51 protein-coding genes (1 of these 51 running past the window's edge) are annotated in these 57,671 nt (G+C 44.0%); 25 read left to right on the top strand and 26 right to left on the bottom strand.

All coding sequences use genetic code 11. The features are described from left to right. Nucleotides 1-88, top strand: partial view of a hypothetical protein gene (locus ABIC84_RS20850; protein WP_429264817.1) — the end only. It extends 1,307 nt beyond the left edge of the window; only the last 88 of its 1,395 coding nucleotides appear in the window; its start codon lies beyond the left edge, outside the window; its stop codon occupies nt 86-88. Between the two features lie 8 nt (nt 89-96). On the opposite strand, the gene ABIC84_RS20845 is transcribed toward ABIC84_RS20850, so the two are convergent. Further along, entirely contained in the window at nt 97-1,263 is a 1,167-nt protein-coding gene (locus ABIC84_RS20845; RefSeq protein WP_429264816.1) for a hypothetical protein, read from the bottom strand. Between the two features lie 166 nt (nt 1,264-1,429). Between ABIC84_RS20845 and ABIC84_RS20840 the strand changes: the two genes are divergently transcribed. The 4 genes from ABIC84_RS20840 (at nt 1,430) to ABIC84_RS20825 (ending at nt 4,464) form a co-directional block, all read left to right on the top strand. Next, nucleotides 1,430-1,585 carry a lmo0937 family membrane protein gene (locus ABIC84_RS20840; RefSeq protein ID WP_429264815.1) on the top strand — a complete coding sequence of 52 codons (156 nt, stop codon included), beginning with the start codon at nt 1,430-1,432 and terminating at the stop codon, nt 1,583-1,585. Between the two features lie 180 nt (nt 1,586-1,765). Further along, on the top strand, nt 1,766-2,593 hold the full coding sequence (locus ABIC84_RS20835; protein ID WP_429264814.1) for an N-acetylmuramoyl-L-alanine amidase: 828 nt from the start codon (nt 1,766-1,768) through the stop codon (nt 2,591-2,593). 48 nt (nt 2,594-2,641) lie between these two features. Beyond that, a complete protein-coding gene (locus tag ABIC84_RS20830) occupies nt 2,642-3,451 on the top strand; it encodes an AraC family transcriptional regulator (RefSeq protein WP_429264813.1) in 810 nt (269 codons plus the stop codon). Nucleotides 3,452-3,459: 8 nt separating this feature from the next. Next, the gene (locus ABIC84_RS20825) at nt 3,460-4,464 is read left to right on the top strand and encodes a nitrilase family protein (RefSeq protein WP_429264812.1); all 1,005 of its coding nucleotides are present in this window, start codon (nt 3,460-3,462) and stop codon (nt 4,462-4,464) included. Between the two features lie 141 nt (nt 4,465-4,605). Here ABIC84_RS20825 and serS read toward each other — a convergent pair whose 3' ends face one another. Then, nucleotides 4,606-5,877: a serine--tRNA ligase gene (serS, locus tag ABIC84_RS20820; RefSeq protein WP_429264811.1), complete on the bottom strand. Its 1,272-nt coding sequence runs from the start codon at nt 5,875-5,877 to the stop codon at nt 4,606-4,608. A gap of 118 nt (nt 5,878-5,995) precedes the next feature. Between serS and rsmI the strand changes: the two genes are divergently transcribed. Next, on the top strand, nt 5,996-6,724 hold the full coding sequence (gene rsmI, locus ABIC84_RS20815) for a 16S rRNA (cytidine(1402)-2'-O)-methyltransferase (protein ID WP_429264810.1): 729 nt from the start codon (nt 5,996-5,998) through the stop codon (nt 6,722-6,724). Between the two features lie 152 nt (nt 6,725-6,876). Further along, nucleotides 6,877-8,511: an apolipoprotein N-acyltransferase gene (gene lnt / locus ABIC84_RS20810; protein WP_429264809.1), complete on the top strand. Its 1,635-nt coding sequence runs from the start codon at nt 6,877-6,879 to the stop codon at nt 8,509-8,511. 19 nt (nt 8,512-8,530) lie between these two features. On the opposite strand, the gene ABIC84_RS20805 is transcribed toward lnt, so the two are convergent. The 8 genes from ABIC84_RS20805 to ABIC84_RS20770 form a co-directional block, all read right to left on the bottom strand. Continuing rightward, the gene (locus ABIC84_RS20805; protein ID WP_090533491.1) at nt 8,531-9,112 is read right to left on the bottom strand and encodes a TetR/AcrR family transcriptional regulator; all 582 of its coding nucleotides are present in this window, start codon (nt 9,110-9,112) and stop codon (nt 8,531-8,533) included. A 99-nt stretch (nt 9,113-9,211) separates the two neighbouring features. Beyond that, complete coding sequence (locus ABIC84_RS20800; protein WP_112656429.1) at nt 9,212-9,961, bottom strand: SDR family NAD(P)-dependent oxidoreductase; 750 nt, start codon at nt 9,959-9,961, stop codon at nt 9,212-9,214. A gap of 364 nt (nt 9,962-10,325) precedes the next feature. Further along, entirely contained in the window at nt 10,326-11,192 is an 867-nt protein-coding gene (locus ABIC84_RS20795; RefSeq protein WP_429264808.1) for an N-acetylglucosamine kinase, read from the bottom strand. After that, the gene (locus ABIC84_RS20790) at nt 11,189-11,569 is read right to left on the bottom strand and encodes a response regulator (RefSeq protein ID WP_429264807.1); all 381 of its coding nucleotides are present in this window, start codon (nt 11,567-11,569) and stop codon (nt 11,189-11,191) included. Before ABIC84_RS20790 ends, ABIC84_RS20795 begins: the two co-directional genes overlap by 4 nt. 41 nt (nt 11,570-11,610) lie before the next feature. Further along, entirely contained in the window at nt 11,611-12,933 is a 1,323-nt protein-coding gene (locus ABIC84_RS20785; protein WP_429264806.1) for a TolC family protein, read from the bottom strand. Nucleotides 12,934-12,939: 6 nt separating this feature from the next. Continuing rightward, complete coding sequence (locus tag ABIC84_RS20780) at nt 12,940-16,098, bottom strand: efflux RND transporter permease subunit (protein WP_429264805.1); 3,159 nt, start codon at nt 16,096-16,098, stop codon at nt 12,940-12,942. 6 nt (nt 16,099-16,104) lie between these two features. Beyond that, the gene (locus ABIC84_RS20775; RefSeq protein WP_429264804.1) at nt 16,105-17,187 is read right to left on the bottom strand and encodes an efflux RND transporter periplasmic adaptor subunit; all 1,083 of its coding nucleotides are present in this window, start codon (nt 17,185-17,187) and stop codon (nt 16,105-16,107) included. Between the two features lie 7 nt (nt 17,188-17,194). Next, nucleotides 17,195-17,662 carry a MarR family winged helix-turn-helix transcriptional regulator gene (locus tag ABIC84_RS20770; RefSeq protein WP_429264803.1) on the bottom strand — a complete coding sequence of 156 codons (468 nt, stop codon included), beginning with the start codon at nt 17,660-17,662 and terminating at the stop codon, nt 17,195-17,197. 183 nt (nt 17,663-17,845) lie between these two features. On the opposite strand from ABIC84_RS20770, the gene ABIC84_RS20765 reads away from it, so the two are divergent. The 3 genes from ABIC84_RS20765 to ABIC84_RS20755 all read left to right on the top strand — a co-directional run bounded on the left by ABIC84_RS20765 (nt 17,846) and on the right by ABIC84_RS20755 (nt 23,356). Then, nucleotides 17,846-19,600 carry a M61 family metallopeptidase gene (locus ABIC84_RS20765; RefSeq protein WP_429264802.1) on the top strand — a complete coding sequence of 585 codons (1,755 nt, stop codon included), beginning with the start codon at nt 17,846-17,848 and terminating at the stop codon, nt 19,598-19,600. Nucleotides 19,601-20,265: 665 nt separating this feature from the next. Then, nucleotides 20,266-21,588, top strand: a complete 1,323-nt coding sequence (locus tag ABIC84_RS20760; protein WP_429264801.1) for an APC family permease — start codon at nt 20,266-20,268, stop codon at nt 21,586-21,588. 121 nt (nt 21,589-21,709) lie between these two features. Next, nucleotides 21,710-23,356, top strand: a complete 1,647-nt coding sequence (locus ABIC84_RS20755; protein ID WP_429264800.1) for a M28 family metallopeptidase — start codon at nt 21,710-21,712, stop codon at nt 23,354-23,356. Nucleotides 23,357-23,550: 194 nt separating this feature from the next. Here ABIC84_RS20755 and ABIC84_RS20750 read toward each other — a convergent pair whose 3' ends face one another. The 3 genes from ABIC84_RS20750 to ABIC84_RS20740 form a co-directional block, all read right to left on the bottom strand. Continuing rightward, nucleotides 23,551-23,913 carry a TM2 domain-containing protein gene (locus tag ABIC84_RS20750; RefSeq protein WP_091210286.1) on the bottom strand — a complete coding sequence of 121 codons (363 nt, stop codon included), beginning with the start codon at nt 23,911-23,913 and terminating at the stop codon, nt 23,551-23,553. 502 nt (nt 23,914-24,415) lie between these two features. After that, entirely contained in the window at nt 24,416-24,724 is a 309-nt protein-coding gene (locus tag ABIC84_RS20745) for a DUF2752 domain-containing protein (protein WP_426583123.1), read from the bottom strand. Continuing rightward, on the bottom strand, nt 24,717-25,127 hold the full coding sequence (locus ABIC84_RS20740) for a DUF4199 domain-containing protein (RefSeq protein ID WP_426583125.1): 411 nt from the start codon (nt 25,125-25,127) through the stop codon (nt 24,717-24,719). Before ABIC84_RS20740 ends, ABIC84_RS20745 begins: the two co-directional genes overlap by 8 nt. Before the next feature lie 155 nt (nt 25,128-25,282). Between ABIC84_RS20740 and mfd the strand changes: the two genes are divergently transcribed. Then, nucleotides 25,283-28,630 (top strand): transcription-repair coupling factor, encoded by a 3,348-nt coding sequence (mfd, locus tag ABIC84_RS20735; protein WP_429264799.1) that lies wholly within the window; start codon nt 25,283-25,285, stop codon nt 28,628-28,630. A 188-nt stretch (nt 28,631-28,818) separates the two neighbouring features. On the opposite strand, the gene ABIC84_RS20730 is transcribed toward mfd, so the two are convergent. The 3 genes from ABIC84_RS20730 to hpt form a co-directional block, all read right to left on the bottom strand. After that, the gene (locus ABIC84_RS20730) at nt 28,819-29,880 is read right to left on the bottom strand and encodes a hypothetical protein (RefSeq protein WP_426583129.1); all 1,062 of its coding nucleotides are present in this window, start codon (nt 29,878-29,880) and stop codon (nt 28,819-28,821) included. A gap of 165 nt (nt 29,881-30,045) precedes the next feature. After that, entirely contained in the window at nt 30,046-30,513 is a 468-nt protein-coding gene (locus ABIC84_RS20725; RefSeq protein WP_426583131.1) for a hypothetical protein, read from the bottom strand. 148 nt (nt 30,514-30,661) lie between these two features. After that, nucleotides 30,662-31,201 (bottom strand): hypoxanthine phosphoribosyltransferase, encoded by a 540-nt coding sequence (hpt, locus tag ABIC84_RS20720; RefSeq protein WP_429264798.1) that lies wholly within the window; start codon nt 31,199-31,201, stop codon nt 30,662-30,664. A 150-nt stretch (nt 31,202-31,351) separates the two neighbouring features. Between hpt and ABIC84_RS20715 the strand changes: the two genes are divergently transcribed. From ABIC84_RS20715 to ABIC84_RS20705, 3 genes are all read left to right on the top strand, one after another. Next, entirely contained in the window at nt 31,352-32,581 is a 1,230-nt protein-coding gene (locus tag ABIC84_RS20715) for a M16 family metallopeptidase (RefSeq protein WP_426589753.1), read from the top strand. A gap of 17 nt (nt 32,582-32,598) precedes the next feature. Further along, complete coding sequence (gene def, locus ABIC84_RS20710; protein ID WP_373615639.1) at nt 32,599-33,171, top strand: peptide deformylase; 573 nt, start codon at nt 32,599-32,601, stop codon at nt 33,169-33,171. A 195-nt stretch (nt 33,172-33,366) separates the two neighbouring features. Next, nucleotides 33,367-34,251: a sugar phosphate isomerase/epimerase family protein gene (locus ABIC84_RS20705; RefSeq protein WP_090533817.1), complete on the top strand. Its 885-nt coding sequence runs from the start codon at nt 33,367-33,369 to the stop codon at nt 34,249-34,251. 257 nt (nt 34,252-34,508) lie between these two features. On the opposite strand, the gene ABIC84_RS20700 is transcribed toward ABIC84_RS20705, so the two are convergent. From ABIC84_RS20700 to ABIC84_RS20685, 4 genes are read right to left on the bottom strand one after another with little or no spacing between them, the layout of a single operon-like run. Continuing rightward, nucleotides 34,509-35,876: an MFS transporter gene (locus ABIC84_RS20700; protein WP_373615634.1), complete on the bottom strand. Its 1,368-nt coding sequence runs from the start codon at nt 35,874-35,876 to the stop codon at nt 34,509-34,511. A 55-nt stretch (nt 35,877-35,931) separates the two neighbouring features. After that, entirely contained in the window at nt 35,932-36,741 is an 810-nt protein-coding gene (locus ABIC84_RS20695) for a molybdopterin-dependent oxidoreductase (RefSeq protein WP_429264797.1), read from the bottom strand. Then, nucleotides 36,716-37,423 carry a cytochrome b/b6 domain-containing protein gene (locus ABIC84_RS20690; RefSeq protein ID WP_429264796.1) on the bottom strand — a complete coding sequence of 236 codons (708 nt, stop codon included), beginning with the start codon at nt 37,421-37,423 and terminating at the stop codon, nt 36,716-36,718. The genes ABIC84_RS20695 and ABIC84_RS20690 overlap by 26 nt, the downstream gene beginning before the upstream one ends. Before the next feature lie 29 nt (nt 37,424-37,452). Then, nucleotides 37,453-38,286: a DUF1223 domain-containing protein gene (locus ABIC84_RS20685; protein ID WP_429264795.1), complete on the bottom strand. Its 834-nt coding sequence runs from the start codon at nt 38,284-38,286 to the stop codon at nt 37,453-37,455. A 247-nt stretch (nt 38,287-38,533) separates the two neighbouring features. Between ABIC84_RS20685 and ABIC84_RS20680 the strand changes: the two genes are divergently transcribed. Together ABIC84_RS20680 and ABIC84_RS20675 are read left to right on the top strand one after the other, a co-directional pair. Beyond that, nucleotides 38,534-39,109: a sigma-70 family RNA polymerase sigma factor gene (locus ABIC84_RS20680; protein WP_429264794.1), complete on the top strand. Its 576-nt coding sequence runs from the start codon at nt 38,534-38,536 to the stop codon at nt 39,107-39,109. A 6-nt stretch (nt 39,110-39,115) separates the two neighbouring features. After that, nucleotides 39,116-39,385 carry a hypothetical protein gene (locus ABIC84_RS20675; protein WP_429264793.1) on the top strand — a complete coding sequence of 90 codons (270 nt, stop codon included), beginning with the start codon at nt 39,116-39,118 and terminating at the stop codon, nt 39,383-39,385. Between the two features lie 122 nt (nt 39,386-39,507). Here the strand turns inward: ABIC84_RS20675 and dtd are convergent, their stop codons facing one another. Next, nucleotides 39,508-39,966 (bottom strand): D-aminoacyl-tRNA deacylase, encoded by a 459-nt coding sequence (gene dtd, locus ABIC84_RS20670; RefSeq protein ID WP_426583144.1) that lies wholly within the window; start codon nt 39,964-39,966, stop codon nt 39,508-39,510. Nucleotides 39,967-40,217: 251 nt separating this feature from the next. Here dtd and ABIC84_RS20665 point away from each other — a divergent pair, with 251 nt between their 5' ends. Together ABIC84_RS20665 and ABIC84_RS20660 are read left to right on the top strand one after the other, a co-directional pair. Continuing rightward, complete coding sequence (locus tag ABIC84_RS20665; protein ID WP_429264792.1) at nt 40,218-41,456, top strand: cystathionine gamma-synthase family protein; 1,239 nt, start codon at nt 40,218-40,220, stop codon at nt 41,454-41,456. A 133-nt stretch (nt 41,457-41,589) separates the two neighbouring features. Next, nucleotides 41,590-42,783, top strand: coding sequence for a serine hydrolase domain-containing protein (locus ABIC84_RS20660; RefSeq protein ID WP_429264791.1), 1,194 nt, complete (start codon nt 41,590-41,592; stop codon nt 42,781-42,783). Nucleotides 42,784-43,011: 228 nt separating this feature from the next. Here ABIC84_RS20660 and rsgA read toward each other — a convergent pair whose 3' ends face one another. Then, nucleotides 43,012-43,932, bottom strand: a complete 921-nt coding sequence (gene rsgA / locus ABIC84_RS20655; protein WP_176626829.1) for a ribosome small subunit-dependent GTPase A — start codon at nt 43,930-43,932, stop codon at nt 43,012-43,014. A 528-nt stretch (nt 43,933-44,460) separates the two neighbouring features. Between rsgA and thrA the strand changes: the two genes are divergently transcribed. From thrA to ABIC84_RS20630, 5 genes are all read left to right on the top strand, one after another. After that, entirely contained in the window at nt 44,461-46,911 is a 2,451-nt protein-coding gene (thrA, locus tag ABIC84_RS20650) for a bifunctional aspartate kinase/homoserine dehydrogenase I (protein WP_429264790.1), read from the top strand. 167 nt (nt 46,912-47,078) lie between these two features. Next, on the top strand, nt 47,079-48,062 hold the full coding sequence (locus ABIC84_RS20645) for a homoserine kinase (protein ID WP_426583154.1): 984 nt from the start codon (nt 47,079-47,081) through the stop codon (nt 48,060-48,062). A 202-nt stretch (nt 48,063-48,264) separates the two neighbouring features. Further along, nucleotides 48,265-49,575 (top strand): threonine synthase, encoded by a 1,311-nt coding sequence (thrC, locus tag ABIC84_RS20640; protein ID WP_426583156.1) that lies wholly within the window; start codon nt 48,265-48,267, stop codon nt 49,573-49,575. Nucleotides 49,576-49,721: 146 nt separating this feature from the next. Next, nucleotides 49,722-50,078, top strand: coding sequence for a hypothetical protein (locus tag ABIC84_RS20635; protein ID WP_091176136.1), 357 nt, complete (start codon nt 49,722-49,724; stop codon nt 50,076-50,078). Next, the gene (locus tag ABIC84_RS20630) at nt 50,075-50,680 is read left to right on the top strand and encodes an HAD family hydrolase (protein WP_426583158.1); all 606 of its coding nucleotides are present in this window, start codon (nt 50,075-50,077) and stop codon (nt 50,678-50,680) included. The genes ABIC84_RS20635 and ABIC84_RS20630 overlap by 4 nt, the downstream gene beginning before the upstream one ends. A gap of 149 nt (nt 50,681-50,829) precedes the next feature. Here ABIC84_RS20630 and ABIC84_RS20625 read toward each other — a convergent pair whose 3' ends face one another. From ABIC84_RS20625 to epsC, 3 genes are read right to left on the bottom strand one after another with little or no spacing between them, the layout of a single operon-like run. Beyond that, nucleotides 50,830-51,027 (bottom strand): DUF5808 domain-containing protein, encoded by a 198-nt coding sequence (locus tag ABIC84_RS20625; protein WP_176626364.1) that lies wholly within the window; start codon nt 51,025-51,027, stop codon nt 50,830-50,832. Between the two features lie 6 nt (nt 51,028-51,033). After that, nucleotides 51,034-51,906, bottom strand: a complete 873-nt coding sequence (gene cysM / locus ABIC84_RS20620; RefSeq protein WP_426583162.1) for a cysteine synthase CysM — start codon at nt 51,904-51,906, stop codon at nt 51,034-51,036. Between the two features lie 24 nt (nt 51,907-51,930). Then, on the bottom strand, nt 51,931-52,761 hold the full coding sequence (gene epsC, locus ABIC84_RS20615) for a serine O-acetyltransferase EpsC (protein ID WP_429264789.1): 831 nt from the start codon (nt 52,759-52,761) through the stop codon (nt 51,931-51,933). 124 nt (nt 52,762-52,885) lie between these two features. Here epsC and ABIC84_RS20610 point away from each other — a divergent pair, with 124 nt between their 5' ends. Next, nucleotides 52,886-53,326 carry a nuclear transport factor 2 family protein gene (locus ABIC84_RS20610; protein WP_176626358.1) on the top strand — a complete coding sequence of 147 codons (441 nt, stop codon included), beginning with the start codon at nt 52,886-52,888 and terminating at the stop codon, nt 53,324-53,326. A 99-nt stretch (nt 53,327-53,425) separates the two neighbouring features. On the opposite strand, the gene ABIC84_RS20605 is transcribed toward ABIC84_RS20610, so the two are convergent. Then, a complete protein-coding gene (locus ABIC84_RS20605) occupies nt 53,426-54,307 on the bottom strand; it encodes a DMT family transporter (protein WP_429264788.1) in 882 nt (293 codons plus the stop codon). A 602-nt stretch (nt 54,308-54,909) separates the two neighbouring features. Here ABIC84_RS20605 and ABIC84_RS20600 point away from each other — a divergent pair. After that, the coding region (locus ABIC84_RS20600; protein WP_429264787.1) for a two-component regulator propeller domain-containing protein at nt 54,910-57,671 on the top strand (2,762 nt) is incomplete at its 3' end.

Below are 57,671 nucleotides of genomic sequence, written 5' to 3'. Positions count from 1 at the left end.
TCAGCAAAAGCTCAATATTCAATACGAGAGCATGGATGTAAACCCGGTTTTAGACGGGCAAAGCTGGGCGGTACCTGCCGGAAACTAAATTCTATTTCAGGTAGATAATTTATTAGGCTTCAGGTACAGGTAATCACTTTTAAAATCGAGGATCATATTGAACCGTTTTAGCAACCCGTTACCTAAATAATTAATTTCAAAACCCATCGGGTTTTTATTGTTCAGCATAATGGCCGGCACATTACTAACAGGGAATCCATTGAGCTTGAACAATGGTGTTTCTACAATCTTCATTTCATATTTTACCCCGCGCGGATCGCTGATGGTGGATGACTTGATGAGTTTAAGATCCCTGGGGAAATTATTTTTAACAGCCCATTCACTATCCAGTATCAATGACTGTTCGGATCCGGTATCCATAGAAAAATTGCCGGTGTATTTTTTGCCGTCTATTTCAAACGTACCGGTAACATAAAGAAACGAATGGATAAACCCAATCTTCGAGCGTTCATAACCTTTTAAGTTTTTAGGCATTTTATTGCGGATGATGATACGGTTGTTATCATAATCAATCTCTACCTGTTTACCCTCAAACAGGTTCCAGCCAAAACGGCCGTCCATTCCAGTCGAGGTTATGTTTGTAGGTAACATTTCCTGGCTATGCCAAACAGCTGTGCCCATTTGCAATTTTTGGACCTTGCTCATTTCAGTAAAATTCGGCTTAGCTTTACCAGCCAACACATCAGCCTGATTGGGCAGCAGATTAGTCCTTTTTAATATGGCATCCCGTGTTAAATGAAAATCGAATGAGCTTAGGTCAAAATGCAGGTTTAACGTGTCGGTATCATTCATCACAGCCTTTACCGCTATGGCGCTGTAGGCTGTAAGTTTAAACGGAATAGTATCGTTTTTGCTGATTCGGGCTTCCTGTTCATCCGCCGGCGGTATAGCGCTTGCTATTTGCGTATAACATGAATCCTTACCGTTAAGCAAGATAACGAAGTTATACCTTGTACCGGGCTTAACCTTTACCCTTATCGAATCGATGTCGGTATAAAAAGTTACCCACTTTGTCGCCCGGGTCCTGTCGGCAGTATAAACATCCGGCCTTGTTTTTGGCGAAAGCGACCAGGCGTTCTTGTCCAGAAACCCGCCATCGTTAATCGCTACTTTTTTTGATGTTGCTTTGATCACAGGTAGTTTCGACTGGCCAAACACAAGCCCGGCCGGAAGCAGGCAGATAAGCAGCAGAAAATATTTCATCGTTTTTATAGGTAAGGTGCCTAAAGGTACACAGTGGAATAAATCTTTACAAAATACAACGTTAAATGAGCTGTATCTCCCCTAAAAAACACAGAATTTAAAACTTTTCAGTCATCATAGTTATTATACTAATATCTATGAAAATCATTAATTAAAACAAATTATTATGAACTCACTCCTGTATATAATTGCGGTCATCCTTATAATAGGATGGGCAATCGGCGTATTTTTCACGACAGTCGGCAGCCTTATTCACGTTTTGCTGGTAATAGCTATTATCGCGCTTCTGTTAGGCGTAATCAGGCGGTCGACAGCTATATAACGCTGCTGAAATATAAAATTTGATAAGCTATCTCCAACGAGGTACGCTATCTGAACCTTGATTTAATTGATTTGCGGATTACCTGATAAAATCAGAAAGTCTTTAAATCAAATGGATCAAGGTTTTTTGTATACTTGTTTAAATCATCAGGGAGAAATCTTTAATCAGGAGAATCAAGGTTTGAAAAATATATACGTTTTTTTATTTATGGCCGTTGTAGCCACCATCAGCGCATGCTCGCCTAAAGTACAACCGTTCGCGGCCACTAATAAAATATACCACAACCAAACCGATTCATTGGTAGAGGTAATTAGCCGCGAGCAGCCGGCCATGCTGGTTGACAGCGCGGGAGGCGCCATCCCTTCGGAGTGGGTTGGTACCGTGAATTTCAACCTGCGTAAGCCCAATTATGTCATTATACATTATACTGCCCAGGATTCGGTTAAACAAACCCTCACCACATTCACGCTGGTAAAGCCGCAGGTGAGTGCGCATTATGTAGTAAGTAAAGACGGCAAGGTTTACCACATGCTAAACGATTACCTGCGGGCCTGGCATGCCGGCATCAGCAAATGGGGCAGTATTACCGATATGAACAGCTGTTCCATCGGCATTGAGATTGACAATAATGGGCACGAGCCTTTTAATGATGTACAGATAAAAAGCCTGCTTGCTTTATTGACTCAGCTCAAAAAAGCCTACAACATTCCGCAGGCAAATTTTATAGGGCACCAGGATATAGCACCATTGCGCAAACCCGATCCGGGGCCGCTTTTCCCATGGAAATTATTAGCCCAAAAAGGTTTTGGCTTTTGGCGAGAGGAACTACTGGAGTTACCCCCTGATAATTTTGATTATGCTACAGCACTTAAGCTGATTGGCTATGATATCAGCAATCTCCCGGTAGCCATTGTTGCCTTTAAGTGTCACTTTGTACAAACGGATGAAACACCGGTAATGACACAGTTGGATTTGAATATTCTTTATAACGTGTATAGGAAATATTGAACCCGCTACCCCCAAAAAGCAGAGCTTGTATTATCTTTAAACATTATAATGCAAATAGCACCCCACCTTTTGCTCTCGGGTATTGTTAAGCACTATTTAATTATAGTGCATGAACCGCGTGTTGCCATGAATTACCGCCTGTTTTCTGACGGTAACCCAGGGGTTGTATTTCATTTAAAAGCCCCCTTACTCCAATATAACCAACAACACACGGTTGCCAGCAAGCAACCCGGCAGTTTTGTTTACGGGCAAATAACCCGCTATAATGATATTATTTCGGCTGGTGAACTGGCTATGCTGATTGTGGTTTTGCAACCTAATGCTTTGTTGTCTTTACTTGGTGTGGCGGCCTATGAACTAAATAATAACACCGTGCCATTAAAAGACCTCTTAGGGCAGGATGCCCTTGATTTGGAAGACCGCATTGCAAACACCATTAACCTCCCTGCTGCGGCTGCAATTGCCGAACAATTTTTATTGAACAAAATGGCTTCGAAAAGAAAACGTGCAGACATTACAGATCGGGCCATAAACATCATTCACGCAAACAAGGGTACTATTAACGTTAAAAATTTACTTGATGTGATGCCCGTAACCGAACGGCAGCTTGAGCGTAAGTTCGAGGAAGAGGTAGGTATTTCGCCTAAAAAGTATATTGACGCCGTTAAGTTTCAAACCTATCTTAAACAACTTCAAAAGCTATCTTCAATAAAAGAGCTAAGCTCATTGAGTTATGCCTGCGGATATTACGACCAGGCGCATCTTAATCACTTTTTCCGGAAACACACAGGCGTTACTCCCCTGCAATACAAAGCCAATCACAATCTTTTAGCAATAAACTTTATGCCGTTGGTTTAAAACTGCGTTTGTCGGTTTTTTACAATGCTTTCAGGTATGGCTCTGGTAGTTTTGAAAAAGATGATCAGCGTATGGAAAACCTAACAATCGCCACTGCTCAATTTGAAAACAGAAGCGGTGATAAAGCTTATAATTTATCAGTTATTGAAAAAATGACAGCGGATGCCGCGGCACAAGGTGCCAAAGCGATAGCTTTTCATGAATGCTCCATAACAGGCTATACCTTTGCCCGGAAACTTGATAAAGCACAAATGCTTGAGCTGGCCGAAGAAATCCCCGGCGGAGCGAGCATCGCTACATTAACCGAGTACGCCCGGCGATATGACATCGCTATACTGGCCGGTCTGTTTGAAAAGGACAAAGAGGACAACCTGTTTAAAGCTTATGTATGCGTTGATAAAACCGGACTCATTGCCAAACATCGCAAACTGCATCCATTTATTAATCCACATCTTTTACCCGGCACAGCGTATACCGTATTTGATTTATATGGATGGAAATGCGGCATACTGATTTGTTATGATAATAATATAATTGAAAATGTACGGGCAACTACCCTGCTTGGCGCACAGATTATTTTTATGCCGCACGTCACTATGTGCACACCATCAACCCGACCAGGCGCCGGCTTTGTTGACCCGAAATTATGGAAAGACAAAAGAACAAACGAGCAGGTACTTAGGCAAGAGTTCGACAGTCTTAAAGGTCGGCAATGGTTAATGAAATGGTTACCCGCCCGGGCTTATGATAATGCTATCTATACTGTATTTTCCAACCCTATAGGCATGGACGATGATCAGCTAAAAAATGGCTGTTCCATGATCATTGACCCGTACGGTGATATTATGGCCGAATGCAGATCATTAGACAATGAATTAGTTTTGGCCGAACTAACTCCTGATAAGCTAACCAAAGCCGGTGGCTATCGTTACATCCAGGCCAGGAAGCCTGAACTATATAGGGATATCATCGGAGCCGAACACGAAAGCTTTCAAAAAGTGGTTTGGCTTTGATATTGGCGGGGTGGTAGCCATATTATTAAAAACGTCATTGCGAGGTACGAAGCAATCCCAAACTATGCAGGGACGACCTGCTTATCTGGGATTGCTTCGTACCTCGCAATGACGCGTGTATTATTGGCGAATTAAGAAAATTTAATCAATCCACTCAAACTTAGTATAAGGCACAAGTATTTCCGGTACTTTAATTCCTTTTTCGGTTTGGTTGTTCTCTAACAAAGTAGCGACAATCCGCGGCAGGGCCAGCGCGCTGCCATTTAGCGTATGTGCTAACTGTGTTTTACCATCGGCATTGCGGAAACGCAGCTTAAGCCTGTTACTCTGGAAAGTTTCAAAGTTTGATACTGATGAAACTTCCAGCCAGCGTTGTTGCGCCGCACTCCAGGTTTCCATATCGTAAGTTAAGGCAGAACCAAAACCCATATCGCCACCGCAAAGGCGTAATACTCGGTATGGTAAACCTAACTTTTGTAACAGGCCTTGTACATGGCTGCTCATCAGCTCCAAAATCTCGTATGATTTATCGGGATGGGCAATGGTTACTATCTCTACTTTATCAAACTGGTGCAGGCGGTTCAGTCCGCGTACGTGTGCGCCATATGAACCTGCCTCACGACGGAAACAAGGTGTATGGCCACAGTTACGTACAGGCAATTGATCTTCTTTTAAGATCACTTCACGGTACAGGTTAGTAATAGGCACCTCGGCGGTAGGGATCAGGTACAGGTTATCAACACCTACATGGTACATCTGGCCCTCTTTATCCGGCAATTGTGATGTGCCAAAGCCGGATGCTTCATTCACCATTAATGGTACACTTACCTCACTATAGCCTGCTTTTTCGGCCTCGTCGATAAAATAATTGATCAATGCGCGTTGCAATTTAGCACCCTTGTTTTTATATACTGGAAAACCGGCTCCGGTTATTTTAACGCCCAGTTCAAAATCAATCAGGTTGTATTTAGCGGCCAGTTCCCAATGCGGTAGCGCATCGGCAGGCAACTCAGGCTTGGTACCGTTCTCCAATACTACCTCATTGTCTTCAGGAGTTAAGCCTTTGGGTACAGAACTATGTGGCAGGTTGGGCAGCAATACCAGTTTCTGGTAAAGTTCCTCTTCGGTAATGGTAAGCAGGTCGCCAAGCTTTTTGATCTCTTCTTTCCATGCGCCGGTTTTGCCCTTAAGGCCTTCAGCTTCTTCTTTTTTACCGGCACGCATCAGCTCGCCAATTTGTTTTGCAGCTGCATTGGCCTCGGCCGAAACATTATCCATACTGGTTTGAGTGGAGCGGCGTTTGTCGTCCAGTTCAATTATTTCATCAACCAGTTGGGGCTGTTTAAAATTTTTTACAGCCAAACGTTCCAAAACCTGTTCCCGGTTATCACGGATATAACTAACTTGCAGCATTATTTTATTTTTTAGGCAAAGATATTTTTTAAGTAGCAGTTTTAAGTAGCAGCGGCAGTTTTTTTTAAAACATGACCAGATAACTGCAACTGCCTGCTGCAACTGCCACTAAAAACTCATGAACAATCCCATAGGCAAACTATATTTAGTTCCCACTCCGATAGGTAATCTGGAGGATATGACCTTCAGGGCTATCCGCGTGTTAAAAGAGGTGGATTTAATATTGGCTGAGGACACCCGCACCTCTGCTCCCATGTTGAAACACTTCGAAATCCACCAAAAGGTATTTGCTCATCATCAGCATAACGAACATCAATCAAGCAACGAGATCATTAAGTTTTTGCTGCAGGGGAAAAATATCGCGCTCATTTCGGATGCCGGTACACCGGCTATATCCGATCCGGGCTTTTTCCTGGTACGCGAGGCTTTAAAATTTAATATCGCTGTGGAATGTCTTCCAGGCGCTACCGCCTTTGTGCCGGCCCTGGTAAATTCGGGCTTTCCTACCGATAAGTTTTGTTTCGAGGGATTTTTGCCATTAAAAAAAGGCCGTCAAACCCGGTACAAGTTTTTGGCCGAAGAAGAGCGGACCATCATACTATATGAGTCGCCCCACCGTTTGTTAAAAACACTGGATGAAATGGCCACGTATTTTGGGGCCGACAGGCAGATCTCGATATCTCGTGAACTCACCAAAATGTTTGAAGAAACCGTACGGGGTACTGTTATCGAAGTAAAACAGTACTTTGAAACGCACCCTATGAAAGGCGAGTTTGTGATGTGCGTGGCCGGCGCAGCGGCTAAACCGGCAAAAGGGAAATATGAAAAGGATGAGGAAGAAGAGTAAAACTTCAACGCGCCCAAATGTCATTGCGAGGCACGAAGCAATCGCACGGAAGCATAGCCGCTCTGTACAGCATGCGATTGCCACGCTACGCTCGCAATGACATTTTATAATTTTAAATATAAGCGACAACAGCATAATTCTTGTCACTCTACATGAAAAAAAACCTACCATTAGCCATACTATCTGGCTTGCTTTTATGGATAGCCTGGCCGCCTACTCCTTATACTACGTTTTTACTTTTCATTGGCTTTGTGCCTATGTTGCTGGCCATAGAAGACATCATCAATGATGACAGGCCTAAAAAAGGCAGACGGGTATTTAATGTAACCTTTATTGGCTTTTTTATCTGGAACTCATTATCTGTTTACTGGGTTTATAACGCGCTAAAGATGGTAGGCGAAGTTGTAGCAATTCCTATTACCCTTATCCCCTATTCGCTTGGGCCGTTGTTGATGGCAACGGCTTTCTGGCTGTATTACCGGTTGAGATTGGTTGCCCCTCGCTGGGTTGCACTAATTGGCCTGGTTTGCTTCTGGATCGGGTACGAATACCTGCATCAAAGCTGGGACCTCTACTTTCCGTGGATGACGCTTGGAAATGGCTTTGCCGTGGCCCATCAATGGATACAGTGGTATGAATATACCGGCGTATACGGCGGCACTTTATGGATCTGGGTAGTAAATATCCTGGCTTTTTTAATTTATACAAGCCTTCGCGAAGCTCAGACCAAACGCCACAGAATGGCGTTAATCACGGCGATTTTAATTGTTGTAACAGCGTCTCTTGGCTATTCATTATCGGTTTATCATAACTATGTTGAAGAAGTAAACCCATCAAACATCGTTATTGCCCAGCCCAATATAGATCCTTACGAGAAAGATGGCACCATTCCCCCGGCTTCACAGCTTGATATCCTGATCCAGCTTTCAAGACAGGTGGCCCAACCCAATACCGAATTTTTTATCTGGCCCGAAACAGCTATCCCTGCGCCTGTTTATATTAACGAAGAACAGATAGGCCAAAATGATTTTATTAAGCAGGCCCAGCTTTTTTTACGGAAATACCCTAATGGCAACCTGGTTACCGGCGCCGAAACATACAGGCTATATAACAACAGGGCAACACCAACGGCAGTTCCATCACCATGGGGCGGCGACCAGTTTGCCGACTTTTACAGCACAGCCCTCAATATTGAAAATGGCGACAGGATTCAAACCTATCACAAATCGCGATTAGTGCCCGGGGCCGAGTCATTGCCTTTCGGCAATTCACTTTCATTCCTGAAACCCGTATTTGAACATTTAGGCGGTGCTACCGGCAACTATGCTCCCGAAAAAGATGCAAAAGTGCTTTATTCGCAAAGCGGCATCGGGGTTGATCCGGTTATTTGCTATGAATCGATATGGGGAGGTTACATTGCCCGCTCTGTTAAAAAGGGTGCTCAGTTTATCGCTATTATTACTAACGATGGCTGGTGGGAAAACACATCGGGTAAAGACCAGCATTTAGATTATGCCAAACTTCGGGCTATCGAAACACGCCGCTGGGTTTGTCAATCGGCCAATACCGGTATTTCCGGGTTTATCAACCAGCGCGGCGATGTGGTTAAACATACAGAATGGTGGGTTAAAACCTCGATCAAGCAAGATATCAACCTTAATAGTGAGCTCACATTTTATGTTAAACACGGCGATTATATTCCGCAAGCCGGCAGCGTATTGGCAGGGCTTGGCATTGTGTTTTTACTGGGGATGAGATTGAGGAAAAAACAAACGTTAACAGCTTAGGAGGCCAACTTAAAGGCTGTTAATCAAGTACAGAAAGGGTGGTTTTTATAATATCATCAAAAAAAGCCTTATCGGCTGTGGCTTTAGCTGATACCTGCATGCCTCTTACCGCATTCATGATGAACCGGGCCAATGCCAGGGAATCCTGAGGGCTACGGATCTCACCACTGTCCTGCCCTTTTTTTATAGCCTGAAGAATGGCATCTTCAAACTGCTGCTCATTTCGGCATACCACATTCTTAACTTCAGCATCCAGCGATGCCAGTTCAATTTCGGCATTTACCATGAAACAGCCTTTACGTTGTTCATCGTTTAGCAAATCGCGCATGGTAAGCTCTAAAAGCTTTTGTATAGCCTCTTTGGCCGATGCTGAATTATTGATAATATCACACATCTGGTTTCCACCCGCCTTTTGATAGCTATCCAAAGCTTTAATATATAAAGCGTGTTTATCACCAAAAGTATCATACAAGCTCGAGCGGCTTATGCCAAGGCCGTCAACCAAATCCTGCATAGACGTGCCATTGTAGCCCTTGTGCCAAAAAATGCAAACGGCCTTGCTTAATACCTCGGCTTCATCAAAATCTTTACTTCGTGCCATAACAAAAAAGCTTTACCCGTTTTGGGCAAAGCTATTCATTTTTAATTAATTGTTTAGTTATACCCTTCCCCGTTTACGTTAACCGGGTTTTAGGCATGATTATCTCACACCGCCACTGGCCAGGATAATTTCACCGGTTAACCAGCGAGAATCATCAGATGCCAGGAATACGGCAACAGGTGCAATATCATCCGGCTGACCGATACGGCCAAGCGGTGTGGTGCTTTCAATTTGTGCTTGAAAATCACTGCCGATAAAACCTGCGGTGTGTGTTCCTTCGGTTTCGACCATGCCCGGGTTGATGGCATTCACACGGATCTTCTTAGGGCCAAGCTCTTTTGACAAAACCTGGGTAATAGAATCAACCGCGCCTTTAGTACCTGTATAAATAGCACTTTGCGGAGGAGTAATACGGGTTACCGTTGAGCTTATGTTGATTATACTGCCGCCTTTATCGCCAAAGCTATTTACCGCTCCCTGGGTAGCAAGCAATAAGCCCAGTACATTGATATCAAACTGGCGGTGAAATTCTTCTTCGGTTACAGCTTCTATCGGTGTAAACTGATATACACCGGCATTGTTCACCAAAACATCAACACCACCGAAAGCCTCTTTTGTTTCTGCAAAAAGGCGATCAACGTCGGCCTTCTTTGCCACGCTGCCTTGTACGGCGATAGCTTTGCCGCCTTCGGCGGTAATTTCGGCCACTACTTTATCAGCACCATTTTTATCTGATGCATAATTTACTACTACTGCAGCACCTGCCGAAGCCAGACTTTTAGCTATACCTGCGCCAATACCTTTTGAAGCTCCTGTTACTACTGCAACCTTGTTTTCTAATTTTTTCATTTTCTGGAAGATTAATTTAATTTGGATCAATCGTTCCACAAATATAAACCCATTTTGGAACAATCATTCCTGAATTAATTTTTATTAGGCTGGGATGACAAATGAAGGGGGGGCACACTGGCGAACGTAATACAGATTTGTCAATCCAACAATACAATTGTCCATCATAGCTAAAAATTGGTGTCATCCCGAACTTGTTTCGGGAACCCACATGACAAGCCACATGAAGTATACTTAGCAAGTGAGGTGCTGAAACAAGTTCAGCATGACGGATGGTGGAGACGTCATTTTACCTTCAGAGTTCGCCGGATTTAATTACTCAGAATGACAGGTGCTTTTTAATCTTGTATGGGTATAATTCAAATTACTCTTCTGTTGCCATTTCATTCCTTTTCAGGATAAAGGCCATTAGGTCATTGATGGGGTGTTTGATGATCTTCCCGGTTTTTACGCCGTGCAGGTGGCACAGAGACACAAGCTCCTCAGAAAATGAATAAGCTATGGAGCCAACAAAGTGGCATTTATATTTATGATACTCAGGGTATGATTTGATATTGGTTTCAATAAATTCAACCAAACCGTCAACCAGCATGGAGTGGCCGTATTCGGTGGCTTTTATTTCACTTACAAACTTACTGAACGATGCCAGGTAAGTATTGGCATTAGGCTTTTGATACACATTTTTGATCACGATCTCCTTGTTCAGGTGGTAAGCCTTATCAAACTTCTGGCTGATATCATACGGCATATTACCATATAAAAAATCAGTGATCAGCTTTTTGCCAAACCAGGTGCCTGAGCCCTCATCGCCCAAAACAAAACCAAGGCCATGCTGTCCGTCGTAAATTTCCTCGCCGTCAAAAAAAGAGATATTACTGCCGGTGCCCATTACACAACAAATACCCTTTTCCTGGCCACAGGTTGCATAAGCGCAACCCAGGAGGTCGCTGTCAACGCTGATATAAGCTTTATTAAAATGTGTGCTCAGGGCATTTGATACAATCTCATGCCTGTCGGGGCTGCTGCATCCGGCACCAAAAAAATAAATTTCAGAAATTTCGCCGGCAAACGCCACCATTTCAGGGGCTTGCTCCAGCACAATGCGGGCTATCTCTTTTTCGGTTAAAAAATACGGGTTTAATCCCGCGGTAAGGAATGAGCGGGTTTCCTGGTCTGAAACGGTCAGCAGCCAATCGGTTTTTGATGATCCGCTATCTGCAACTAAGATCATTGACAAATTTCTTCAAGCGCTTTAACTGTAAGTGGCTTATGAATAAACTGTGTAATATGCTTATTATCTTCCGAGTTCCTGATATCGGTAGGATCAAGCGATGACGATAACATATATATTTTTATTCCTTTTTTAGCGATATCCAAACCGGCAAATTCTTGCAGAAACTCAAAGCCGCTCATCATTGGCATCCTGATATCTAAAAAAATAACATCGGGGTTCACCGATCCATCTTTTAATGATTCAATAGCTTCCATTGGCGAGTGACGCACGATGATATCTTCGGCAAAGTTGCTGCTTTCCAAAACCCGGCGTGTTATAAAGCTATCAATGTAGTTATCATCAATAAGCATACAGGTTTTGAAAGGCGCGGTCATGATTCAAAAATAAGTTTTTAAACTTATTATTAAAATATTTTTTATTTGATGTTAATGCTGTTGGTTATCTGTTTTAACATGATCTCGGCCTGTTTACTTTGGTATTGCGCGGCAAAGAATTTTGATTGCGCGTCAAGATAGTTACGCTGTGCTTCCCTTACCTCAAGCGGGGTAATATTACCTAACTTATACTTATCAAGCGTAATATCCAGGTTTTTTTTGTTAAGGTTTACATTGGCTTCTTCCAGCTTTACCAGGTCAAGCCCCGAAAGGTATGCCACAAACAAGCTGTTGATCTGGCTTTCAATATCCAGTTTGGTTTGTTTAGCGGCAATGCCGGCATTGTCAATCTGGATTTTCGCATTTTTTTCGCGCCTGTTTTGGTTAAAGCCATTAAAAATATTGATGCTTGCCGTGAGGCCGTAATTAAAGCCATGTACATTTTGCGACAAGGTAAACCCTGCCGGTGTTTTGCTGTTGGTAAAGGTATAGCCTGATGTTAGCCCCACCTGCGGATACCGTGTGGCCCGCACCTGTTTAAGGTTGATCTCGGCCAGGCGCTGGTTTATTTGTGACGATAATATCGCCGGATTTTGCAGTTGCGCATTGTTAAGCACATCGGCCAGCGCAAGCTTTTCATCAACTATAATAGTATCGGCAACAGAAAAATCGGTTTGCAGGTCGCGGATCAGTAACTGGTTAAGCTGTATTTTGGTTGTCTTGAATTGCTGGTACTGGATCACCAGGTTACCGGTATCTGTATTCAGGTTTACCTGGGCATTCAATACTTCTAATCGCGAAGCCCTGCCTACAGCAAACTTATCATTGGCAATGCGCAACTGCGTGCGGGAAATATCAATAGCTCCTTTCAATGCCTTGATCTGTTCGTTTTGGCTGATCAAATTATAATAAGTATCGATAACACTGGCCACCGTCCTTTGTATGGTATCCTGTAATCGCAGTACACCCAGTTTATCCATCTGCTTTAGCTGATCATAATTTGCAAACATGGCAAAGCCATCAAAAATTGTCCAGTTAAGGTTTACCCCATAATTATTATTGGAGTTTTTGGCATTGCGGATATTGTTAACCGTACCATCATTACGGGTTTGCTTGGTTGTTTGGCGACTGTTATTGTCATTAAAGTCGCCGGTAACCACCGGCAAAATCCCTGCATTACCAAGTGTAACATTATTTGATGCTATGGTTGAATTGTTTTGCGACAACTTGATATTGTAGTTGTTTTTCAGCGCTATTTCAACAGCATCTTTTAAAGTAAGTAAGGGGGCATCCTGCTGGGCTAAGGCTATGGTTGATATCATAGCGAAACAACAAACCAGGCAGGCTATTTTCTTGATCATCATATTATGTTACAAGTTTTCGATCAGTTTAGGTTCTTGATGGTGCGGGTGGCGTGCAGCTTCGGCCATTTCTGCTTCGGCGGCCATATCCTCAGGATCGTGGTCATGGTCTTTACGGCTTTTAGCGGCCAGCAGCAGGTACATCATCGGGATAATATAAAGCGTTAACACCAATGAAAACAGCATCCCGCCCATAATCACAATCCCCAATGAAACACGGCTTTTTGCACCGGCGCCCAGCGCAAACGCAATAGGCACGGCACCAAGCACTACGGCTAAGCTCGTCATTAATATTGGGCGTAAACGCGCGGTTGCAGCTTCAACAACCGCTTCATATTTGGCTACCCCCTGTTCCATCCGTTGGTTTGCAAACTCCACGATAAGAATACCGTTTTTTGTTACCAGCCCCACAAGGGTGATGATTCCGATCTCACTGAAAATGTTGAGGGTTTGATTAAACAACCACAGTGATAAAAACGCACCGGAAATAGCCAATGGCACGGTAAGCATCACGATGAATGGGTCCATAAAGCTTTCAAACTGGGCCGCCAGTACCAGGTAGATCAATAACAGTGCAAAGCCAAAAGCAAAAAGAATGTTTGACGAACCTTCGGCATAGTCACGTGAGGGGCCGCTTAACGCGGTACTAAATGTATCGTCAAGTAAGCTTTTGGAGATCCTGTCCATCTCCTTGATACCATCGCCTACAGTATAACCCGGAGCAAGACCGGCCGAAAGTGTTGCCGATTTATAACGGTTAAAATGGTAAATGGCTGGAGGCGTGGCGCCTTCGGATGTTTTAACTACGTTATCCAGCTGAACCAACGTCCCTTTTGAGCTGCGCACATAAATTGATTTCAGATCAAGCGGCTGATCGCGGTTAGCGCGGTCAACCTGTGCTATTACCTGGTATTGCTTACCGTTTATCAGGAAGTAGTCGAGCCGGCCTGCGCTATAATATAATTGCAGCGTTTGGGCAATATCATCAACCGAAACACCTAAGTCACGGGCACGCTCACGGTCGGTAACCACGCGCAACTCGGGTTTAGTAAATTTGAGGTTAACATCCGTTCCCTGGAAAACCGGGCTTTTTGACACCTCGGCAAAAAAGGTCGGCAGCACTTTACGGATCTTTTCAAAATCCTGATTTTGGATAACATACTGCACCGGCAACGATGTTTTTGATCCGGAACCACCGCCACTGATAGTTTGCTCCTGCACCACAATGGCACGCGCATCGGGCATTTTGCGTAGCTTACCATTCAGCCAGTCGGCAAGTTCCTGCTGGGTTCGTTTTCGTTCATCCGGACCAACCAGCCCTACCCTGCCAAAGCCGGTATTTGAAGCACCGCCGCCGCCAAATGATGGCGAAACAATTTCAAGGTTAACATTGGCCTCCGGAATTGAATCTGCAACCAGGTTAGATACCTTATCCATATACCGGGTCATGTACTCATAGGTTGCGCCTTCCGAACCGGTAACGCTGTAACGGAGCAAACTACGATCATCAAGCGGGGCAAGCTCGGATGGGATAACTTTTACCAGGATGCCGATAATAACCAAAGATGCCCCAAGAATGGCAAATGATACCCATTTGCGCTTCATGAACTTAATGAGCGATTCGGTATATGAAGTGGTCATATTAATGAAGAACGGCTCCGTTCTTTCATAAAACTTCGATTTCTTTTGGTTTTTGCGAATCAGCTTAACGTTAAGCATCGGTGTCAATGACAGGGACACGAATGCCGATATCAACACAGCGCCGGCTACCACTACCGCAAACTCGCGGAACAAACGGCCGGTGAAACCCTGTAAAAACACAATAGGCAAAAACACAGCTGCCAGCGTAACTGATGTAGATACTACCGCGAAAAAGATCTCGGCCGAACCTTCAAATGCCGCTTTACGGATAGCCATGCCAGCCTCTACCTTTTTATAGATATTTTCTGTTACCACAATCCCGTCATCCACCACCAGGCCCGTTGCCAGTACTATCCCCAAAAGGGTTAAGATATTGATAGAGAACCCAAAGATATACATGATAAAGAACGCACCGATCAATGATACCGGGATATCTATCAGCGGGCGGAAAGCTATCAGCCAATCGCGAAAGAAAAGGTAGATGATAATTACCACCAGTACAAAGGCCACGATCAGCGTTTCCTGCACCTCAGATATCGACTGGTTAATGAACCTCGTATTATCCAAAGCCACTTTCACCGAAATATCGGGCGGAAGATCTTTTTTAATCTGCTCTAAACGGGTATAAAAATCCTTGGCTATCTGTACATAATTAGCACCCGGCTGCGGTACCAGTGCCAGGCCAACCATCGGCACCCCCGACTCTTTAAATATGGTTTCCTCGTTTGCAGAGCCCAACACAGCATAACCAATATCGCTCAGCCTGATCACCCTGTTGCTGTCGGCACGGATAATGAGGTTGTTAAAATCTTTTTCCGTTGCCAGTTTGCCCAAAGCCCTGATGGTAACTTCGGTATTATTACCCTCAATTTTACCGGCGGGCAACTCTACGTTTTCTTTAGCTAAAGCCGCACCAATGTCGGTAGCTGTAACGCCAAGTGCCGAAAGCTTGGTAGGGTCTATCCATAGGCGCATAGCATACTGACGCTGTCCCTGTACGTTAATGGTACTTACGCCGGGGATGGTTTGCAAGCCTTCCAGCAGCACATTTTCCGCATAATCATCCAGCTGGTTTATGTTACGGGTGTCACTGCTCACGGTAAGGGTAATGATCTGGTCGGCGCTGGCATCGGCCTTGGTTACTACTGGCGGGGCGTTAATATCCTGCGGCAACTGGCGCTGGGCCTGGCCCACTTTATCGCGCACGTCGTTTGCAGCGGTTTCCAGGTCGGCATCAAGGTCAAACTCAACGGTGATGTTGCTTTGCCCAACCGAACTGGTTGACGATATGTTACGGATGCCCGGCACACCGTTGATGGATTTTTCAAGCGGCTCTGTGATCTGTGATTCAATTACATCGGCATTGGCACCGGAGTAACTGGTTGACACCGAAATAATGGGTGGGTCGACCGAGGGAAAATCCCTCACGCCCAAAAACTTATAGCCGATAATACCAAATACAACAATAACCACAGACATTACTGTTGCCAATACCGGCCGCTTAATACTTACTGAGGATAAACTCATATTGGTTTATTTAATAACTTTTAAAATTTTCAAAGGCACTTTTGGCCGCATTTGGATCAGGCCCGATACTACCACACTATCGCCAGGCTTTAAGCCTTCAATTACCTGGATCTTTGTATCGGTACGCAGATCTGTTTTTACCGGTTTTGACATGGCCTTACCATTGTGGTAGATCCAAACCAGGCTACTTTTCAAATCGGGAATAACCGCTTCGGTGGGCAGCAAAATGGTTTTAGGAATTTGATCAAGCGTTAAATTGATCTTGGCAAAGCCGCCCGCGGTAAGGATCCCTTTAGGATTGGGTGCCTTAGCGCGCACAGTAATAGTGCGCGAGCTTGCATCAATTGAAGGGTCAATGGCATATACCGTACCCACGAAATTCTCCATCGAGCTTTCAGTTTTGAACCTGATCTTACTGCCGGGGCCAAGTATAGAAAGGTACCTTTCAGGCACAGCAAAAGTTACTTTTGCCGGATCGATATTAACCAGATCGGCAATAGGCGACGATGGCGAGAGGTAACTGCCCGGGCTCACATTCCTTAAACCGATAGTCCCCGAAAAGGGCGCTCGGATCTCGGTACGGGCAATCTGCGCCTTAATTACATTTGCGGCAGCTTTTAACGAGTTTAATGAAGTTAATGAAGTATCATATTCCTCCTGGCTTATAGCTTCTTTTTGAAGCAACTGGCGGTTACGGCTTTCCTGTTGCTTTGCCAATGCCACCTGGTACTGGTTTTGCTGCAATGATGCTTCTAAATCCTGGTTGTACACTTTGACCAGCAACTGGCCCTTTGTTACTTTAGTACCCTCATTAAAATAGATCCCGGTAATATTCCCTGTTGTTTGGCTTATCAGGCTTACCTTTTCATTGGCATCAATGGTACCGGTAATATCAATAATGTTGTTTACGGCGGTATCTTTAACTATCATTACTTTAACCCCTACCGCGCCGCCGCCTTTTTTCTTATCGCCCTTGCCCGAAGCCATAGCCGCGGCCGATTTCTTTGCCCCTTCGCTAAAAAATTTATTGTAAATTAAATAGGCAACCAGCAGGGCCAGCGCCGTGTAAATAATATATTTCGTTTTCATACTTTGTTTAATCCGTGTGTGATTTAGCTTGTAGGGTTATTTCGGGTGATATCAATGGTTTTAAATTTTTATGCATGCGGGTAAGTACGCTTTCAAATACCTGCATATCGGCTTCGGATATGCCTTCGGTAATATCTGCGTTGATGGCTTCAAACGTTTCAATGATCTGCGGAACGGCCAGTTTTGCCTTATCGGTAACGCGAAGCAATTGCTGCCGCCTGTCGTTCGGGTTGTTTTCGCGGTAAACAAAGCCTTTTGCGGTAAGCAGGTTAATGATGCTTACCATGGCCGATTTATCCTTGCCCAGCAGGTTTGCCAGCGCGTTTTGGGTAAGTTGCCCGTCATGAAAGTAAATGAGCGAAAGTATATAATGGTACCGGGTAACATCCAGGTGAATGGTATGCTTTACCAGTACATTCAGATACAGTTTACCTAAGCGTATCAGCTTGCGCGAAATAGGTTCAATCAGTTCCATTTACTTAAAAATCGATGTAAAACTAATAGCATAATATCAACAATAGTTGCATGTATCAACCATTTTACAACGGTGTTTAGGGCGCTGTAACGCCACATACATAACTGATTATATAATATTTTATAAATTGCGGCCATGAAACTGACCAACCTACGCACGCTATTTTTTTTAACGCTTTTTATTATGAGTACTACCATCAGCGAGGCCGCCGCCAACGCTCAGATTACCTACAATGTTTCGTTTCCTGAAGCCCAGGCCCATTATGCTGATATTGAAATGCATATTACCGGCCTTCAGCAAAACACCCTTGAGCTTAAAATGCCGGTATGGACACCCGGCTCATACCTGGTGCGCGAGTTCGCAAAAAACATCGAATCATTAAGCGCCGAAACCAGTGGCAAACCAGTTGCGGCACCCAAAATCAATAAGAATACCTGGCAAATTGTTACAAAAGGAATTTCATCAGTAACTTTAAAATACAGGGTTTATGCTTTTGAGTTTTCAGTACGAACCAGTTTTATCGATGCCTCGCATGCCTTCCTTTCAACCACCGGCATCTTTATTTACCCGGCCAATATGCAGCATTCACCAGCTGTTATCCACATTAAACCATATAAAAACTGGGATAAAGTTTCAACCAGTTTGGAAATGGTAAATAATGATCCTTTTACACGTTTATCGCCCAATTTTGATATCCTGTTCGATTCGCCTATTGAAGTGGGCAACCAGGATGTTTTTGGCTTTGACGCATCAGGCGTTCATTATGAGATTTGCATGTATGGCGGCGGCAATTACGATAAGGAAAAATTAAAAGCCGATATCCACAAAATTGTAGACCAGGAAGCAGCCGTTTTTGGCGAAAATCCCAATAAGCGTTATGTATTTATTGTGCACAACCGTTTACGAAACGGCGGAGGTTTGGAGCACCTGAGCTCCACCGTTTTAGGAGCCTCCCGCGATAACTACACTAACGATAAAGGCTACCAAAGCTTTTTAGGCCTGGTTGCGCACGAGCATTTCCATTTATGGAACGTAAAACGTCTGCGCCCGGTAGTGTTAGGCCCTTTTGATTATGATAATGAAAACTATACTACCAACCTTTGGATAGCAGAAGGTTTTACCGAGTACTACCAGGGTATCATTGTACGTCGTACGCAACTGTTCCCGGTTCAGAATTATTTTGATGTTTTGGAGGGCGAGTTCAATGTTCTGGAAAACCTACCCGGAAAAAATGTACAAACCGTTGCCGAATCAAGCTTTGACGCCTGGATTAAGGCTTACCGCCCTAACGAAAACTCTAACAATACTACTATTTCATACTACAACAAAGGGGCAATCATTGGTATGATGCTCGATCTGGAGATCATCAACAACAGCAAAGGCAAATACTCGTTAGATGATGCCATGAAGTACATGTACACCCAGTATTATAAAATCAAAAAGCGCGGTTATACCGATGCTGAGTTTAAAGCTGCCTTTGAAAAATTTGCAGGTAAAAAACTGGATGATTTTTACGCCAAATATATCAACGGTTTGGCCCCTGTCGATTACAACAAATACTTAGGCTACGCCGGATACAAAGTAGTTGATGAACTGGCCGATAAAAACGATGCTGCTTTAGGTATCACTACTACAACAACCGCAGCTAAAAAAATTATTGTTACGAGCGTGCAACGTGGTACTGCCGCTTATATTGATGGCATTAACGTAAACGACGAGATCACTGCTATTGACGGCACGCCGGTTACTGATGCTGCAACCCTTATCAATGGTAAAAATCCCGGCGATAAAATTGAAGTTACTGTAACCCGCGACGGGCAAGCTATGACCTTACCGGCTACCCTGCTGAAAAGCAACCGCGTTAAATACAATATTGTTACTGTTGATAGCCCCACCGAACAGCAAATGGTTGTTAGGAAAAAGTGGTTAAGCATATAACATTGCTTTTTTATAAAGAAGGCCGGCTGAGAAGCTGGCCTTTCTTGTTTAACGCCCGTCTCCAATCGTCATCCCGAACTTGTTTCGGGAACCCACAGGACAAGCCGCCGATTGCCTGGCAAACGTGCTACTTAGCGTGTGGGGTGCTGAAACAAGTTACCCATGACAAGAAAAAAAATGTGGTTTTTCGCAGCAGATCAGCTTCGGGTGAAAACGAGCAGAACGATGCTGGGCGGTGCGGCTGCAGGGGCATAGCAAGTTTTTGCAGAAGCGGAGGCATTGCGTGCGAGTCGGGGCAAAATAATTGCAGCCCGTGGTTCTGTTCGTTTTGCAGGGTGAAGGCCGCGCCGAGGGCTATGGGGCCAGGTTGTGCGCAAAGAAGCCTCTCTGCTGCAAGCCTTTTTGGTTACTTTTGTGGCGACAAAAGTAACTGGCCCCGCGCGGCCAAGAGCGCGACGATGTAAGTCAAATACTAATGAAGCCCGTTACCAGCCTGTCGGGGATTGCTTCATTCCTTACAGCAATGACGTGAACACAGATGTCATTTCACCTTCAGAGGCCACGGATTTAAACACTCAGCATGACGGTGAAAGGTTAGCATTTTAGAATATCCCCGTCAACAAAAAAATTAAAATATTAACACATAAGTTATATTTTTATAGCTTATGCCCTCTGCAACCTCATTAAAAAAAATACGCCCTATACAGCTTGTCGCTGTTATTTTTTTTACTGTATCCGGTGGCCCTTACGGCCTTGAGCCGCTATTAAGTTATGCAGGCAATCATGGGGCATTGATAATCCTGCTCATAACCCCGTTAATGTGGGATGTGCCAGCCATATTTACCGTGCTTGAGCTTAACAGCATGATGCCTGTTACCGGCGGCTATTACAAATGGGTAAAATATGCCCTCGGTACCCACTGGGGTTTTATTGAGGGCTGGTGGACCTGGCTCTATACTTTTGTCGACCTTGCCATTTACCCTGTGCTGTTTGTACAATACGCCGGTTTCTTTTTCCCCGAATTATTGGATTTTCAGATCCCGGTTTGTTTGGTGATCATCTGGGCATCAGCCGGGTTAAATATTTTAGGCATTATGCCGGTGGGTAGGGTATCGCTGTTTTTAAGCGCAGCTGTACTTGCGCCCATTATATTAATGATAGCATTAGGTATTTATCACCACAGCGGGCCAATGCACATTCCCACAACATCATTAAAAGGACTTAGCTTTCCGTCGTTTGGTATGGCTTTGTACACGGTAATGTGGAACTGCCTGGGCTGGGATAATGTAACCACCTATGCCGAAGAAGTTGAAAAACCCGTACGCTCATATCTTATTTCAATTTTTACAGCTTTCGCGCTGGTAATGGTGGTATACTTTTTTGCCATTTGGGTTGCCCAACAATCGGGCATTAACCACGATACATTAACCGAAAATGGGTTTCCTGCATTAGGCGTATTGATTGGCGGGCACTGGCTGGGTATAGTAGTAGCAGCGGGCGGTATGGTCAGTACCCTCGGCATCTATACCGCTGTATTGTTATCGGTATCACGAGTACCGCAGGTGATGTCTGAAGATAATTTACTCCCAAAAGGTGTTAACAAACTGCACCCGCGTTTTAAAACACCTTTTATTTCCATCATCATTTGCTCCATAGTAGTAAGTTTTATGGTATTGTGGACTTTTGCCGATCTGCTCATCATTGATGTAACCGTTTACGGCGCGGGGCTTTCTTTAGAGTATATCGCCCTCGTAAAACTCCGCGTCAAGGAGCCGATGAAAGAGCGGCCTTTCCGCATCCCGCTTAGTGTTACCGGCCTGTGCCTGGTTTTGCTGCTGCCATTTATTGTTTACAGCGTAGCGCTGGGCGGGGCATTAAGCTCAACACCGAAGGCCCTTTCGGCGGCTATATTTGCTTTGGTAGCATTATCAAGTGCGGAAGTGGCCTGGCAGGTTATCCGGCTATGCAGACCGGAACTAAAGCAGTAATTATACACGAATTGCTATCTCTCCCATAAAATTCGTGTCTTAAATTTCTTCAACGTTTCAATGATTGGATAATTGACCGGGATTTGCGTAAATTCGATCCTTTCCCGAAAACTCACATCATATGAAAATCAAACACCGATACCTGATGCTTATTGGTGGCCTTGCCATTTTAGCAGGCTGCCAGAATAATAAAAGCGTGCCGGCCGAAAAAGCTATTACCGCTGCCGAAATAAAAAAATATATCTCGGCTTTAGCCAATGATTCCATGATGGGCCGCAAACCTTTCACCGCCGGCGAAGACAAGGCGATTAAATACATTTCGGAGCAGTTTAAACTGGCCGGGCTCGAACCGGGCAACAATGGCAGTTATTTCCAGGATGTGCCCATGGTGCAGATCACCAGTACCCCATCCCCTGTCATGGAAATAACTGGCGGTAAAACGCCGCTCAGCCTGCATGCCACCACAGATTTCGTAACATTCAGCCGCCGCGAGGTTGATTCGGTAGCGCTTAAAAATTCGCCGCTGATTTTTGCGGGATATGGCGTTGTTGCTCCCGAATATCACTGGAATGATTATGCCGGACTTGATGTTAAAGGGAAAACGGTTGTGGTACTGGTGAACGATCCGGGATTTAAAAACGGCGATCCTACATTTTTCAAAGGCGATACCATGACCTACTACGGCAGGTGGACTTACAAGTATGAGGAAGCCGCGCGCCAGGGTGCTGCAGGCGTGCTTATCATCCACCAAAAAGAACCTGCAAGTTATGGATGGGAAGTGGTATCCAACAGTAACACAGGCGCCAAACTTTACCTGCAGCAAAAAGACAAGCATATGAACCGCTGCAAGGTTGAAGGCTGGATCACCGAAGATATGGGTAAAAAACTTTTAGCTGAAGTGGGCATAACCGGCGATTTCCGCGCCCTGGCCCGTAAAAAAGATTTTAAGGCCATCCCGCTTAAGCAATCAGTTACTTTAACCATCAACAACCAGTTAAAGTATTCTACATCGCACAACGTTATCGGCACACTTAAAGGCAGCTCTCAACCGGGCGAATATGTATTATACACCGCCCATTGGGACCACCTGGGCGTAGGTAAGCCTAACGCCAAAGGCGATAGCATTTACAATGGCGCGGTTGATAATGCCGATGGTGTGGCTGCTATTATCAGTGTGGCCAAAGCATTTAACATGGCCAAAGAAAAACCCAAACGCTCCATTGTATTTTTAGCCGTTACAGCCGAAGAACAGGGTTTACTGGGTTCGGAATATTATGCCACCCATCCTATTTACCCGGTTAACAAAACAGTTGCCGATCTCAACATGGATGCCCTGGGCGATTACGGCGAAACCAAAGACATAGCTGTAACCGGTAAAGGTCAAAACGATTTGGAAGATTATGTTGATGAAATAGTAAAAGCACAAGGGCTTAGCACTGTTGGCGACAGGCACCCCGGCTCTGGCAGCTACTACCGGTCGGACCATTTTAACTTCGCTAAGGTTGGTGTACCGGCTCTTGATATTAACAATGGCAGCATCAGCGCAGTACATGAGGGCAGCTACGGCGAAGCCAAACAAAAAGATTATGGCGACAACCGCTATCACCAACAGGCCGATAATTATACCGACACCATGGATGCCACCGGCATGGCACAGATAGCTAATATCCTTTATGAAGTTGGTACTAAGCTGGGCAACGAAACAATCTTCCCCGGCTGGAAAAATGGCTCGGAGTTTAAGGCGATAAGGGAGAAATCGATGAAGTAAAGGCTTTCTAATCTTAAATCGTCATTGCGAGGTACGAAGCAATCCCGAACTATACAGGGCGGCCTTGCATGGTTTACCTTCAAGTCGGGGATTGCTTCGTTCCTCGCAATGACGATTATTTTTAAAAAAAAATCCACCCCGTAACAGAAGGTGGATTTTTTTATTATATAGTGAAACTATACCCTTAAAGGGATTTAGTTGCTCATTTTAGCTATGTTGAAGCTTTCGTAGGCCATTTGCCTGTTGTAATCGTTGGCGATGGTTTTGTAGTTGATGAGGTCGACAATGGTACCGATGAAACAAAAACCGGCTGTGAAAAAGTACAGGATCCCCATCCCAATCTGGTCAGTCATGAAACGCTGTACGCCTGATACGCCAAGAAAGCCGGCAAGCGTAGCAAACATGATGTCTTGAGGGTTACGCCTTTTGCTGGCATAAAATGACATGAAAGTGCGGGCCTGGTCTTCTGTTAATGAGGCGGTAGCCTGTTGCAGAAATGTATATTCTTCGGGAGTGATACCGTCGAAAGACATATATGGATTTTGATAAGCGTTCATTTCAGTAAGTTTTAAAGTTTGTGATTGTTTTATGATATAAAGGTACAGCAGCAGCCATGAAACGCCTACAGGAGATAGGTTAGCGGAGATAAGTAGTCGGTGAAATGATGGGTTTTGACGGTAAAAGTAGCGTGGAAATTTTACCGAGGATAGGAGTAGCAATAAAATGTCATTGCTGTAAGAAACGACCTGAGAAATCCCGGAAAAACCGTGATGACGTATAAAGTATATTTTGGCGATAGTGCGCTGGGGTTGCGTTAGTGATAGAAGCGGATACCAGCCTCGTGGCTAATGCCTGTGCAGTATGAGCACGGGCCGCAGGCAACGCCCAAATTTATAATATCGATCAAAAACGCACCTAATAATCAAAAACTTATAATCACATCATTATACAGAAAGAAGCAATTGCACGGAAACATGGCCACTCTGTGTAGCATGCGATTGCCACGTCGCGCCCTGCTCATACCCCCCCCGCTCCTCGCAATGATATGATTTATAAAATTTAGGTAAGGCTCTTAAACTGATTCCTTTCCAGCAGCCTTGCTTTGGTAAGCACATAAATCCGGTTAAAGATCACTGCTACAGCAGGGATGCCAAGCCAGTGGGCGCGGAACGAATTGCTGATATCGCCGTGGAAAAGATAAATAATGCTATGCCCAAGGCCGCAGCCCGGACACCAGCCTATGCCCATCAGCTTAAGAGGGCACAGAGTAAAGTGCGATGCTTCGGTTGGCGAGGTCATCGCCAATGAAAGCATCGCCGCTATCCAGAACAAAAGTTCAAAATATTTTGAAAAAAATCGTTTAATCAAGTTTGTTCGCTTTGTTGGTGAATAATAATGATACCGCGAAGGCAAGCAGTACCCCAACTATCAATGCACCAAAGATTCGTTCAGAAAAATCCTTTATGTTAGCATCTGCCGACGATATGTAGCTGATATAAAGTATTGAGCCGAAAACGGCGATGATGCCGCCTACAATTAATATCTTAAAGCTTTGAAAAAGGGCTTCCAAAAAGCCCATCTGGCCATTACACTCGTTTTTCCGATAACTCATGATGCCGAAAAAAAGACCGATAGCCGGTATAATAAATGAAAAGTATTCGACTGGGGCCACAACGTCTTTTTGCGGCATAACGCCAAGCCGTGGCATAGCAAAGATCCAGATGATACTTAATACGCCGATGATACCCCCTGATAACACTGCATTCTTCATAATTATATAATTAAGATTGATTTATAAATCGGTATGCGCGTTTACATACATAAATTTATCATTAAAAAGTAAATAAGCCCTCATATTGTTTGCATTAATTTTTAGCCAGCGCTTTTTTATTTTGGCTTTTCTTTTTTGTTTATCTTTGCCGCGGTTTGAACATCCGTGATATATTAGACAGATATAAGGCTGATGACCGGATAAAAGCGTTGGCTACCGCGCTTAACGCATCAAAAAATCCAAGGGTACAGCTACGTGGTTTGGTGGGATCAAGTGATTCGGCCATGGCGGTAGCATTGTATTTTTTGCAGCACAAACACATGGTATTTGTGCTGCCCGACCGCGAAGAAGCAGGCTATTTCCAGGCCGACCTGGAAAACCTCACCGGCAAAGAAGCCCTGCTGTTCCCCTCATCATACCGCAAGCCATTTGAGTTTACCCAGCCCGACAGCAGCAATGTGCTTGCCCGTGCCGAGGTTTTGAATGAGCTTAACCATAGTACAGAATACGGCCAGCTCATTGTTACCTACCCGGAGGCCCTGGCCGAAAAAGTAATTGATCGCTCTTCGCTTGAAAAAAACACACTTGAGATAGCCGTTGGCAATAAGCTCAGTATTGATTTCATTAATGAGTTTTTGATAGAGTACGATTTTGAACGGGTTGATTTTGTATATGAGCCGGGGCAATTTTCTATCCGTGGCGGTATTGTTGATATCTTCTCTTTTTCGCATATGCTCCCCTACCGGGTTGAGTTTTTTGGTGATTTCATTGAGTCGATCCGTACGTTTGAAATCGAGAGTCAACTATCGGTTGAGCATGTTAAAAGCATTACCATTGTTCCCAACGTACAATCTAAATTTCTAACGGAGAATAACATCTCCCTACTTGAATATGTGGAAGCAGGCACGCAGGTATGGATCAAGGATGTTCAGTTTACGCTGGACATTATCCAAACCGGTTATAAAAAGGCTGTAAACCTTTGGAAAGCCCTCTCTGCAGATGAAAAAGCTCAAAACCCCGATTGGATTGACCCCAAATTTGGTTTTACCGACGAAAAACTGATTGGCGATCAGCTGCATGATTTCCCTGTGGTTGAGTTTGGGAAGCAGTTTTTTTACCATGATGCTACCGCTATCAATTTTGATATGCGCCCGCAGCCATCGTTTAATAAAGATTTTACGCTGCTCATTCACAATTTCAAAAACAATGAGTCTGACAAGATAGAGAACTTCATCTTTACCGATTCGGCCAAACAGGTTGAGCGTTTATACGCCATTTTGGACGACCTGGACAAAACGGTAAAATTTACGCCGGTAAGCATCTCCATACGCGAAGGTTTCATTGATCACGAACAAAAGATAGCCTGCTATACCGATCACCAGATCTTTGACCGTTACTATAAATACAAAACCCGCAAGGGCTACCAGCGTTCCCAAGCTATTACACTAAAAGAGCTCCGCGACCTTAAACCCGGCGATTATGTTACCCATATCGATCACGGCATAGGCAAATATGCGGGCCTGGAAAAGGTTGACGTGAACGGCAAACAGCAGGAAATGATCCGCCTGATTTATGCTGATAACGACCTGCTGTATGTGAACATCAACTCGCTTAACCGTATCTCCAAATTCAGCGGTAAAGAAGGCTCCGTTCCCAAAATGAACAAGCTGGGTACCGACACCTGGGAACGTTTGAAGAAAACAACAAAAAAAAAAGTTAAGGACATAGCCCGCGACCTGATCAAGCTTTACGCCGTGCGTAAAGCCCAGCATGGCAATGCCTTTTCGCCTGATAGCTACCTGCAAACCGAACTGGAAGCATCATTCCTGTACGAGGACACTCCCGACCAGGAAAAAGCCACTGCCGATTTTAAAAAAGATATGGAGTCGCCCCACCCTATGGACCGCCTCATTTGCGGCGACGTGGGTTTTGGTAAAACGGAAGTTGCTGTTCGCGCGGCATTCAAGGCAGTTGCCGATAGCAAGCAGGTGGCGATACTGGTACCAACTACTATTTTAGCCGCACAACATTACAAAACCTTTACCGACAGGTTAAAAGGCTTCCCTGCCAATATTGATTATGTTAACCGCTTTAAATCAACCAGGCAGATCAAGGATACCCTGGAGAAACTGAAAGAAGGCAAGGTTGATATCATCATAGGCACGCATCGTTTGGTAAGCAAGGACGTGAAATTCAAAGACCTTGGCCTAATGATCATTGACGAAGAGCAGAAGTTTGGCGTATCAACCAAAGAAAAGCTGAAGCAAATGCGCGCCAATGTAGATACGCTTACCTTAACAGCAACGCCCATTCCGCGAACGCTTCATTTTTCGTTAATGGGTGCACGTGACCTTTCTATCATATCAACTCCCCCGCCAAACCGCCAGCCGGTTGTTACCGAGCTGCATGTGTTTAATGATAAACTCATTAAAGAAGCAGTTGAATTTGAGATTGACCGCGGCGGACAAGTATTCTTTATTCACAACCGCGTGGCCGATCTGCCGCAATTGGGCGGCATGATCCGTAAGCTGGTACCGAAAGCCCGTATAGGTATAGCCCACGGCCAATTGGAAGGTGACGATCTGGAAGATGTAATGCTTAAATTCGTGAACCACGAGTATGATGTGTTGGTAGCTACAACCATTATTGAGGCCGGCCTGGACATTCCCAATGCCAATACCATTATCATCAACTACGCCCATATGTTTGGATTGAGCGACCTGCACCAGATGCGCGGCCGTGTGGGCAGGAGTAATAAAAAGGCGTATTGTTATTTGCTAAGTCCGCCTTTGTCAACGTTAACCAGCGAGGCGCGCAAGCGCCTGAGCGCCATTGAAGAATTCAGCGACCTGGGCAGCGGCTTCAATGTGGCTATGAGGGATTTGGACATCCGCGGCAGCGGTAACCTGCTTGGCGCCGAACAAAGCGGCTTCATTGCCGAAATTGGCTTTGAAATGTATCATAAGATCCTCGACGAAGCCATACAGGAACTTAAGGAAGATGAGTTTAAAGGCGTATTCCCAGAGGATAAGCCCCGCCCCTACATTTCTTTTACCCAAATTGATACCGACCTGGAGATCCTCATCCCCGATGAGTATGTAACAAATCTCTCCGAGCGATATAACCTGTATACCGAGCTTTCCAAACTGGAAAACGAGGTAGAATTACAGGCCTTTCAACAAAAACTGAACGACCGTTTTGGCCCGGTGCCGGCCCAGGTTGACGGTTTACTCAATACCCTACGCCTGCAATGGCTGGGCAAGGCCATTGGTTTTGAAAAAATCTCGCTCAAGAAAAACGTTTTGCGTGGTTATTTTATCACTAACCAGCAATCAAGTTACTTTGAAACCGAGGTCTTCCGTAATGTGCTCGACTTTGTGAAGAATAACCCAAGGCGCACCAATTTGAAAGAAGTTAAAAACACGCTCCGATTGGGCATTGAGGGAATTGATAGTGTTGACGAGGCGGTGAGCATGCTGAGCGAAGTGGCGGGGATAATATAATCATCTCCTGTTGTCATATCCCCACGACAACATAATGTCTTTCTATGTATTGGAATTCCAACAATGGTGAAAAGTTTTCATGAGGACATGCACACGCAACAGCACGTCTTTATATTAAGTTCGCATAATGCGTTAACCAATCAAACTTAATGACTAAATTTCATCTGCTAACATTATCTACGGCAGCATTACTCAACAACAAACTCACTAAAAGAAACCACGGAATGCTGAGCGCTGTAAGACCCATTAGTTTCATAATTTAAAGGTATTATTATCTTGGTTTTAAGGGGAATTCCATAGTATTTGTGTGGCATCCAGCCGCTTTCCCTCAATAATATCGCGGCTATCTTTTCTTTTATGGCGCTGTCCAAATCGCCCAGTACTTCGGGATGGGAAAGCGAACCATCTTTCTCAATAATAAACGAAACGCTTACATTCTTCAATGAAATTTTTTCGCCATTTGAACCCCGGAAACCTTTAATCTTTCTGTTTATTAAATCAATAAAAACCATGAGGCTATTTTTATACATACCCAAAGTGTTTTCTTCTGTAAAAGGGTAGGCAACACCGTTTCTATCAATCCCTGTCCCTCTGATGAACTTTCCTTTTTCGTATTGATATGTATATTTAATAGAATCGGCCTCTCCTGTTTTTCCGTGCCATATTCCTTCGGGAAGTCCATTTATAACTTCGCCTTCAAGTATCATGTTTTTAAATTCATCGTCATACACAGTCCAATGGCCTCTTCCATTTTCGCAAATTAATTTACCAGAGGGATCATAACAATCAAGGTAAAGGCTCTTGACGTAAAAAACTATCTTACCGTGTACGTTTTTTGTTCGCGAAAACAACTTACCTGTGGGATAGTATAGATACTCGTCCCCATCTTTATATCCGTTTGAATAGTGTAGTATACCTTTTCGCTTGCCATTCGGGTAAAAACTAACGCAATCTCCAGTCAATAGCATTGTAGCCTTTTTGAAATAAAAGGGCCCATCAAAATAAGACTTGCCTATAAACTTTACATTTCCGTTGGTATAGTACTCTTTAACATTTGGCATAACATCCCCTGAATCAGCGGGCAAAATGGCCCTGACATAATCGGCGCTATCAATTGTGGTTACAAGTATATCCTTGCCGTCTCTATTTAAGTTATGCTTGAAATAATAAACAATTGTATCGCGCTGCTGACAACTGGCAGATGCGGCAAAACAAAATATTGAGATAAGGAATAAAAAGGCTTTAAACATAGAATAAAAATATAGAAAATAGTCTTATTCTGAAACTCTTAAACTTTCACTGTCGAGATTGCCCCAAAATCTACAAAAAAGCTCGCATTTTAAATATGCGAGCACTTTTGTTGCTTCAATATCCACTGTAAGACGAAACTGAGTTAGCGTTCCGCTTATAAAAAATTAATAAACCGCTAAGCTGTAATTAAGCGTTTGTCCTTCTTGCAAAAACAAATTCGGCGCTTTTGCTTTATCCGAATCGTTGATAACGCCATCGTTATTGGTGTCTTTAAATTTCACGGAACCAATTATTGCTGCAGGTGTTTGTTTAGGGCTGCTGTCAATATCGGCCTGGGTTTTAAAAATACCTATCGGAATCAGTCCATTGTAATAGCTTTTTTGGGTCCCCTTTTCAGCAACAATGTAATATTCTCCTATATAGGCAACTACTGCAGTCGCTTTTCCTGACGCATCCGTAGTAAGTGTGTATGAAGGCGCTTCCCCGGTGTTGGGTTTGTTTACGTCATCGTATAGTTTTACTGTTGCACCTGCCGATGCAGCGCCAGTCTGACCATCAGTTATGGTAATAGCAACGGTTGAAGTAGCCGACCCTTTTTTATCACATGAAGAAAACAAAAACGATGCTGCCATGCAGCCTGATAAAAGTAAAGATGTATATTTCATAAACCCTAAAACGAAACAAGGGAGCTATTGTTTTAATCAGTTGTTAAAAAAATTACCCATAATGTGCTATACATCAATAGCAACCGCCAAATTTCCTGTTAAGATCCGTTTAATCTTATCCTACTTTTTTATAAATATCTTTTAAATTACGCCCCATTTCCTTGTAATCAAGGCCATAACCTACTACAAACTCGTTTTCTATTTCAAAGCCCACATACTTAAGCTCCTCTATCTTTTTTTGAAGAGCGGCCGGCTTTAATAATAATGAGCATAACCTTAATGACGCGGGCTCTCTTTCCTTCAGTTTCTGAATTAGATAGTGAGCTGTATTGCCCGTATCAACAATATCTTCAATAATAAGTACATCGCGTCCCCTAATATCAACCGTTAAATCAATATCTTCCCGTATTTTTAGCGTACTGGAGACGCCGCCATAGTATGATGCTAATTTGGTGAAGTTAATTTCGCAGGGAATGCCCACTTGTTTGATCAGGTCGGCTATAAAAAGAAAACTGCCGCTGAGTACGCCTATAAAAACCGGTATTCTATTGCTATAATCCTCATTTAATTGTATGCCAATTTCTTTCACACGTTCTTCAATCTTATCGGCAGTTAGTAGTATCTCAAATTCCAGATCGGCTATTTGTTTTGTCATTGGGTTTAGTTTGTTTTTTAAAGGCAGTATAGTTCCGCGGTTTACATTAATCCCGGCGAAATTTGATTTTAAGCGCCTAAAATACTATTAATCACTTACAATAGCGTGAAAAATAATTGTGACATATAAGCTTATCTTTGCAGCCGAATGATTGACTATCACCTTTATACTTTACCTAATGGTATCCGCATACTGTATAAGCACTGGCCATCTGCAATTACACATTGCTGCTTTATTGTAAACGCGGGATCGCGCGACGAAGCTCCGGGACAGGAAGGCCTTGCCCATTTTATTGAGCACCTGCTGTTTAAAGAAACCGAACGCCGTAACACCAATCAGATCCTCAACAGGCTTGAGCTTGTTGGCGCCGATCTTAACGCTTATACCACTAAAGAATATACCTGCATCCACGCATCGTTGCTTAACCAGCACCTTGACCGCACTATGGATCTTTTTGAGGATATATTATTTCATTCCACGTTCCCCGATGATGAACAGGAGAAAGAGCGCGGTGTTATTTTAGATGAAATAGCTTCCTATCTTGACCAGCCGGAAGAAGCCATACAGGATGACTTTGAAGAGCTGCTATTTAAGGAACACCCCATGGGGCAAAACATTTTAGGGACGCCCGAAACTGTTGGCAGGCTTAACGGGGACGACATCCGGGGGTTTATAGCGGCAAACTATAATACAACCGAAATGATCTTCGCTGTACACGGCAATTATGAGTTCAGGAAACTGGTGGCTATGTCTGAAAAGTATTTCGGCCATGTTCCTTTAAATGAGCTTCAAAAAAATCGGGTAAAGCCAGTACAAAGTACGGGTAGTATCCATATCGTTAACAAACCTATCTCACAAACGCACTGCATTATAGGCACACAGGCTTATTCATCATCGCATGAGCATAAATGGGGTTTATTATTGCTTAACAACCTGCTGGGCGGGGTGGGCATGAGCAGCCGGCTCAACCTCGAGATCAGGGAAAAACATGGTATAGCCTATACTGTCGAATCAAATTACACCCCCTTAACCGATACCGGCATCTTTTCTATTTATTTTGGTACGGATACCGAAAAAGCAAACAAAGCCTCAAAACTGATTCATAAGGAGCTGAAAAAACTGCGTGAACAAAAGCTGGGCAGTTTGCAATTGCACCAGGCCCGGCAAAAGTTTATCGGACAAATAGCATTAGCAGAAGAAAACCGCATGAGCCTCATTATTGCCATGGCCAAAAGCATGATTGATTTTAACCGTGTTGACACCCTCGAAGAGATCTTTGCTAAAATTAACCAGGTAAGTGCCGAGCAATTGCTGGAGATCAGCAATGAAATTTTTGATAATGACCGCCTGATCACTTTGCTATTTGAGCCTAAGCAATAATCCTTTATTTTTGCAAGATGAAGTATCCTATCATTGCCTACGGTGATCCTGTTTTAAGAAAGAAAGCAACAGCCATTGAGCCCGACGAGTATCCGCATATAAAAGAACTGGTTGACAATATGTTTGAAACCATGTATGCGGCCCGTGGCGTTGGACTGGCAGCGCCGCAGGTAGGCATGTCAATGCGTTTATTTGTAGTGGATGCCACCCCCTTTGATGATGACGAACCGGAGCTAAAGGATTTCAAAAAAGCGTTCATCAACGCTACCATACTGGAAGAAACCGGTGAGGAATGGGGCTTTAACGAAGGCTGCCTGAGCATTCCGGATATTCGTGAGGATGTATACCGCAAGCCGGTTGTACGCATGTCATACTATGACGAGAACTGGAAACATCATGAAGAAACGTTTAAAGGCATGGCCGCGCGCGTTATCCAGCACGAATACGATCACATTGAAGGCAAATTGTTTACCGATAAGCTAAGCCCGTTACGTAAACGGCTTATCGAAAAAAAGCTTAACGATATATCAAAAGGCATGGTTGATGTGGATTATAAAATGAAGTTTCCCAACATTAAAAAAGGAAGATAATACTTTACCCAAAGCATATGAAGAGCCGCCACACAGCGGCTTTTTCTTTTTGTATATTTTTATAAATATTCAGCTAAACCTGTAAAAATTACAATACTATACCTCTGCATTAAACCAATCGGCGTAATTTCGGTCTTTGTTTTGGCATTTTTAATGCGTTATATTTACACAACCAATCATAAAAATCATAAACCAATGACTACCAGACGATCTTTTCTAAAAACTTCGGCGCTACTTTCAGCAGGCCTGTTGGCAGCTCCTAATTTGTTTGCATATGATAAAAAATATATAGGCTTACAATTATATACTGTGCGTGATGCTATGGCTGCCGACCCTGTTGCTGCATTGGCAAAGGTTGCCAAAACAGGTTTCACATCTGTTGAAGGTGCAACTTATACTGGTACCGAATTGTTTTATGGCATGCGCCCCGGCGATTTTGCAAATGTTTTAAAACAAAACGGCCTCATCATGCCGAGCGCGCATTACCGTTTAGGCGAGGAGCTGGTTAACGGCGAACAACAAAAAGGAACCATCATGAACGACTGGAAAAAAGCCGTTGATGACGCTGCCGAAGCTGGTGTGCAATACATGGTTTGCGCATATCTTTCACAATCTGAGCGCGGCAATCTTGACCATTATAAAAACGTGGCCAATATGCTTGATATAGCCGGCGAAACCTGTAAAGGCGCGGGTATCCAGCTTTGCTATCACAACCACGACTTTGAATTTATACAGGAAAACGGTAAATACCCATATGAGATCCTTTTGGAGAACACCGATAAAGACCTTGTAAAAATGGAAATGGACCTGTATTGGGTTAATAAAGCAAACCAGGATCCTATCGCCCTTATTGATAAACACCCGGGCCGTTTCCCTTTATGGCATGTTAAAGACATGGACAAAACGCCTGAAAAGAAATTTACTGAAGTTGGTAATGGTGTTATCGACTTTAAAAAGATCTTTACCCAGGCTAAAAAATCGGGCCTCAAATATTTCTTTGTTGAGCAGGATGTTTGCCCGGGCGATCCGTTTGTGAGCATTGCACAAAGTATCAGCTATATTAAAAAGAACCTGGTGTAATATTGCTTTTACACTGATATCCTGAAGGCCTGCATTTAAAACAAATGGCAGGCTTTTTTTATTCTACAAGGGCAATTGTTTTATAACACATTTAACGGCAAAGGAAAATGAGCGCAATCATAATCAAATACGTCATAGTCATTTTGATGGCTTCTCTTCTTTTTGCCTGTGTTGCTGAAGCGCAAGCCGATAAACAGCCGATTCAGGCCCCACAGCAACATGTTACCTGCCTTTAAAGGCCCGGCGGGACTTGAAGCTCAATGATGGGAGGTTCTCTTTTTGCCCCTGTTCCTGCGCTCCCTGAACCGGTTAAAGAAAACAAAAGCCAGCAAACAAAGCACACAACCGCAAATGCCGTTCAGGCGCAGTCCATAATCGTTGCCTGGGTCTTTTCCATAAATGGTTAAAAACGCGAACAATGCAATACCCAGTGTTTGGCCCAGTTTTACAAACAGGTATTTAACCGCAAAGAACATTCCTTCCCGGTTCTCACCGGTACGTTTAGCCTCGTTCTGTGCTATTTCGGCAAGTATAGCATTGGGTAAAATACCCAGCGAGGCCAGCGGAAACGACGCACTGATAACCAGCGTATAGATTTGCACCTGCGGTGTAAATGGAAGTTTGCCCAGGAAAAATATCGCTACAAAAATCAAACTCAGTAACCCGAACGAAAAAAGCACGATAGGTTTTTTGCCAATCTTTTGCGACAGGTAATTAACCAGCGGATAAAACAGCAGTGATACCAATACCATAGTAGCCATAAGTTCTCCGCCCATAGATTCGGGCAGATTTAACAACGATTTTAAAAAAAACAGTAAGCCACTTGATATGATGCTTAATGCCATATAGTACGAAAAATCGGATATCAGGTAATATTTGAAATTCCGGTTTTCAAAGGTTTTTTGAATAGCAGGCAATAGCGGCAAGTGCGATGGGTGACCGTTTGAATACCGTTTTTCGTCTATGGTGAATACAGGCACGAGCATCACCAGCCCGGCAAATATGGCCAGCCCCCAAATGGTGTACTGTACGGCGGTATCGCGATTGAGGGTACCGGCAAAGCGTTGTACCCAGTCGGCAAAGTTATTGACCATGGCCGATAGGATAATCCCTATCACAAAACCCACCTGTTGTAATGATGATAGTTTAACCCTTTCGCTGCCCGTACGGGTAAGCTCCGGCAGCAGGGCGTTGTACGGGATAATATAGGCCGTAGCACCCATAAAAAAGCAAATAAGCGTAAAGGTAAGCCAGTAAGCGTTATGGATACTTTCGCCCTTTACCATGGGGTAAAAGGTTAATCCGCAAAATAAAGCTGCAGGTAAAACAGCCCATTGCATAAAAGGAATGCGCCGCCCACGACGGTTTTCGCTTTTATCACTTAGCGAGGCAATAAAAGGATCAAAAAAAGCATCCACCAACCGCCCGGAAGCTGTAATCACAGACATGATATTGAACAGGCCAAAAAGCAACAATTGAGGTACCAGCGTAGTAAGCCCGGCATTGTTTGGCGGCAGGTAAAAGTAAGGCAGCATCACAATGATAATATTGGTCATGATGCTCCACCCTATCATTCCGCAGGCATAAGCAAGCTGTTTGGAAAGTGGTAGTTTATTGGCTGGCATTTAATGCAATATGCAAATATTACATCAATATATAATGGAGGTTTAACCGGTTGTTTTACAACCCGGCGTAATAATCATACCCCTGTTCGGCCCAGTAATCTCGGGGTCGGGTGTTACTGAAAGAAATACTGCCTATCCGCTTCAGATTTTTGATTCCATATTTTACAGGGATAATGAGCCTTAGCGGCGCGCCATGCTTTGGAGGCAAGGGTTTTTCGTTAACCTCATAGGCCAGCAGGGTTTGCGGGTGCATAGCGCTTGGCATGTCAACGCCCACGTAATATTCCTTGTCGGGTGTTTCCATGCCAACATACTCAAACCGGGTTTCGGCATCAAGCTTAAAGTGAGCTATAAAATCGCTGAATTTTACACCGCCCCAGTGCGAAATCTGGTCCCAGCCCTCTACGCACTTAAAATCATAAATGATCTCGGTTTTAGGAAGTTTCTTTATTTCATCGATACCGATATTCAATAGCTCACCGTTCTGCTTTTTGACCGACAGTTTCCAGTTGTCTACATCAATCAAACCATCCGAGCCTATATCACTGTTGTGGCGCACCACCTTCGCCGCCATTTCCTTTGGATAGGTTTTTACCAGGTTTTTATTGCTGTATAGCTGGCGAACCACCTTTTCGTTGGCATTAAGCACCGCACGTAATGGCTTGTGGGCATCTCCTGTAATGCCCGGCACCTCATTGGGCGAAGTATAAAGCCAGCGCCAGCCGCCATATGCGGCACCGCCCAATACCAGGAAGCTGCCGAAGGAGATAAAATTGCGCCGGCTGATCTTCTGCTCAACGGTAAGCTCCTTTTTGGGGCCTTTGTTTTTACTGAAACCCTTATTCAGCTTTTTCATTAGTTTCATCGTTTTGAATTTGAATAGCGGGCTGCGGTTTTTCATCTATCACCTCAAACCCCGAAATAACCGACCTGAAATTATTCCAGCCGGCAAGTATTACCTGTACAACATGCACCAGGAAAAACAGCACATAGCCAATAGTAAGCACAAAATGCCAGATACGGGCCAGGTGGTACCCGCCGCAGAGCCAGGCCAAATAATTAAACTGTACCGGTTTGTAAATAGCCAGCCCTGTTATCAGCGAGCCAAAGCCCATAACAATAATAGCCGTATAGGCAATACGCTGGGCCGCATTGTATTTGTTTTGAGGTGGGGCCGTTTTGCGGATATGCAGGTCGTGCAAAACCACCAGCCAGGCTTCTTTAAACGAGTGCCGGTTTGGCACCAGCTCCCGCCACCGGCCCGATATAATGGTATATGACACATACAGAAAGCCGTTGAGCGCAAAAAACCACATAAACAAAAAGTGGAAAGCCATACCCTCGGCCAGCCGCCGGGGAATGTGCAGCGCATCATAAAAACCCTGCGGAAAAAAGCGAATAAAAGTAACACCGAAGAGCGTGAACGTGTAAGTATCGTTGGCCCAGTAAATGAGTAAGCCACTCCAGATCATGATGGTGAGGATGGGGAAGTTTACCCAATGCGTCCAACGCATTAACAGGGTGTGTTTCTCTTTAATTACTTTCATCTAAATGCTCTTAATGCTATTCAACACAACTATTGCATGTTTTTATCTTGTTGCCCAACATCCGCCGATACTTTTAACAGGCTTTTCGATGCTGCCAAAACAGCACCGTTGCTTGTATTTTGCACAAAACCTATTACTTCCCATCCCCGGGCCTCAACCCCGGCAGGCAAAGCAATTGTTGCGCTGCCATTGTTTTTGTTTAAAGGCATGGTTTGCAGGTTTCGTACAATTTGAGCGTGGGCCAAAGTGCGGCCGCCGTTTTCACCATGCTCAACTTCTACAACAGCTTGTTTTTGTACCAATGCCACTGATATCACACTGCGTGCGTTTTCGGCATTTCCCTCAACTTTGTATTGTACCGAAGCTGTATTATTTGCACTAAGAGTAACACTTAAGTTTAATTGAACATTGCCGCTACCCTGCAAGCCGCTTTTAATAGCACTGCGTAAACGCTCCTCCTGCGAGCCTACAAACTCCGTTTTACCATTAACCACAATTTGCGGCGTGTAAACCTGCGACAGGTTTAACCAACGCGCATATTCATTTTGCCGTTTTGAATAATCGGCACTGCTAAAAACATCTTTCCAGCCAAGACGGTTCCAGTAATCAACATGGTAGGCTAAAATGTAAACGGGTTTATCGCCAACTTCTTTTTGAACTTTGGCAACCAGTTCGTCGGCTGGCGGGCAGCTTGAACAGCCTTCGGAAGTAAACAGTTCAACAAGGGCAAAACCTTTACCATTAAACTTTAAATTATCGTTTTGGTTGGTTTTAGCTCCGCTTTTGCAATTTATGAATGCAACAGAAATGATTACTGCACCTATAACAAACGGCACAAACGCAAATATTCTGATCTTTTTCATTTCACTTAATTTAAATGATATACATTTTTTCTGCTTTGTCGGGTTTATGGGGATAACCTTACAATAATTTTTTTCTTTTTTGACTGATATAAATATCGGCATAATATGCTCAAATCAAGGCATGTAGCGTAACTTAGCAATCATCAGGAATGTCTTGGATTAAAACAAAATAAATTTGAACTTATTTTGTAAGGATTAAGCCCAGCGCCCGACTAAGCCTGTAATTGTATTAGCATTACCGCATTTCATGTTAACCGAAACTAATGTATTAAACCCACATAAATGGGTTGCCACCTATGCCGATTACCTGTATATGTACGCCATTGTGCGCATCAACGATGAGGACACGGCCAAAGACCTTGTACAGGAAACTTTTTTGGCAGCCCTTGAAAAAGTGGACCGGTTTGAGGGCAAAAGCACCGAACGAACGTGGCTTACCGCTATCCTCAAAAATAAAATCATTGATGTGTACCGTAAAAAATCGTCGGGCTTGGCTGTAGCTTCGGCTAATAAAGGTGTGCAGGAACAGGATGAGTTTTTTGAGGAAGATAACGGCCATTGGAAAACCGAATACGCACCGCAACCTATTGCAGGAATGGACGATCAGGACCCTTTGTTAAAAAAAGAATTGAACGGCATCCTGCAAAAATGCCTTCAAAAATTACCTGCCCTGTGGAACGCGGTATTTACCATGAAACACATAGACGATGCGGCTACCGAAAATATTTGTACCGAACTGCATGTTAGCCAGGCCAACTTCTGGGTTATCATTCACCGGGCAAAAGTTAACCTGAGGGCATGCCTCCAAAAAAACTGGAATTAAACTGAAATGAGCTATTTAAAAAAAATTATATATAACTGTAAACAAGCTACTTTTCTCATCGAAAAAAAGCAGCTTAAACGGCTTACCTTCCGCGAGGAAATGGAACTGCGCATTCATCTGGCCGGTTGCGGCGTGTGTGTATTATACAATAAACAAAGCCGCGTTATTAATGATATGGTGCAGCAGCTATTTCATGATTCGCTAAAAAATGAGCTGAAACTTGATGATGCTTTTAAAGCAGATTTGCAAGCAAGGATTGAAAAAGGATTGGCGTAGTCTTTACCTGTTTGCGTTTCTATTTAACATCGTCATTGCGAGGTACGAAGCAATCCCAAACTATACAGGGTGGATCTGCAAATCGGGGATTGCTTCGTACCTCGCAATGACGGGGGATTATTTTAATGGTTATCCCTATCCTTCGTATCCATTATAATAGTAACCGGACCATCATTAAGCAGGTTGATCTTCATATCCGCGCCAAAGATCCCTGTAGCTACTTTTTTGCCTGTTAATGTTTCAAGCGTTTGAACCATTTGTTCGTACATTGGGATCGCTTTATCCGGCTTGGCAGCCCGCAGAAACGACGGGCGGTTTCCTTTTTTAGTTTGGGCAAAAAGCGTAAACTGGGATATCAACAGTATATTCCCGTTAACATCGGCAAGGGCTTTGTTCATAAGCCCGTTCTCATCGCCAAAAACACGCATGCCTGTAATTTTATTAGCAAGCCACTGCATATCCTCTGGGGTATCGGCATCTTCAATCCCTAATAATACCAAAAATCCGGCACCTATTTCGCCGGTTATCTTTCCATCCACCATGCAGCTTGCCTGGGTAACTCGTTGCAGTACAGCTCTCATATTTTTTACACTAATTTCTTTTTTATTGCGGCCCACAATTTAGGCTAATTTCACTAATCCTATTTGCTATAGATAAGATAATCGTGTAATTAGATCAGATTATAAACGTTATAAACTTACTCGCGCGCTATTAATATTAGTGTCAATTAGATATCATTCGTGCAATTAGTGCTAATTCCATTCGTGTAATTAGTGCGTAATTAATTAAGTTCGCAACCGCTATTATGTATATCTAATTAATAGGATTTAAAATGAGTACAAAAAAAGGCTTCACTACCACCATATTACATGCCGACCGGCTTGGTAAACCCGAGCATGGTTCGTTACATAAACCCATCCACACCTCTGTAACCTACGGGCACGAGGATGTGCAGGACCTGGTTGATATTTTCCAGAATAAAAAAAGTGGCTACGCTTATTCGCGCCAGGGTAACCCTACTATTACCGCCCTGGAGCAAAAGGTAACCCAAATGGAACACGGGGTATCAAGTATCGCTTTCTCAACCGGTATGGCGGCAATTTCGGCAACGATAATGGCCCTTATTAAAGGTACTGACCATATTGTAGCCAGCTCGTTCCTGTTCGGTAACAGCCGCAGTATTTTCCAAACTTTTATTGATATGGGCATCAGCATTGATTTTGTTGACGCCACAGCTGTTGATAACGTACGCGCGGCAATAAAAGAAAACACCCGCATGGTGTTTGTTGAAACCATTGCCAACCCGGCTACTCAAATTGCCGACCTAAAAAACATTGGCGACCTGTGCGAGGAAAAAGGCATTATGTACGTGGTTGATAATACCATGACATCGCCATATTTGTTTAATCCAATTAATGTTAAAGCCAGCCTGGTGATCAACTCGCTTACCAAATATATTGGCGGCCATGGTAACGCCCTGGGCGGCGCGGTTACCAATACAGGCTTGTTTGATTGGTCAAACTATCCAAACATTTTCCCCGGCTTTAAGGCAGTTGTAAAACCCGAGAACCTGGGCATGACCCAGATCCGTAAGAAAGGGTTACGTGACGCCGGCGGCACTTTATCACCCGAGGCCGCGCACACAATATCTGTTGGTGCCGAAACCCTGGCCCTGCGCCTTGACCGTGCCTGCAGCAACGCTTTGGCACTGGCTAAATATTTCGATAATCACCCAAAAGTTAAAAAAGTATTTTATCCGGGCGTTGAATCGCACCCACAGCACGCATTGGCCGGCGAGTTATTTGCACGCTATGGCGGCTTGATGAGCATCGAGCTTGATGAAAGTATCGACTGCCTGGCATTTTTAAATAAACTGAAACTGGTTGTAAAATCAAGCAACCTTGGTGATACACGTACCCTGGCCATTCCGGTAGCGCAAACCATTTTCTTTGAGCTTGGTGCCGAGCGCCGCTCAGAAATGGGCATTCCTGAAAGTATGATCCGCCTGTCGGTAGGGATTGAAGACCTCGACGATCTACTCGAAGATTTCAAAACCGCCTTAGGCGAATAAATATTGGGCCTTGTGTTATTCACAAGGCCTTTTTTGTTGAATACCATTACCTGTTCGCGACTATCGTAGCAGAACATAAAATAATTTTCATTGATCGATAGGGGTTTATTGCTGTATGTTGTAATATAGACATATGAAAACCTATAAAACCTTGAAAACACTTCTTCGTGTGCTAACCCTTGCACTTATAACCGGCGGCATCCAGGCGCAAACCCGACCAGACTCTTTAACGATCAAATTACAACAGGCTTTTACGCATGAAAGCCTGCCTGGCATGTATGTGATCATGACCGATGGTAATAAAGTTAGCTACTCCCATAGTTTTGGCTATGCAGATGAAGCCAACCAAGCACCCTATTTAGCTAATACAATTCAAAACATTGGCTCGGTGAGTAAAACTGTTATTGCCGTAGCGTTGATGAAAGCTATCGAATTAAAGTATTTTACGCTGGAAACAGATATCAACGATGTGCTACCTTTTAAGGTAACCAATCCTAATGACCCAAACGGAAAAATAACCATTAGGCAGTTAACCAACCATACATCAGGGATTGTTGATAACCCTGATGTATATCATTACTGCTATCATTTTTATCCTAAACTAAGGGCCTATGACAGTGTTTCGATTAAAACCCTTAACCAAATGGGGTTTGGTGATAAATTAAAGGAGACAACTTTAGCCCAGTTCTTTTACAACTATTTATCCCCACAGGGAGAATACTACAGCAAGGCCAATTTCGGGGAAGGTCCGGCAGGAAGCGTTTCCTCATATTCTAACATCGGCTCGGCACTGGCGGCATATCTGATTGAACTTAAATCGGGCCTTTCTTATGCACAGTTTACCCAAAAGTATATCCTGAAGCCCCTAAAAATGGATCATTCAGGCTGGCATGTTTCAGATATAGATTTAAAGAAACATGCCTATTTATATCTCGATCTAAAGAACCGGTTCCCGTTATATGACCTGGTTACCTACCCTGATGGTGGCCTCAAAACTTCGCCCGAAGATTTGAGCAAATATTTAATGGCCATCGCCAGGCATGACAAAAAACTGCTTACCGAGGCATCATACCAGGCTATGTTCACTCCGCAGTTCAGTAAGGAACATCCGCCTAAAAACATCAACTTAACCTACCGCAACAAAGGCATCTTCTGGAATTTATATACCAACGGCACCATCGGTCATGACGGTGATGACCCGGGTGTTGGTACTTATTTGTTCTTTAATTCCTCGACAGGTAAAGGTGGTTTGTTTTTGACTAATAAATATTTGCCCAATAAACAGGCTATTGTTGATGTGCTGGTGAAGGAAGCGGCGGGGAAATAGGCCTGGACGAGGTGCAGTCTTAACATTGATAAACCATGTCATTGCACGAAGCAATCGCACGGAAACATAGCCGCCCTGTATAGCATGCGATTGCCGCGTCGCGCCCCGGCTTATTCCCGTTGGGCTCCTCGCAATGACATATTTTATGCTTGTTTTTCTTGTTTCCTGATTCTAACAGTCCTGGCTCTTTCCTCCTGACTCTTTATTCTTGCTGTCTTGCGTCTCTCCCTAAGCTCTTGTATCATTACCATGATAAATGCTCAGATAGCTTTCGTAGCGCGATAGGGTTATCTCCCCTTCTTCCAAAGCTTCGAGTACGGCGCAGCCGGGTTCATTGATGTGGCGGCAATTGTTAAAACGGCATTGGTTCATCCGTTCGCGCATTTCGGGGAAAAAATGGCCAAGCTCCTGTTTTTCTATGTCGATAACCCCCAATTCGCGGATGCCGGGGGTATCAATAATAAAACCACCCTGCGGCAGCTCAAACATTTCGGCAAAGGTGGTGGTGTGCATGCCTTTATCGCTCCAGTCGGATACCATGTGTGTGCGCAGGTCCAGCTCGGGCAGCAGCGCATTGATCAGGCTTGATTTTCCAACGCCAGAGTGTCCGGAAAAAAGGGTTACTTTATCTTTCAACAGATCCTGCACCTGGCTGATATTGGTACCCTCAATAGCCGAAACTTCAAAACAGGGATAGCCGATGTCTTCATAAATGGCTTTGTAATCGGCCAAAACTTCCAGGCCTTCATCGCTAAACAGATCCAGTTTATTAAATACCAGCCTTGCGGGAATATCGTAAGCCTCTGCAGTTACCAAAAAGCGATCAATAAACCCCAGAGAAGTACGCGGAGAGGCCAGCGTAACTACCAAAATAGCCTGGTCAAGATTGGCAGCAATGATCTGCGCCTGCTTGCTCAGGTTAATAGCCTTGCGGATGATGTAGTTTTTTCGTTGATGCAGGTTGGTGATCACGCCATCTTCCCTGTCGGGCTCCATTTCAAAATCAACTATATCGCCAACAGCAATAGGGTTGGTTGTGGTAATACCTTTAATACGGAACTTTCCCTTGATGCGACAATCTATCTTTTGCCCATCAGGGGTTTGTACCTGGTACCAGCTTCCGGTTGATTTTGTTATTAGTCCCTGCATGTTATCAAGCCTCAAAAGTAGCAAATTAAATTTATTGCGGATTCTGGGATTAGACTCTTATACTACCGTCATTGCGAGGTACGAAGCAATCCCCGACTTTACAGGGGGACTTGCTTAGCCGCTCTGCTCATTGGGGATTGCTTCGTACCTCGCAATGACGCTTTTTTTATTTTTTTATTTAAACCTGAATAACTCTGCAAACTACCTCATCAATCCTCAACTATTGATAAAACCTTTTACTTACCACCCTCATTATCAAATCCATCATTTACTCATCCAACTACCTGACAATTATTACGAAAATCATAATTTGTTAAATAATCCTTGCAAATCAGAAAATAATCTACTTACTTTACAGACATTATATATGACAATTTACAACACCATTTCTACAATTATTATTACCACCGGTATAAACCTCGGAGGAAGATAATCGTATGGTGTAAAACATAAAATGAAAGCCAAAAGAAAAACCTTCCTCCGCAAAGAGGAAGGTTTTTTTGTTACAGAACGATTACTAACCCATAAATGAAAGTTTTAAAATTCGGAGGTACTTCCGTTGGATCTGTAAGCAGCATCCAAACCCTGTTAAGCATCCTGAAGGATGAAGTAAAAAATGAAGAAAAGCCGGTGGTGGTATTGTCAGCCATGGGCGGTGTAACCAACCTGCTTTCGGCCATGGCCGAAGATGCGGCAAACGGCAAAGAGTTTACCGCAGGCTTAGCCGAATTGGAGAAACGTCACTTTGATACGGTTAAAGCCCTTTTGGATGTGCAAAACCAAAACCCGGCGCTTACCCGTTTAAAAATTCACTTCAACCAGCTGGAAGAACTTTTACAGGGCGTACTTACCCTTCGCGAACTTACCCCGAAAACCCGCGACCAGGTACTGGCCTTCGGCGAACGGTGCTCAACCCTGATGGTGAGCAAAGTTGCAGCCCAGCATTTTGGCGATGTGCTTTTTGTTGATGCTGCTGATGTAATTAAAACCGACAGCGCTTTCGGCAATGCTAAAGTAAATACCGAGCTTACCGAAAGGCTGGTACAAGGCCTGTATACCGAAAACAAAGGCAAAACATTGATCGTTACCGGCTTCATCGCCTCAAACGATGCAGGGCAGACGACAACATTAGGTCGCGGTGGATCTGATTATACTGCAGCCATATTCGGCGCAGCGTTAAATGCTCAGGAGGTTCAGATCTGGACGGATGTTAACGGCATGATGACTGCCGATCCCCGCATGGTGAAAAAAGCGTTCTCCTTAACCGAGCTTACTTATACCGAAGCTATGGAGCTTTCCTACTTCGGCGCCAAGGTGATCTATCCGCCAACCATGATCCCGGCATTTTTAAAGAAGATCCCAATCGTGATTAAAAACACCTTTGAGCCAGAGTTTGAAGGTACCGTGATCCGTCATGATTGCAAGGCCTCTACCCTGCCAATCAAAGGGATCTCATCTATCAACAATATCAGTATCCTAAATTTAGAGGGCAGCGGTATGGTGGGCAAATCGGGCTTTAGCGGCCGTTTGTTCTCCTTGCTTGCCCGCGAGCAGATCAACGTGATCCTGATCACCCAATCATCGTCTGAGCATAGCATCACTTTCGCTGTTCAGCCGCAGGATACAGACAGGGCAAAACAGGTTATCGAACAGGAGTTTGAACTGGAGCTTGCCGCCAAAAAACTGGAGCATCTGGTTATCGAAAAAAACTTGGCCATATTGGCCATTGTTGGCGAAAACATGAAACAAACACCGGGCATGTCGGGCAAGTTGTTCCAAGCGCTTGGCCGTAACGGTGTTAACGTAAGGGCTATAGCACAAGGCTCTTCTGAGTATAACATCTCAGTGATTATCTCCGCAAACGACTTGTCAAAAGCATTAAACGCGGTTCACGATGCCTTCTTTGTACAGCTTACCAAAACTTTGCACGCCTTTTGTTTAGGGACAGGCAACATTGGCAAGACGTTGTTTAACCAACTCAATGCCCACAGCGAATATTTAAAAGACAACAATGGCATCCAGGTTAAAATAGCAGGTATCAGCAATACCCGTAAAATGACTTTCAACAGTGATGGCATCTCTTTAGATACCTGGCAGAATGACCTGCAATCATCCCCTTACGAGGCCGATCTGCAATCGTTTATCAACAGGATGAAAGAAATGAATCTGCCAAACTGTGTGTTTATCGATAACACCGCGAGCCCTGTCCCTATCGGGTTTTATGAAGAGATCTTTAAAGCCAATATCTCGGTGATCACCTGTAATAAAATAGGTAACTCGGGCAGTTATAAGCAGTACCGCACGTTTAAAGATACCGCGCGTGCTCATGGCGTTGATTTCTTTTACGAAACCAACGTTGGCGCTGGCTTGCCGATCATCAATACCCTTAAAAACCTGATGAATAGCGGCGACAGGGTGCAACGTATCGAGGCAATACTTTCGGGCACTATATCGTTCATCTTTAATAACTTTAAGGGCGATGCCAATTTCCACGATGTGGTAAAAGAAGCCCAGGACAAAGGCTATACCGAGCCAGACCCGCGTGATGACCTTAGCGGTAAGGATTTTATGCGCAAAATGCTCATCCTTGCCCGCGATGCCGGATATGCTATGGAAGAGGCCCACGTTGAAATAGAAAGCGTGCTGCCAAAAGCGAGCCTTGAAGCTAAAACTGTTGAAGATTTTTATGCAACATTAAAAACCGAAGACGCGCATTTTGCCAAACTTAAAGATGCAGCCGAAAAAGACGGCAAAGTATTGCGTTACATTGGTAAACTGGAAGACGGCAAGGTAAGCATCACCCTGCAAATGGTTGATGAAAACCATCCGTTCTACATGCTGTCGGGCAGTGATAACATCATATCCTTCACAACCGACAGGTACCGCGAGCGTCCGCTGGTTGTAAAAGGCCCTGGCGCAGGTGCCGAAGTAACAGCCGCAGGCGTATTTGCTGATTTAATAAACGTGGGCGCTAATTAGTTTAAAAACCCCCTCTTGAGAGGGGGCGCGGCGGGAATCGCGTTAGCAGGGGTGTGTTATAGTATCGATAAGTTGCATGCAGAATAACACACCCCTACCCCCTCTCAAGCGAGGAATCGCACAGCCCACGCCTAAAAGCGACATATGATAGTTTGATATTTTGAATAATGGAAGATAATAAGTTACAAGAATTAGCTCCCCCTTTAAGGAGCGGGACGCGCGATAGCATCCACGTTTTTGCTCCGGCTACTGTAGCCAATGTGGTTTGCGGTTTTGATGTGCTGGGCTTTGCAGTTGATGAACCCGGCGACGAGGTAATCATGCGTGTGACGGGCAAACCGGGCATCACCCTCAGCAAAATTACCGGCGATGACGGCAGGCTGCCGCTTGATCCGGCAAAGAATACCGTGAGCGTGAGCGTTCAGCATTACTTACAAAGCGTTGGCCGTACAGACATTGGTTTGGATATTGAGTTACACAAAAAAATGCCTATCGGCAGTGGTTTAGGGTCAAGTTCGGCCAGTACCGTTGCCGGTTTGTTTGCTATTAAGACTTTATTAGGCGATGATTCCGACCCTATAAAACTGCTTCCTTTTGCCATGAAGGGCGAAGAAATGGCCTGCGGTCACGGCCATGCGGATAACGTAGCCCCTGCTCTGTTCGGTGGCTTTGTGCTCATCCGCAGTTATGAGCCGCTTGATGTGGTGAGGTTACCGCACCCTAAAAACCTGTGGTGCGCTATTGTATTCCCGGATGTGGATGTACCAACCCGCGAAGCCCGCCAGATCATTCGCAAAAACATCCAGATGAAAGATGCTGTAACCCAATGGGGCAACATTGCCGGTCTGGTGAGTGGCTTGTTTATGCAAGATATCGACCTGATTGGCCGCAGCATGAAAGATGTGCTGGTTGAACCGGTACGTTCTATGCTGATTCCAGACTTTTATAAAATGCGCGAAATGGCTATGGAACTTGGTGCTGTAAGCTTTGGCATCTCAGGATCAGGCCCTTCAGTATTTGCCTTTACCAAAGACGAAGCCACCGCACGAGCCATCACCCAAAAGCTGCAACAGCACTTAACCGGCCTAAAGATCGGCTCAAACAGTTATGTATCAACTATAAATGACGCGGGGCCGAAGGTTTTGGGATAGTCCCAAGTCTGAAGTTCTAAGTCGCAAGTATTAAGTCAACATCATAAAAAGCCTCGTCATTGCGAGGCACGAAGCAATCCCCGATTAGCAGAGCCGCTTTGTATAGTTCGCGATTGCTTCGTACCTCGCAATGACATGGTAGGATGAGCTCTAATAAACCTAATTAAATCCGAAATCGAACATCCGAATTCCGAAATCAAAAATGAAACTCTACAGTACCAATAATACCCTATCTGAAGTATCGTTCAAAGACGCGGTTTTTAACAGCATGCCGCAGGATAAAGGCTTGTATATGCCTTACAGCATTCCACGTTTGGATGCTGATTTTATCGACAATCTTGATAAATATACCCTGCCCGAAATTGCTTTCAAAGTAGCACAAAACCTGCTTGGCGACTCTATTCCGGAGGCAGATTTGAAAGCCCTGATCGATGACGCCATTAACTTTCCGGCTCCTATCGTAAAGCTGGAAGACAATGTGTATGTCCTCGAGCTTTTCCACGGGCCATCACTGGCATTTAAAGATTTTGGCGCCCGCTTTATGAGCCGCGTCATGAGCTATTTCCTTGAACCCGGCGAAAAACAGCTTGACGTACTGGTTGCTACAAGCGGCGATACCGGCGGCGCGGTAGCCCTTGGTTTTTTAGGTGTCCCCAACACCCGTGTAACCATCCTTTATCCTAAAGGCAAGGTAAGCGGCGTGCAGGAGCAGCAGCTCACCACAAACGGCCAAAACATCCGAGCCCTTGAGGTTGACGGTACCTTTGATGATTGCCAGGCGTTGGTGAAACAGGCATTTGTTGATGATGAGCTAAACGAAAAATTCCGCCTTACATCGGCCAATTCCATCAATATTGCACGTTTGGTGCCGCAGACGTTTTATTACTTCAACGCCTATGCACAGCTATTAAGACAGGGCATCAAAAAAGTAGTGTTCTCGGTACCGAGCGGCAACTTCGGCAATATAGGCGCAGGTTTGTTAGCCTGGAAAATGGGCTTGCCTGTCGAAAAATTTATTGCGGCTACCAATGTTAATGATACCGTGCCTGAGTTTCTAAAAACCGGCGTTTATCAACCCAAACCATCGGTAGCAACTTTATCTAACGCAATGGACGTAGGCAACCCAAGCAACTGGGTACGTATTGCCGACCTGTTTAAAAACGACGCCGAAGCGCTTAAAGAATTGGTTGTTGGCTTTAAGTACGATGACGAGGAAACTGTAAAAGCCATCAACTGGGTATTTGATAACTATAATTATGTGGTTTGCCCACACACTGCTATCGCATGGCAGGCTTTAACCGATTATAAGCAGGACCATGCCGCTGTTGACACCGCCGGTGTATTCCTTTCAACCGCACATCCTTGTAAATTCCCTGACGTATTTAGCGATGAGGTTGCTGCTAAAATTGAAGTACCGGAACAGGTAAAAGAACTGGAAGCAAAAACCAAGCTCGCAGTAGCCATCAGTAAAGATTTTGCTGATTTTAAAGGCTATCTTTTAGGGGTTAATTAATTTCAGTATTTTTAGCTGCTGGAAAACCATTTCCTCCTCGTCATTGCGAGGTACGAAGCAATCCCCGATTAGCAGGTCCGCCCTGCATAGTTCGCGATTGCTTCGTACCTCGCAATGACGGGTTAGCATCAATACCGAAACATAAAATGCTTAGCAAAACCCTGATATTTATCTGCCTCCTCGCAGTTTGCCTAACCGCCTGCAGCCGTAAACAAAAGTTCGACCGTGATAAATGGGATGATGGAGATGGCCTTACGTTCGCTTATCGCCCGGGTATGGTTAATGACCTGATTGAAAGTAAACAGCTTAATAATCTTAAATATCAACAGGTGATCCATTTGCTCCACCGCCCTCAATTAAGCAGTAAAGACAGCATGGTATACGACCTTGACAGAGAATACAGCAAAGGCAAATTGATTTATACCCAAACGCTTGTTGTTTTTTTGAAAGATTCAGTAGTTACAAAAGCCGAGGTTCATGAAACCCACGCAAAGAAAAAATGATCAACACCATAATATTCGATCTGGGGGCCGTTCTAATCGATTGGAACCCGCATTATATGTACCGCACCCTGTTTGCTGATGAACAGGAAATGATAGACTTTTTGGCTAATATTTGTACCTCTGACTGGAATGAGGAACAGGATGCCGGCCGCTCTCTGCAGGAAGGTACCGATTTGCTTGTTGCCCAATTTCCAGAACACGAAGCTAATATCCGTGCTTTTTATTCCCGCTGGATAGAGATGCTTGGCGAGCCTTTTCACGATACGGTAAAGATCTTCAAACAATTAAAAGAAAGCGGTAAATACAAAATCTACGCATTGACCAACTGGTCGGCCGAGACTTTTCCGATGGCCCAGGAGCGTTTCGATTTTTTAGGATGGTTTGATGGCATTGTGGTATCCGGCGCCGAAAAAATGCGTAAACCCACCCCTGCCTTTTATCAAACCCTGCTTGATCGTTACCATGTAAATGCAGATGAGGCTTTATTTATTGACGATAACTATCGTAATATTTTAGCGGCGGAAAAAATGGGAATTGAATGTATCCATTTTACATCGGCAGAAGCTTTAGAGATAAAGCTGAAGGAGTTAGAGGTGTTGTAAAATCTTGCAAACCGGCCGCGAGAACATCTGTGATGAAGTTCTTAAAACGGGCCTATATTTCTAACGTAAGCGCCGGTAATTGCGTTATAAACGCCATACCATATTAAGCACCCGTTACAAACGGGCGCAAGTTTATGAACAATACGTATTTATTTCTGCGGGGCAACTATCCATGCTACAATTACCACAGCCAGTAATCCGCCTATAATCAAATAACTTAACGGGTGGGCAAAATTCACTGTCCAGCCCATGTACTTAATTCTTTTGGGCACAATGATCCGGCTATCATCTTTGTTGTAATAAAATACGCCGTATTTATAATTATTACTATCCTCTGTCGGTTCCATCGGTATTTATCCAAATAACTCGCTGCTCAAATACCTGTCGCCCCGGTCACAGCAAATAAAAACGATTAGCCCCTCTTCCAGTTCTTGAGCAAGCCTTACAGCCGCAGATAGTGCACCGCCGCTGCTCATGCCTGCAAATACGCCTTCAACCTTAGCCATTTGGCGGGCCATTTGGGTAGCGTCTTCCTGTGAGATATCCATCACCCTGTCAACCCGTTTGGCATCAAAAATCTTGGGCAGGTACTCCTCCGGCCATCTGCGGATGCCCGGGATAGACGAACCTTCAACTGGTTGGCAACCAACTATCTGCACATCGGCATTTTGCTCTTTCAAGTATCTTGAGCAACCCATGATGGTGCCGGTAGTACCCATCGCACTTACAAAATGGGTGATCTTGCCTTCGGTATCCCGCCAAATTTCGGGGCCTGTTGTTTTTACGTGGGCCATGTAATTATCTGGGTTAGCAAATTGATTCAGCAAAAAATACTCGCCAGTGGCGGCTTTTTCTTCGGCATAATCGCGGCAAAGCTCTATCCCTTCAAGCAACGTAACTTTAGCGCCAAAGGCCTCCATGGTAAGCGTACGCTCGCGGGTGGAGTTGGACGGCATCACCAGCTCTATTTCCAGGTCAAACAACCTTGCAATCATAGCCAATGCAATACCGGTATTTCCGCTGGTTGCTTCAATGAGCTTAGTGCCGGGTTTAATATCGCCGCGCTCAATAGCACTTCTGATCATGTTGAGCGACGCACGGTCTTTTACGCTGCCGCCCGGATTATTGCCTTCCAGCTTGGCGAAGATCCGCACTTTTGGATTTGGGTTCAGCTTTTTAATTTCTACCATTGGCGTGTTGCCTATCAGGTCTATCAATGAAGCCATTATATAATTTTATAGGTAAATGTTTTATTTCTTGTGTCCGAACAATTTAATGCTCAGCCTTTTCAGGATCCGGTGATTGGGAGTATGGTATACCCTTGAATTTGGCGGTAAACTCTTGGTGAGCCAAACGTTCCCTCCTACCACACTGTTGTGCCCGATGATGGTTTCGCCGCCTAAAATGGTGGCCCCCGAGTAAATCACCACATTGTCCTCTACCGTTGGGTGCCGCTTGGTATTGGCCATACTTTTATCCACACTTAAAGCACCTAAAGTAACGCCCTGGTACAGCTTTACATGCTTACCTATTCTACAGCTTTCGCCAATAACAATACCGGTACCATGATCTATATAGAAATACTCGTCTATTTGGGCAGCAGGATGAATATCTATCCCTGTTTTAGAATGCGCATATTCTGTAAGGATCCTTGGTAACAGCGGAATATCATCAATATAAAGGCTATGCGCCACCCGGTAAAGCGAAATGGCATAAAAGCCCGGATAAGTACGGATTACTTCAAACTCACTGCGCGCGGCAGGGTCTCCATTAAAGATAGCCTGAATATCGGTATTCAGAATACGGAACAAGTCGGGAAGGCCTTCAAAAAACTTTTTGGCTAGCTTTGAGGTATCGCAATTGCTACAGGCCTTTGTTGCATGCATAATGTCACAAAGTTCATTCTCCAGCCTTAAAAATTCATCCTTCAGTTCCTCAACCGAAGCGTATTGCTGCCCGGTTTGTTCGGGATATAGCAAATGGATCACTTTTAGTGCCCACGCTGTAATCTCCCTGTTTGAAGGCACAGCCTCCAGCTTTTGCTGTTTGGCAAATATATGTTGGTAAAAATCCTGACTCATGTTTTATGGTGGGCCGTTTTGGGAAAACAACCAATAACAGTACAAGTTTATATAAAAGATTGTTGTTAATATGTAAAATGAGCCGGATAATTGATATTTGAGTGAATTTAACCTATGCAAAACCATGAAAGACCAAATAATTGAAACCATAACAGCCTTATTCGCCGGGGCCGATGAGCACGACTGGGACAAGATTAAAAACACCCTTGCCGAGAATGTAGAGCTTGACTATAGTTCGATGACCGGCAATCCGGCAAGTGTTGTACCATCCGAAGGTATTATTGCGGCGTGGCGTGGATTTTTGCCCGGCTTCGACAGAACCCACCATCAACTGGCCGATTTTTATGTAATGCAAAATGGTTCGGCAGCGCTTGTTCATTATTATGGCAAAGCCGATCATTTTATTGGTGATGAACTGTGGATTGTTGAAGGCACCTATGATACCGAACTTATTGAAACTGACGGCAAATGGACCATTACCAAACATAAACTTAACCTCATTAAACAGGATGGCAATCTGGACTTACCGGCGCGGGCCGCAGCCAGGATATCTGAGCAGGGCTGAAACAACATGTCACTGAGCGTAGCGCGGCAATCGCACGGAAGCATAGCCGCTCTGTATAGTATGCGATTGCCGCGCTACGCTCAATGACGTGCTTCTTGATTACATCGCCTGCTCCGTCCTTTTCCTTCGGTTTAACCCTGCCTGCAAAATCACGGATATTATAATGATCAACAGGCCTGCATAAAAAGATACGTTGAGCTGCCGGGATTCATTGAATAAAATCATTGCCAATAAAATGCTGTAAACCGGCTCCAGATTAAAGGTTAGATTAACCGTAAAGGCAGACATTTTCTTCAAAACCTCGGCCACCATAACATAAAGGCCAACCGTGCAAAAAAGTGATAAAAGCACCAAATAAATGATATCTAATGTGCCTGGTAGTATCGTTTTTGAAGGAAAAAAATAAAGATATATCGGCGAGGCCAGTATCAGCGCGACAGATCCGGCCAGCATCTGATACAAGTTCATAACAGCTGCGTCATACTTTTTAACCAAGCGCTCGTTAAAGATGGTATAAAGTGATGCCAGGAAAGATGATATTACACCGAGTATGATCCCCGTTCTGAATGAGGTATCAAAATGAAAGATCAGGCCAATGCCAGCCAGCGTAAGCATACTTAATAGTAGCTCGGTTATATTAAACGGTTTTTTGTTAACAAGCGGAGCCAGGAACGCCGTAAAAAAACTGGTGAGGCAATAGCAAACTACGCCTACAGAAACGTTGGAATATTTGATGCTGGCATAAAAGAATACCCAGTGAAAAGCTATCAATAGCCCGGCATTGCCCATTTTCCTGATATTGCTCCACGAATAATTAAATTGTGGCTTTTTGATCCACACAATAACAACCAGGAATAAAAAAGAAAACAGTGTACGGTAACAGGTGAGTAAATATTCATTTAAAGAGATTAGCTTCCCAAATACGCCTGTAAAACCCGCCAGAATGACTGCTATATGTAATAGAATAAGTGTTTTTTTCATTTCTTGCTAAAATTAAGATAGACCGGACAAACACAATGACTCATGCAATTGTCCGCATTGAATTAAATTGTTGGAAAAATGGTGTTGGAAAAAACTCAAATACAGTTGCACAACAACTGGTTTTGATTAGCAAAAAAGAAAGGTTGGTGGATCATTAAAAAAAGGCTCTGAGACAAGAAATGTCGTGATAAGGGATTTGAGGTTCTCCCCGGTGCCATATTTAATGTTTGTTGCTATCATTTGTTGATGAACCAAAGATAGAAAAAGTTTTGTTTCAACTAAGGCTTTGTGGTTGTCTTGTCACTTTGGCTATTACCATAAATTGAAAGCCGTTTTATAGATAACTTCTACCGAGGATAGCTTAAGCAGAAACCGGTGCATCTCCACAAGCCAAACGGCATGACACACCCATACCTTGTGTGTATAAGCGGGACACTTATATAATAAATATTTATAGTCGAGCTGCTTATATTTAGATGGACATAATTACACATTATTTCTTTTTAAATTTATCACGTGATATAGCAACACAAAAGCCGTACGCTCCGTATCATTGCATATTGATAAAAAAGCAGCAGTGTTAAATCGATACAAATTATAGAATGCCGCTAAAAAGCCCTTTTTTTAAACTTTTAATATTAACACTGTTTCTATTCCCGGGCCGGGTATATGCCGACATTCCATATCAGTTAGTTTACCTGAAAAATTATAGCGCGCCTGATGGCCTGCCCAGTTCAAGGGTTAACTATTTAATGCAGGACAGCAGGGGTTTTATCTGGCTGGCCACCGATAAAGGCGTGAGCAGGTTTGACGGCCAGCACTTTAAAAACTTCACATCGGCCGATGGGCTGGAAAACAATGAGTGTTTCCGGATTGCCGAGGATAATTATCACCGGATTTTTTTTTACTGTAATAACTACCGGGTTTGTTACTATGAAAACGGACTTATACATAAGCTTAATTCATCTCAAAAAGTAATCGTTTCACCCTTCGCCAATTTCTTTTTTAACCGTTATAATGAACTCTGTGTAAATTACAGGCTTAGTACCAAAGTATATCATTTTGAAGAGTTAAAATCGGAAAGACATGCTATCCGGCATTTGAACGGATACATTTATGGTTCTGACGGAGAAGAGATCACCCTATCTGAAAACGACCTTGACATCCTCGAAGAAGAGCTTAAGGCCGGCCAGTTAAGTTTTCAAACCGCCAATAACAATATCAAACCTTACCGGTTGGCTTTACAGCAAAATTATTTGTTACTGATCACTAAAGACTGGGTACATGTTTATCGGTATCAAAAAAGCGGGATCATCCCGCTCAATAAAATCTTTTTTACCGGGAATGTGACTTCGGTGTACCTTACCGGCAAAAATACGTTTGCCGTTACAACGGTAAAACAGGGCACCTACATTATTAACTATCTTACCGGCGAGCGGAAAAATTACCTTAATAATAACATCACTACCGCTACGGTTATTGACCGGGAAAATAATTTATGGTTTGGCAGTTATGACAAAGGTTTTTTTCTGTGTACCAATCCCGAAATAAAAATCATTAACAAAGAAAGCGGGCTGGCCAATGAAGATGTTTTAAAACTGGGTATTGCAGGAGGATATCTTTTTGCCGGGCATGTTTTAAGCACCCTCAGCTACATGAAGCTTGGAACAAATCAATCGTCATTAACCGGCATCATATCCATTAATCAAAACCGGTCTGACTTTAACCGGATAACCAGCCTGCTTACAATTCCGGGCAACAGGCTCATGATTGGTACCGATAATGGCTTATTCAGATTAGATATTTCCAATAAGAACCCGGCGTTATGGCATTCTGTAAAATACTTCTTTGGCCCTATAAAAGGAATTGCTCAACGGCCTGATAAAGAAATCTGTTTTATTTCACAAAATTCCGTTATCGCATCGTCAGGTCAGCTCAAGCATAAACAAGGCTATGCATTTGAAAACCTGCGCTTGACATCTCTTGCCTGGTATAAAAACAACATGCTAATAGGTTCACTTTACGGATTATATAAGTTTACACCTAACACAAGCAAAATTCCCTATTATGCCAAGATACTGCCCAATAAAGGGATTGATGTTGTTAAATGCCTGGCATCAAATAATGATGTATGTGCGATAGGTACCGAAGCGCAGGGGGTGTTTTTGTGGACTGGGAAAAAAATTGTTCAATTTAGATCTCCTGCTATTTTTTCAGGCGATATCCGTAAACTGGTATGGACAGATGCCCATACACTATGGGTCTGTACCGCAAACGGTGTAAGCATTATCAGTTTCCATAATAATTATCAAAATTACCGCATAAGTTTGCTCAATACCAGTAACGGGCTCCCCTCGGACAACATTGCCGATGTGGTGCAGAACGGCCATGATTACTATATAGCCACAGATCAGGGCATAGCCGTCACTCAAAATTTAGGGAATACGAGCCTGCCTAAACCGGTGTTGATTAATGACGGGATAACCGGTACTCAAAGCAGCTTTACTTACGGCCGCCCTGTTGTATTTAACTGCGTTGCCCTGTCCTACAAAAGCATGGGTAAAATACAATACCGCTTCAGGCTTAAGGGGGTTGACAAAAATTGGAGCGTCGCGCCGTCCGGCGAAAAACGGTTCGACCTGCTGCCCCCCGGAAACTATGAGTTAGAAGCCCTGGCTGCCGACCGGTTTAACCAGTTAAGCCCGCCGCTCATTTTTAAATTTGCTGTTATGCCTTTATGGTACCAGCAGTTATGGCTGCAGGTGCTGGCTGTATTAAGTGCCATAATCATCGTGTTCCTGCTGGTACGGAAATATTATCAGTCCATCATCGGCTTACAAAAAAAGGATTATGAAAATGCCCTTGCCCTCCAGCGCGAACGACAGCGGATCAGCAGTGAGGTGCATGATGATTTAGGGGCAAGCATCTCCGGCATTAAGCTCAGGACCGAATTGCTCAGCCGCAAAGCGGCCGATCAGCCGGCTTTTAAGGAGATTGACGCTATTCATGAAGCCATTACCGATATATCTATCCAGGTAAGGTTAATTATCTGGAGCCTTGATGCCGAAAACGACGAAGTAAGCAACCTGGCCGGTTTTATTCATAAACAAGCCATTAAAATATTTGAATACAGCAATATTGATCTTCATGTAAATGCCGCCGTTAACGAAACCCCGGCTATCATCAGCGGCGAAAAAAGGCGCCAGGTATACCTCCTTGTTAAAGAAGTATTGAACAATATTGTCAAACATTCGGAGGCGAAAAACGCGTTTCTGGAAATCAATCTTTACAAAAACCGGCTGCAGATCAGCATCCGTGATGACGGGCGCGGATTTGACCCTGATGTGCGCAAACACGAAACCAT

Source organism: Mucilaginibacter sp. 3215 (assembly GCF_050433785.1).
Lineage (GTDB): Bacteria > Bacteroidota > Bacteroidia > Sphingobacteriales > Sphingobacteriaceae > Mucilaginibacter.
Note: the sequence above shows the minus strand (reverse complement) of the source record. Positions and strands in the feature narration are given on the sequence as shown.

Coding starts and splice junctions, on each gene's coding strand:
- ABIC84_RS20845 (WP_429264816.1), bottom strand. CDS start 1,263: ATGAAATATTTTCTGCTGCTTATCTGCCTGCTTCCGGCCGGGCTTGTG.
- ABIC84_RS20840 (WP_429264815.1), top strand. CDS start 1,430: ATGAACTCACTCCTGTATATAATTGCGGTCATCCTTATAATAGGATGG.
- ABIC84_RS20830 (WP_429264813.1), top strand. CDS start 2,642: ATGCAAATAGCACCCCACCTTTTGCTCTCGGGTATTGTTAAGCACTAT.
- serS (WP_429264811.1), bottom strand. CDS start 5,877: ATGCTGCAAGTTAGTTATATCCGTGATAACCGGGAACAGGTTTTGGAA.
- rsmI (WP_429264810.1), top strand. CDS start 5,996: ATGAACAATCCCATAGGCAAACTATATTTAGTTCCCACTCCGATAGGT.
- lnt (WP_429264809.1), top strand. CDS start 6,877: ATGAAAAAAAACCTACCATTAGCCATACTATCTGGCTTGCTTTTATGG.
- ABIC84_RS20805 (WP_090533491.1), bottom strand. CDS start 9,112: ATGGCACGAAGTAAAGATTTTGATGAAGCCGAGGTATTAAGCAAGGCC.
- ABIC84_RS20800 (WP_112656429.1), bottom strand. CDS start 9,961: ATGAAAAAATTAGAAAACAAGGTTGCAGTAGTAACAGGAGCTTCAAAA.
- ABIC84_RS20795 (WP_429264808.1), bottom strand. CDS start 11,192: ATGATCTTAGTTGCAGATAGCGGATCATCAAAAACCGATTGGCTGCTG.
- ABIC84_RS20790 (WP_429264807.1), bottom strand. CDS start 11,569: ATGACCGCGCCTTTCAAAACCTGTATGCTTATTGATGATAACTACATT.
- ABIC84_RS20785 (WP_429264806.1), bottom strand. CDS start 12,933: ATGATGATCAAGAAAATAGCCTGCCTGGTTTGTTGTTTCGCTATGATA.
- ABIC84_RS20780 (WP_429264805.1), bottom strand. CDS start 16,098: ATGAGTTTATCCTCAGTAAGTATTAAGCGGCCGGTATTGGCAACAGTA.
- ABIC84_RS20775 (WP_429264804.1), bottom strand. CDS start 17,187: ATGAAAACGAAATATATTATTTACACGGCGCTGGCCCTGCTGGTTGCC.
- ABIC84_RS20770 (WP_429264803.1), bottom strand. CDS start 17,662: ATGGAACTGATTGAACCTATTTCGCGCAAGCTGATACGCTTAGGTAAA.
- ABIC84_RS20765 (WP_429264802.1), top strand. CDS start 17,846: ATGAGTACTACCATCAGCGAGGCCGCCGCCAACGCTCAGATTACCTAC.
- ABIC84_RS20760 (WP_429264801.1), top strand. CDS start 20,266: ATGCCCTCTGCAACCTCATTAAAAAAAATACGCCCTATACAGCTTGTC.
- ABIC84_RS20755 (WP_429264800.1), top strand. CDS start 21,710: ATGAAAATCAAACACCGATACCTGATGCTTATTGGTGGCCTTGCCATT.
- ABIC84_RS20750 (WP_091210286.1), bottom strand. CDS start 23,913: ATGAACGCTTATCAAAATCCATATATGTCTTTCGACGGTATCACTCCC.
- ABIC84_RS20740 (WP_426583125.1), bottom strand. CDS start 25,127: ATGAAGAATGCAGTGTTATCAGGGGGTATCATCGGCGTATTAAGTATC.
- ABIC84_RS20730 (WP_426583129.1), bottom strand. CDS start 29,880: ATGTTTAAAGCCTTTTTATTCCTTATCTCAATATTTTGTTTTGCCGCA.
- ABIC84_RS20725 (WP_426583131.1), bottom strand. CDS start 30,513: ATGGCAGCATCGTTTTTGTTTTCTTCATGTGATAAAAAAGGGTCGGCT.
- hpt (WP_429264798.1), bottom strand. CDS start 31,201: ATGACAAAACAAATAGCCGATCTGGAATTTGAGATACTACTAACTGCC.
- def (WP_373615639.1), top strand. CDS start 32,599: ATGAAGTATCCTATCATTGCCTACGGTGATCCTGTTTTAAGAAAGAAA.
- ABIC84_RS20705 (WP_090533817.1), top strand. CDS start 33,367: ATGACTACCAGACGATCTTTTCTAAAAACTTCGGCGCTACTTTCAGCA.
- ABIC84_RS20700 (WP_373615634.1), bottom strand. CDS start 35,876: ATGCCAGCCAATAAACTACCACTTTCCAAACAGCTTGCTTATGCCTGC.
- ABIC84_RS20695 (WP_429264797.1), bottom strand. CDS start 36,741: ATGAAACTAATGAAAAAGCTGAATAAGGGTTTCAGTAAAAACAAAGGC.
- ABIC84_RS20690 (WP_429264796.1), bottom strand. CDS start 37,423: ATGAAAGTAATTAAAGAGAAACACACCCTGTTAATGCGTTGGACGCAT.
- ABIC84_RS20685 (WP_429264795.1), bottom strand. CDS start 38,286: ATGAAAAAGATCAGAATATTTGCGTTTGTGCCGTTTGTTATAGGTGCA.
- ABIC84_RS20680 (WP_429264794.1), top strand. CDS start 38,534: ATGTTAACCGAAACTAATGTATTAAACCCACATAAATGGGTTGCCACC.
- ABIC84_RS20675 (WP_429264793.1), top strand. CDS start 39,116: ATGAGCTATTTAAAAAAAATTATATATAACTGTAAACAAGCTACTTTT.
- dtd (WP_426583144.1), bottom strand. CDS start 39,966: ATGAGAGCTGTACTGCAACGAGTTACCCAGGCAAGCTGCATGGTGGAT.
- ABIC84_RS20665 (WP_429264792.1), top strand. CDS start 40,218: ATGAGTACAAAAAAAGGCTTCACTACCACCATATTACATGCCGACCGG.
- ABIC84_RS20660 (WP_429264791.1), top strand. CDS start 41,590: ATGAAAACCTATAAAACCTTGAAAACACTTCTTCGTGTGCTAACCCTT.
- rsgA (WP_176626829.1), bottom strand. CDS start 43,932: ATGCAGGGACTAATAACAAAATCAACCGGAAGCTGGTACCAGGTACAA.
- thrA (WP_429264790.1), top strand. CDS start 44,461: ATGAAAGTTTTAAAATTCGGAGGTACTTCCGTTGGATCTGTAAGCAGC.
- ABIC84_RS20645 (WP_426583154.1), top strand. CDS start 47,079: ATGGAAGATAATAAGTTACAAGAATTAGCTCCCCCTTTAAGGAGCGGG.
- thrC (WP_426583156.1), top strand. CDS start 48,265: ATGAAACTCTACAGTACCAATAATACCCTATCTGAAGTATCGTTCAAA.
- ABIC84_RS20635 (WP_091176136.1), top strand. CDS start 49,722: ATGCTTAGCAAAACCCTGATATTTATCTGCCTCCTCGCAGTTTGCCTA.
- ABIC84_RS20630 (WP_426583158.1), top strand. CDS start 50,075: ATGATCAACACCATAATATTCGATCTGGGGGCCGTTCTAATCGATTGG.
- ABIC84_RS20625 (WP_176626364.1), bottom strand. CDS start 51,027: ATGGAACCGACAGAGGATAGTAATAATTATAAATACGGCGTATTTTAT.
- cysM (WP_426583162.1), bottom strand. CDS start 51,906: ATGGCTTCATTGATAGACCTGATAGGCAACACGCCAATGGTAGAAATT.
- epsC (WP_429264789.1), bottom strand. CDS start 52,761: ATGAGTCAGGATTTTTACCAACATATATTTGCCAAACAGCAAAAGCTG.
- ABIC84_RS20610 (WP_176626358.1), top strand. CDS start 52,886: ATGAAAGACCAAATAATTGAAACCATAACAGCCTTATTCGCCGGGGCC.
- ABIC84_RS20605 (WP_429264788.1), bottom strand. CDS start 54,307: ATGAAAAAAACACTTATTCTATTACATATAGCAGTCATTCTGGCGGGT.